At 71.4% G+C, this 55,670-nt stretch carries 57 protein-coding genes, 1 tRNA gene and 1 pseudogene (1 of these 59 cut by a window edge); 29 read left to right on the forward strand and 30 right to left on the reverse strand.

The features are described from left to right. Positions 1–57: 57 nt before the first annotated feature. Positions 58–969 (reverse strand): alpha/beta fold hydrolase, encoded by a 912-nt coding sequence (locus tag Asi02nite_RS13840; RefSeq protein WP_203713083.1) that lies wholly within the window; start codon positions 967–969, stop codon positions 58–60. Positions 970–1,085: 116 nt separating this feature from the next. On the opposite strand from Asi02nite_RS13840, the gene Asi02nite_RS13845 reads away from it, so the two are divergent. After that, positions 1,086–1,655 (forward strand): helix-turn-helix domain-containing protein, encoded by a 570-nt coding sequence (locus Asi02nite_RS13845; protein ID WP_203713085.1) that lies wholly within the window; start codon positions 1,086–1,088, stop codon positions 1,653–1,655. Positions 1,656–1,729: 74 nt separating this feature from the next. Then, on the forward strand, positions 1,730–2,602 hold the full coding sequence (locus Asi02nite_RS13850) for an aldo/keto reductase (RefSeq protein WP_203713086.1): 873 nt from the start codon (positions 1,730–1,732) through the stop codon (positions 2,600–2,602). A 246-nt stretch (positions 2,603–2,848) separates the two neighbouring features. On the opposite strand, the gene hutH is transcribed toward Asi02nite_RS13850, so the two are convergent. From hutH to Asi02nite_RS13880, 6 genes are all read right to left on the reverse strand, one after another. Continuing rightward, positions 2,849–4,387, reverse strand: coding sequence for a histidine ammonia-lyase (gene hutH, locus Asi02nite_RS13855; RefSeq protein WP_203713088.1), 1,539 nt, complete (start codon positions 4,385–4,387; stop codon positions 2,849–2,851). Continuing rightward, entirely contained in the window at positions 4,384–5,550 is a 1,167-nt protein-coding gene (hutI, locus tag Asi02nite_RS13860) for an imidazolonepropionase (RefSeq protein WP_373312254.1), read from the reverse strand. The genes hutH and hutI overlap by 4 nt, the downstream gene beginning before the upstream one ends. Further along, entirely contained in the window at positions 5,547–6,884 is a 1,338-nt protein-coding gene (locus tag Asi02nite_RS13865) for a formimidoylglutamate deiminase (protein ID WP_203713092.1), read from the reverse strand. The genes hutI and Asi02nite_RS13865 overlap by 4 nt, the downstream gene beginning before the upstream one ends. Positions 6,885–6,957: 73 nt before the next feature. Next, positions 6,958–8,229: an allantoate amidohydrolase gene (locus tag Asi02nite_RS13870; RefSeq protein WP_203713094.1), complete on the reverse strand. Its 1,272-nt coding sequence runs from the start codon at positions 8,227–8,229 to the stop codon at positions 6,958–6,960. Positions 8,230–8,233: 4 nt separating this feature from the next. Beyond that, the gene (hutU, locus tag Asi02nite_RS13875; RefSeq protein WP_203713095.1) at positions 8,234–9,868 is read right to left on the reverse strand and encodes a urocanate hydratase; all 1,635 of its coding nucleotides are present in this window, start codon (positions 9,866–9,868) and stop codon (positions 8,234–8,236) included. Between the two features lie 10 nt (positions 9,869–9,878). Continuing rightward, on the reverse strand, positions 9,879–10,739 hold the full coding sequence (locus tag Asi02nite_RS13880) for a MurR/RpiR family transcriptional regulator (protein WP_203713096.1): 861 nt from the start codon (positions 10,737–10,739) through the stop codon (positions 9,879–9,881). 89 nt (positions 10,740–10,828) lie between these two features. Between Asi02nite_RS13880 and Asi02nite_RS13885 the strand changes: the two genes are divergently transcribed. From Asi02nite_RS13885 to Asi02nite_RS13895, 3 genes are all read left to right on the forward strand, one after another. Then, on the forward strand, positions 10,829–11,662 hold the full coding sequence (locus Asi02nite_RS13885; RefSeq protein WP_203713097.1) for a class I SAM-dependent methyltransferase: 834 nt from the start codon (positions 10,829–10,831) through the stop codon (positions 11,660–11,662). A 24-nt stretch (positions 11,663–11,686) separates the two neighbouring features. Further along, complete coding sequence (locus tag Asi02nite_RS13890; protein WP_203713098.1) at positions 11,687–12,475, forward strand: MOSC domain-containing protein; 789 nt, start codon at positions 11,687–11,689, stop codon at positions 12,473–12,475. A 69-nt stretch (positions 12,476–12,544) separates the two neighbouring features. After that, a complete protein-coding gene (locus Asi02nite_RS13895) occupies positions 12,545–13,102 on the forward strand; it encodes a dihydrofolate reductase family protein (protein WP_203713099.1) in 558 nt (185 codons plus the stop codon). A gap of 29 nt (positions 13,103–13,131) precedes the next feature. Here the strand turns inward: Asi02nite_RS13895 and Asi02nite_RS13900 are convergent, their stop codons facing one another. The 7 genes from Asi02nite_RS13900 to Asi02nite_RS13930 form a co-directional block, all read right to left on the reverse strand. Continuing rightward, on the reverse strand, positions 13,132–13,419 hold the full coding sequence (locus Asi02nite_RS13900) for a DUF1905 domain-containing protein (RefSeq protein ID WP_203713100.1): 288 nt from the start codon (positions 13,417–13,419) through the stop codon (positions 13,132–13,134). A gap of 36 nt (positions 13,420–13,455) precedes the next feature. Then, the gene (locus tag Asi02nite_RS13905; RefSeq protein WP_203713101.1) at positions 13,456–13,893 is read right to left on the reverse strand and encodes a hypothetical protein; all 438 of its coding nucleotides are present in this window, start codon (positions 13,891–13,893) and stop codon (positions 13,456–13,458) included. A gap of 81 nt (positions 13,894–13,974) precedes the next feature. After that, the gene (locus Asi02nite_RS13910; protein ID WP_203713103.1) at positions 13,975–14,412 is read right to left on the reverse strand and encodes a hypothetical protein; all 438 of its coding nucleotides are present in this window, start codon (positions 14,410–14,412) and stop codon (positions 13,975–13,977) included. 14 nt (positions 14,413–14,426) lie between these two features. Then, positions 14,427–14,894: an EndoU domain-containing protein gene (locus Asi02nite_RS13915; RefSeq protein WP_203713105.1), complete on the reverse strand. Its 468-nt coding sequence runs from the start codon at positions 14,892–14,894 to the stop codon at positions 14,427–14,429. Between the two features lie 33 nt (positions 14,895–14,927). Then, on the reverse strand, positions 14,928–15,422 hold the full coding sequence (locus Asi02nite_RS13920) for a WXG100-like domain-containing protein (RefSeq protein WP_203713107.1): 495 nt from the start codon (positions 15,420–15,422) through the stop codon (positions 14,928–14,930). A 1-nt stretch (position 15,423) separates the two neighbouring features. Further along, positions 15,424–15,744, reverse strand: coding sequence for a PE domain-containing protein (locus Asi02nite_RS13925; RefSeq protein ID WP_203713109.1), 321 nt, complete (start codon positions 15,742–15,744; stop codon positions 15,424–15,426). Next, positions 15,741–16,136, reverse strand: coding sequence for a YbaB/EbfC family nucleoid-associated protein (locus tag Asi02nite_RS13930; protein ID WP_203713111.1), 396 nt, complete (start codon positions 16,134–16,136; stop codon positions 15,741–15,743). Before Asi02nite_RS13930 ends, Asi02nite_RS13925 begins: the two co-directional genes overlap by 4 nt. A 210-nt stretch (positions 16,137–16,346) precedes the next feature. Here Asi02nite_RS13930 and Asi02nite_RS13935 point away from each other — a divergent pair, with 210 nt between their 5' ends. From Asi02nite_RS13935 to argS, 10 genes are all read left to right on the forward strand, one after another. Further along, positions 16,347–17,753: an aldehyde dehydrogenase family protein gene (locus tag Asi02nite_RS13935; protein ID WP_203713113.1), complete on the forward strand. Its 1,407-nt coding sequence runs from the start codon at positions 16,347–16,349 to the stop codon at positions 17,751–17,753. Further along, complete coding sequence (locus Asi02nite_RS13940; RefSeq protein ID WP_203713114.1) at positions 17,750–19,240, forward strand: sugar ABC transporter ATP-binding protein; 1,491 nt, start codon at positions 17,750–17,752, stop codon at positions 19,238–19,240. Before Asi02nite_RS13935 ends, Asi02nite_RS13940 begins: the two co-directional genes overlap by 4 nt. Then, positions 19,237–20,199 carry an ABC transporter permease gene (locus tag Asi02nite_RS13945; protein ID WP_203713115.1) on the forward strand — a complete coding sequence of 321 codons (963 nt, stop codon included), beginning with the start codon at positions 19,237–19,239 and terminating at the stop codon, positions 20,197–20,199. Before Asi02nite_RS13940 ends, Asi02nite_RS13945 begins: the two co-directional genes overlap by 4 nt. 24 nt (positions 20,200–20,223) lie before the next feature. Further along, positions 20,224–21,189, forward strand: a complete 966-nt coding sequence (locus tag Asi02nite_RS13950; protein ID WP_203713116.1) for a substrate-binding domain-containing protein — start codon at positions 20,224–20,226, stop codon at positions 21,187–21,189. A gap of 55 nt (positions 21,190–21,244) precedes the next feature. Then, positions 21,245–23,077, forward strand: a complete 1,833-nt coding sequence (locus Asi02nite_RS13955) for a discoidin domain-containing protein (protein WP_203713117.1) — start codon at positions 21,245–21,247, stop codon at positions 23,075–23,077. A gap of 51 nt (positions 23,078–23,128) precedes the next feature. Continuing rightward, complete coding sequence (locus Asi02nite_RS13960; protein WP_239126702.1) at positions 23,129–24,412, forward strand: sensor histidine kinase; 1,284 nt, start codon at positions 23,129–23,131, stop codon at positions 24,410–24,412. 235 nt (positions 24,413–24,647) lie between these two features. After that, positions 24,648–25,310, forward strand: a complete 663-nt coding sequence (locus tag Asi02nite_RS13965; RefSeq protein WP_203713119.1) for a response regulator — start codon at positions 24,648–24,650, stop codon at positions 25,308–25,310. Between the two features lie 199 nt (positions 25,311–25,509). Beyond that, positions 25,510–26,403: an ABC transporter ATP-binding protein gene (locus Asi02nite_RS13970; protein ID WP_203713120.1), complete on the forward strand. Its 894-nt coding sequence runs from the start codon at positions 25,510–25,512 to the stop codon at positions 26,401–26,403. Further along, positions 26,400–27,482 carry an ABC transporter permease gene (locus tag Asi02nite_RS13975; RefSeq protein ID WP_203713122.1) on the forward strand — a complete coding sequence of 361 codons (1,083 nt, stop codon included), beginning with the start codon at positions 26,400–26,402 and terminating at the stop codon, positions 27,480–27,482. Before Asi02nite_RS13970 ends, Asi02nite_RS13975 begins: the two co-directional genes overlap by 4 nt. Positions 27,483–27,580: 98 nt before the next feature. Next, complete coding sequence (gene argS, locus Asi02nite_RS13980) at positions 27,581–29,278, forward strand: arginine--tRNA ligase (protein WP_203713124.1); 1,698 nt, start codon at positions 27,581–27,583, stop codon at positions 29,276–29,278. A 12-nt stretch (positions 29,279–29,290) separates the two neighbouring features. Here argS and Asi02nite_RS13985 read toward each other — a convergent pair whose 3' ends face one another. Then, positions 29,291–30,556 (reverse strand): RNA polymerase sigma factor, encoded by a 1,266-nt coding sequence (locus Asi02nite_RS13985; protein ID WP_203713126.1) that lies wholly within the window; start codon positions 30,554–30,556, stop codon positions 29,291–29,293. Further along, complete coding sequence (locus tag Asi02nite_RS13990) at positions 30,556–30,975, reverse strand: YciI family protein (protein ID WP_203713128.1); 420 nt, start codon at positions 30,973–30,975, stop codon at positions 30,556–30,558. The genes Asi02nite_RS13985 and Asi02nite_RS13990 overlap by 1 nt, the downstream gene beginning before the upstream one ends. 131 nt (positions 30,976–31,106) lie before the next feature. On the opposite strand from Asi02nite_RS13990, the gene Asi02nite_RS13995 reads away from it, so the two are divergent. Further along, positions 31,107–31,664, forward strand: coding sequence for a hypothetical protein (locus Asi02nite_RS13995; RefSeq protein ID WP_203713130.1), 558 nt, complete (start codon positions 31,107–31,109; stop codon positions 31,662–31,664). 1 nt (position 31,665) lies between these two features. Here Asi02nite_RS13995 and Asi02nite_RS14000 read toward each other — a convergent pair whose 3' ends face one another. Both Asi02nite_RS14000 and Asi02nite_RS14005 read right to left on the reverse strand, forming a co-directional pair. After that, entirely contained in the window at positions 31,666–32,187 is a 522-nt protein-coding gene (locus tag Asi02nite_RS14000; RefSeq protein WP_239126703.1) for a SigE family RNA polymerase sigma factor, read from the reverse strand. After that, positions 32,184–32,792, reverse strand: coding sequence for a permease-like cell division protein FtsX (locus Asi02nite_RS14005; RefSeq protein WP_203713132.1), 609 nt, complete (start codon positions 32,790–32,792; stop codon positions 32,184–32,186). The genes Asi02nite_RS14000 and Asi02nite_RS14005 overlap by 4 nt, the downstream gene beginning before the upstream one ends. Positions 32,793–32,903: 111 nt before the next feature. Here Asi02nite_RS14005 and Asi02nite_RS14010 point away from each other — a divergent pair, with 111 nt between their 5' ends. The 4 genes from Asi02nite_RS14010 to Asi02nite_RS14025 all read left to right on the forward strand — a co-directional run bounded on the left by Asi02nite_RS14010 (position 32,904) and on the right by Asi02nite_RS14025 (position 36,330). Then, on the forward strand, positions 32,904–33,731 hold the full coding sequence (locus Asi02nite_RS14010) for an LLM class flavin-dependent oxidoreductase (protein WP_203713134.1): 828 nt from the start codon (positions 32,904–32,906) through the stop codon (positions 33,729–33,731). A 32-nt stretch (positions 33,732–33,763) separates the two neighbouring features. After that, complete coding sequence (locus tag Asi02nite_RS14015) at positions 33,764–34,432, forward strand: lysophospholipid acyltransferase family protein (protein ID WP_203713136.1); 669 nt, start codon at positions 33,764–33,766, stop codon at positions 34,430–34,432. Positions 34,433–35,036: 604 nt separating this feature from the next. Beyond that, positions 35,037–35,111 (forward strand) — tRNA-Leu (locus Asi02nite_RS14020). Between the two features lie 718 nt (positions 35,112–35,829). Continuing rightward, positions 35,830–36,330 carry a hypothetical protein gene (locus tag Asi02nite_RS14025; protein WP_203713138.1) on the forward strand — a complete coding sequence of 167 codons (501 nt, stop codon included), beginning with the start codon at positions 35,830–35,832 and terminating at the stop codon, positions 36,328–36,330. Here Asi02nite_RS14025 and Asi02nite_RS14030 read toward each other — a convergent pair. Together Asi02nite_RS14030 and Asi02nite_RS14035 are read right to left on the reverse strand one after the other, a co-directional pair. After that, positions 36,284–37,054 carry a hypothetical protein gene (locus tag Asi02nite_RS14030; RefSeq protein ID WP_203713140.1) on the reverse strand — a complete coding sequence of 257 codons (771 nt, stop codon included), beginning with the start codon at positions 37,052–37,054 and terminating at the stop codon, positions 36,284–36,286. The genes Asi02nite_RS14025 and Asi02nite_RS14030 overlap by 47 nt on opposite strands. Then, entirely contained in the window at positions 37,051–37,974 is a 924-nt protein-coding gene (locus Asi02nite_RS14035) for an ATP-binding cassette domain-containing protein (protein ID WP_203713142.1), read from the reverse strand. The genes Asi02nite_RS14030 and Asi02nite_RS14035 overlap by 4 nt, the downstream gene beginning before the upstream one ends. Before the next feature lie 84 nt (positions 37,975–38,058). Here Asi02nite_RS14035 and Asi02nite_RS14040 point away from each other — a divergent pair, with 84 nt between their 5' ends. The 3 genes from Asi02nite_RS14040 (at position 38,059) to Asi02nite_RS14050 (ending at position 40,265) form a co-directional block, all read left to right on the forward strand. Next, the gene (locus Asi02nite_RS14040) at positions 38,059–39,132 is read left to right on the forward strand and encodes a sensor histidine kinase (protein WP_203713144.1); all 1,074 of its coding nucleotides are present in this window, start codon (positions 38,059–38,061) and stop codon (positions 39,130–39,132) included. Further along, the gene (locus Asi02nite_RS14045) at positions 39,129–39,785 is read left to right on the forward strand and encodes a response regulator (RefSeq protein ID WP_203713146.1); all 657 of its coding nucleotides are present in this window, start codon (positions 39,129–39,131) and stop codon (positions 39,783–39,785) included. Before Asi02nite_RS14040 ends, Asi02nite_RS14045 begins: the two co-directional genes overlap by 4 nt. Positions 39,786–39,854: 69 nt before the next feature. Continuing rightward, a complete protein-coding gene (locus Asi02nite_RS14050) occupies positions 39,855–40,265 on the forward strand; it encodes a hypothetical protein (protein WP_203713148.1) in 411 nt (136 codons plus the stop codon). A gap of 106 nt (positions 40,266–40,371) precedes the next feature. Here the strand turns inward: Asi02nite_RS14050 and Asi02nite_RS14055 are convergent, their stop codons facing one another. Both Asi02nite_RS14055 and Asi02nite_RS14060 read right to left on the reverse strand, forming a co-directional pair. Further along, positions 40,372–41,688 (reverse strand): NAD(P)/FAD-dependent oxidoreductase, encoded by a 1,317-nt coding sequence (locus tag Asi02nite_RS14055; protein ID WP_203713150.1) that lies wholly within the window; start codon positions 41,686–41,688, stop codon positions 40,372–40,374. Continuing rightward, positions 41,685–42,581, reverse strand: coding sequence for a ferredoxin (locus Asi02nite_RS14060; protein ID WP_203713152.1), 897 nt, complete (start codon positions 42,579–42,581; stop codon positions 41,685–41,687). Before Asi02nite_RS14060 ends, Asi02nite_RS14055 begins: the two co-directional genes overlap by 4 nt. Positions 42,582–42,857: 276 nt before the next feature. On the opposite strand from Asi02nite_RS14060, the gene Asi02nite_RS14065 reads away from it, so the two are divergent. From Asi02nite_RS14065 to Asi02nite_RS14080, 4 genes are all read left to right on the forward strand, one after another. Continuing rightward, positions 42,858–43,796, forward strand: a complete 939-nt coding sequence (locus Asi02nite_RS14065) for a DUF4142 domain-containing protein (protein WP_239126704.1) — start codon at positions 42,858–42,860, stop codon at positions 43,794–43,796. A 50-nt stretch (positions 43,797–43,846) separates the two neighbouring features. Next, positions 43,847–44,950 carry a Pecanex-like protein 1 gene (locus Asi02nite_RS14070; protein WP_203713154.1) on the forward strand — a complete coding sequence of 368 codons (1,104 nt, stop codon included), beginning with the start codon at positions 43,847–43,849 and terminating at the stop codon, positions 44,948–44,950. Between the two features lie 76 nt (positions 44,951–45,026). Continuing rightward, complete coding sequence (locus Asi02nite_RS14075; RefSeq protein ID WP_203713156.1) at positions 45,027–45,455, forward strand: hypothetical protein; 429 nt, start codon at positions 45,027–45,029, stop codon at positions 45,453–45,455. Positions 45,456–45,601: 146 nt separating this feature from the next. After that, positions 45,602–49,333 carry a phosphodiester glycosidase family protein gene (locus tag Asi02nite_RS14080; RefSeq protein ID WP_203713161.1) on the forward strand — a complete coding sequence of 1,244 codons (3,732 nt, stop codon included), beginning with the start codon at positions 45,602–45,604 and terminating at the stop codon, positions 49,331–49,333. A 38-nt stretch (positions 49,334–49,371) separates the two neighbouring features. Here the strand turns inward: Asi02nite_RS14080 and Asi02nite_RS41595 are convergent, their stop codons facing one another. From Asi02nite_RS41595 to Asi02nite_RS14110, 8 genes and pseudogenes are all read right to left on the reverse strand, one after another. Further along, a complete protein-coding gene (locus Asi02nite_RS41595; RefSeq protein ID WP_239126705.1) occupies positions 49,372–49,686 on the reverse strand; it encodes a hypothetical protein in 315 nt (104 codons plus the stop codon). Further along, the gene (locus Asi02nite_RS14085; RefSeq protein WP_239126706.1) at positions 49,674–50,279 is read right to left on the reverse strand and encodes an NAD-dependent epimerase/dehydratase family protein; all 606 of its coding nucleotides are present in this window, start codon (positions 50,277–50,279) and stop codon (positions 49,674–49,676) included. The genes Asi02nite_RS41595 and Asi02nite_RS14085 overlap by 13 nt, the downstream gene beginning before the upstream one ends. A 31-nt stretch (positions 50,280–50,310) precedes the next feature. After that, positions 50,311–50,523, reverse strand: coding sequence for a helix-hairpin-helix domain-containing protein (locus tag Asi02nite_RS14090; RefSeq protein ID WP_203713162.1), 213 nt, complete (start codon positions 50,521–50,523; stop codon positions 50,311–50,313). Positions 50,524–50,663: 140 nt separating this feature from the next. Next, the gene (locus Asi02nite_RS14095) at positions 50,664–51,731 is read right to left on the reverse strand and encodes a GDSL-type esterase/lipase family protein (protein ID WP_203713164.1); all 1,068 of its coding nucleotides are present in this window, start codon (positions 51,729–51,731) and stop codon (positions 50,664–50,666) included. Between the two features lie 120 nt (positions 51,732–51,851). Further along, positions 51,852–52,118, reverse strand: coding sequence for a hypothetical protein (locus tag Asi02nite_RS42745; protein WP_373312259.1), 267 nt, complete (start codon positions 52,116–52,118; stop codon positions 51,852–51,854). Positions 52,119–52,216: 98 nt separating this feature from the next. Further along, positions 52,217–52,801 (reverse strand): annotated as a pseudogene (locus Asi02nite_RS42750) (phosphatase PAP2 family protein); the annotation flags it as partial. A 121-nt stretch (positions 52,802–52,922) separates the two neighbouring features. Next, entirely contained in the window at positions 52,923–53,528 is a 606-nt protein-coding gene (locus tag Asi02nite_RS14105) for a response regulator transcription factor (protein WP_203713166.1), read from the reverse strand. Then, the gene (locus tag Asi02nite_RS14110; protein WP_203713168.1) at positions 53,525–54,637 is read right to left on the reverse strand and encodes a sensor histidine kinase; all 1,113 of its coding nucleotides are present in this window, start codon (positions 54,635–54,637) and stop codon (positions 53,525–53,527) included. The genes Asi02nite_RS14105 and Asi02nite_RS14110 overlap by 4 nt, the downstream gene beginning before the upstream one ends. An 86-nt stretch (positions 54,638–54,723) precedes the next feature. Between Asi02nite_RS14110 and Asi02nite_RS14115 the strand changes: the two genes are divergently transcribed. Together Asi02nite_RS14115 and Asi02nite_RS14120 are read left to right on the forward strand one after the other, a co-directional pair. Continuing rightward, positions 54,724–55,533, forward strand: a complete 810-nt coding sequence (locus tag Asi02nite_RS14115; protein ID WP_203713170.1) for a hypothetical protein — start codon at positions 54,724–54,726, stop codon at positions 55,531–55,533. 19 nt (positions 55,534–55,552) lie between these two features. Then, positions 55,553–55,670, forward strand: the beginning of a protein-coding gene (locus tag Asi02nite_RS14120) for a hypothetical protein (RefSeq protein WP_203713172.1). It continues 479 nt past the right edge of the window; the window shows 118 of its 597 coding nt (coding positions 1–118); its start codon is at positions 55,553–55,555; its stop codon lies beyond the right edge, outside the window.

Genomic DNA, 55,670 nt, shown 5'->3' on the forward strand with positions numbered 1-55,670 from the left:
GCTCAAGGCCCCATCGGTCGCGACTGATGATGCGGAACCAGCCAGTGCGACCCGTGATCAGCCTGCGGCGGCCTTGATCGCGGCCGCCGCGGCGGCGGGCTGGTCGTGGTGGACGTAGTGACCGGCGTCGTCGACCACCACGTGCTGTCCGCGCGGGTAGGCGGCCGCGGTCTGGTCGGCGAGTTGCGCGGCGCGCACTTGCAGCGCGGGCAACTTGCCGCGGGTGGCGGTCAGGATGGTCAGGGGCACGTCCGGCGTCTTCGCCGCGGCGCGGGCCCGCCGCGCGACGGCGACCCGGGTGGCGAGCCGGTTCTCCGTGCGGATGCCGGCGACCTGACGGAGCTCCGCGTACGAGGCGCGATAGGCGTCGAGCACCAGCGCCTGGACCTCGGGATCGTCGCTGCAGACCTCCGCGGTGCCGCGGCCGAAGGCGGTGAGCCGCTTGTCGAACCGGCCGACGGCCTTGAGCAGCACGATCCAGTTGAGCATCAGGTCGGACCCGAGCCGCAGCCGGACGGGGACCTCGGCCATCACCTCCTCGTGGGTCGGGTCGACCAGCACCAGGCCGGCGACCTTGGCGGGCTTGGCGGCGGCGGCGAGCTGGACGAGCAGGCCGCCCCAGCTGTGCCCGACCAGCAGCGCGGGGCCGTGCCGGTCGAGCATGGCGATCAGATCCTCCACCTGGGACGCCAGCGTGGTCCGGGGTGCCGGGTCGCTGAACCCGAGGCCGGCGCGGTCGTAGGCGACGAGGTGGAAGTCGGCGGCGAGCGCGGGCAGCACGGGACCCCAGTCGAGGACGGTGTCGCCGGCGCCGGCCGCGAGCAGGATGGTCGGGCCGTCGCTGGACGTCTCGACCCAGCGCAGGCGGCGGCCGCCGGGCCGGGGCAGCTCGCCGACCTCGAAGCCGGCGCCGGGCGCCAGCGCCGAGAGAGCCGTCATCACCAGGTCGCGCTGCCGCCCGTTCGCCATCCGTCTGCCTCCTGAATTCGAGAGAATTCTTTCGAAACGATATTCTCGAAAGGTTGGACCCGAAACAAGAGAGGATTTCGCACGCAGTGAGCGGACGACTGCGGGGAGCGGCAGCGATGCGGGCTCTCGCGCATCCGACGCGGATCGCGCTCATGGAGGCGTTGCGCCTGCACGAGACGCTGACCGCCACCGAGGCGAGCGCGCTGATCGGGGAGACCCCGACCAACTGCGCGTTCCACCTGCGTGCCCTGGCGAGGTTCGGGTTCGTCGAGGAGGTCGGGGCGGGCCCCGGCCGGCGCCGCCCGTGGCGCGCCCTCGACGTGCCGCTGGCGTTCTCGGACGTGCAGGGCGACGAACAGTCCACGGCTGCCGCCCGCGCGTTGTCCGATGTGCTGATCCGGCACTGGCTCGACCGGCTGCAGTCGGCGCAGGCCAACCGGCACGCCGAGCCGGTCGAGTGGCAGGACGTGCTCGGCGGCTCCAGCACGGTGGTGCACGGGACCGTCGACGAGGTGCGCGACCTGGTCGCGGAGATCCGGGCGGTGCTGGGGCGTTTCGACGACCGGCTGCGCGACCCGGCCGCCCGGCCGGACGGGTCCCGCCCGGTCGAGGTGCTGCTCTTCGCCCAGCCCTACGGCGAGGGTGAACGCGCAGGGCCTGGTGTCGCGGCTCCAGGTTCGGCGTGAAGACTGGTGGCTGTTGTTTGCTGACCGCCAGATCAGGGCCGGCGTTGGCCGCCGGCTCGCTGAAGGGCTGAACCGTGTCCATTCCCCCGTTGACGCTGGGCGCCTCCATGCTCGGCAACCGTGCCGAAGGCGTCGAACTCGCCACCGCCCTGCTCCGCTCGCCGTACGGCGCCGTCGACACGTCCAACAACTACGCCGACGGCCGCAGTGAGTCGCTGCTCGGTGACGCGCTGCGGTCGTGGTCGGAGCCGACCGCCCCCGCGACCCTCTATTCCAAGGCCGACGCGGACCCCACCACGGGCGTCTTCGACGGCGACCGGGTGTGGCGCTCGTGGGAGGAGACGACGAAGCGGCTCGGCGTGGAGCGGCTGCCGATGTACCACCTGCACGACCCTTACGGCATGACGGTGGCCGAGGCCGCGGCGCCCGGCGGGGCGATCGAGGCGCTGGTCGCGCTCCGCGCGCAGGGCCTCGTCGGCTCGATCGGCATCGCGGCGGGCCGCCGCCGGCTCGTCGAGGAGTACGTGCGCACCGATGTCTTCAACGCGGTCCTGACCCACAACCGCTACACACTGGTGGACCAGAGCGCAGCCGGCATCATCGAGGCGGCGACGGAGCGCGGCATGACGGTCTTCAACGCGGCCCCGTTCGGCGGAGGCATCCTGGCGGGTTCTTCTCCGGACCGCTACGCCTACCAGCCGGCCCGCCCGGAGGTCCTGGCGTTCGTGTCGAAGCTGTCCTCCCTGTGCGCGTCGTGGGATGTCCCGTTGGCCGCGGCGGCGTTGCACTTCTCGCTGCGGTCGCCGCTGGTGCACTCGACGGTGGTCGGGGTGTCGTCCTTGGCTCGGTTGGCGGCGCTGGACGAACTGGTCGCGGTCGAGGTGCCGGACGGGTTCTTCGAGGCTGTCGGTGAGCTGGGGACGCCGCCGGTGGCGCTCGACGAGTGAACTGACCGCGGTAGGCACCCGGACGCCTCGTCGAAGCCTCTTGCCGGCGGCTCGCGGCGGCCCGGCCACTGCGCCGGGCGTCGCGCGGCCGGTCGCTGCGCCGGGCCGATGGCGGCCCGGTCACCCGCCGGCCCCACGGCGGCAGGGGACCGCGCGGCCCGGTCACTGCGCCGGGCGCCGCGCGGCCCGGTCACTGCGCCGCGCCCACGGCGGCCCGGTCAGGCGCCGGGCCGCCGCACTGGCCGGTCAGCTCAGGGGGCCGAGCTCCGTCTCGATCGCCGTGCGTAGGTCCGGTCCGCTGACCAGTGCGCGCGCACCCTCGATCGTCGGCGCCAGGAAGACGTCGGGGCCCGGGGTGCCCGCGAAGCGGGCCACCGCCGCCGTCGCGAGCGCCCCCGCCGGCGACGGGGTGAGCGGCGCCCGGAGCTGGATGCCGCGCACCGCGGCCAGCAGCTCCACGGCCAGCAGGCTGGTCAGGTTGTCGAGGACGGTACGCAGCTTCTTGGTCGCCGCCCACCCCATCGACACGTGGTCCTCCTGCATGCCGCTGGTCGGCAGCGAGTCGACCGACGCGGGCGACGCCAGGCGGCGGTTCTCGGCGACGATCCCGGCGGCCGTGTACTGCGCGATCATCAGCCCCGAGTTGACCCCCGCGTCCGGGGACAGGAACGGCGGCAGCTCGCGGGACCGGGTCACGTCGAGGAGGCGGTCGACCCGCCGCTCGGCGATGGCGCCGACCTCGGCCGCCGCGATCGCCAGGTAGTCGGCCGCGAAGCCCAGCGGCGCCCCGTGGAAGTTGCCCGTCGACTCGACCCGGCCGTCGGGCAGGACGATCGGGTTGTCGACCACCGAGCGGAGCTCGCGGCCCGCCACCTGGGTAGCGAACTCGAGCGTGTCGCGCGCCGCGCCGGCCACCTGCGGGGCGCAGCGCATCGAGTACGCGTCCTGCACCGCGTGGACCAGGTCGTCCCGGTGGGAGTCCATAATGGCCGAGCCCTGCAGCAGCCGGTAGATGTTGGCCGCCGACGTGGCCTGGCCCGGGTGGGGCCGGATCGCGTGCAGCTCCGGCATGAACGGCCGGTCGGTGCCGAGCATCGCCTCGATCGACAAGGCGGCGGTCAGGTCGGCCATCGTGAACAGGTGCGCGGCGTCGCCGAGCGCGAGCAGCAGCATGCCGAGCATGCCGTCGGTGCCGTTGACCAGCGCCAGGCCCTCCTTGGCGGCCAGCGTGATCGGGCGCAGGCCGGCGCGGCGCAGGGCCTCGCCGCCGTCGATGCGGGTGCCGGACTTGTCGAGGACCCAGCCCTCACCGAGCAGCACCAGCGCGCAGTGCGCCAGCGGGGCGAGGTCGCCGGACGCGCCGAGCGAGCCGTGCTCGGGCACCCACGGCGTCACGTCGGCATTGAGCAGGTCGACCAGCGACTGGGCGACCAGCGGCCGGACGCCGGAGCGGCCCATCGCCAGCGATCGGATCCGCAGCAGCATCATCGCCCGGACGACCTCGCGCGGCATCGGGGCGCCGACGCCGGCCGCGTGCGAGCGGATCAGCGCGTGCTGCAGCTCCGCGCGCCGGTCGCTGGCCACGAACGTGTTGGCCAGCGAGCCGAAGCCGGTCGAGACGCCGTAGACCGGGCGCCCCGACTCCTCGATGCGGTCCACGTGGGCCCGCGACTCCGCCATCGCCTCGACGGCGGTGGGGTGCAGCTCGACGAGCGCGGCCCCGCGGGCCACGGCATGGACGTCGGCGGGCGTGACGCCGGTGGGCAGGACGGTGACAGTCGTCATTGCGGGACTCCGTTGTGCAGGACCTTGGTGACCAGCGGGACGCCGGGCCGGTAGGCCAGGTGCAGATGGGTGGGCGCGTCGAGCAGCACGAGGTCGGCCCGTGCACCGGGGCGGATCACGCCCACGTCGTCGCGGAGCAGCGCCCGGGCGCCGCCCGCCGTGGCCGCCCAGACCGCCTCGGCGGGCGTCATGCCCATCTCGCGGACGGCGAGCGCGATGCAGAACGGCATCGAGGAGGTGTACGAGGATCCCGGGTTGCAGTCGGTCGCCAGCGCGACGGTGGCGCCGGCGTCGAGCAGCCGCCGCGCGTCGGGATAGGCGGACCGGGTGGAGAACTCGGCGCCGGGCAACAGCGTCGCCACGGTACGCGACGCGGCCAGCGCGTCGATGTCGTCGCGGGACAGGTGCGTGCAGTGGTCGGCGCTGGCCGCCCCGAGCTCCACCGCGAGCTGCACACCGTCGCCGGGGCCGAGTTGGTTGGCGTGCACGCGTACACCCAGGCCCGCGTCCTTGCCCACCGTCAGGATCGCCCGCGCGTGGTCGGGATCGAAGGCGCCCTTCTCGCAGAACACGTCGATCCAGCGGGCATAGGGGCGCGCCGCCCGCAGCATCGGCCCGCAGACCAGCCCGACGTAGTCGTCGGCCCGGTCGGCGTATTCGGGCGGCACCACGTGGGCGCCGAGGAACGTGGTCTCCCGGCTGAACTCGGCGGCGATCCGCAGGGAGCGGGCCTCGTCGGCGACCGTCAGCCCGTACCCACTCTTGATCTCGATCGTCGTGGTGCCCTGGCGCAGCGTCTCGGCCCGCAGCCGGGCCACGTTGTCGCGGAGCACGTCGTCGCCGGCGGCGCGGGTCGCGGCGACCGTGGTGCGGATGCCCCCGCCCGTGTAGGCCTCGCCGGCCATCCGCGCGGCGAACTCGGCGGCCCGGTCGCCGGCGAAGACGAGGTGCGCGTGGCTGTCGACGAAGCCGGGCAGCACCGCGCCGCCCTGCGCGTCGATCCGCCGGTCGGCGGCCGGCGCGTAGCGGCTCGGGCCGATCCAGGCGACCTCGCCCTCTTCGACGAGCACCGCCGCCTTGCGCCGGATGCCCAGCGGGCCACCCTCGCCGGTGCCGGGGATGTTGGTCACCAGTTCGCCGATGTTGTCGACCAGGAAGGTCACCACAGGCTGCTCACCGCCTCTTCGAGCGCCGCCGGCACGTCTATCCGGACATGGTGCCCCTCGCGTACGACGACCCGCCCGTCGACCACCACCGTGGTGACGTCGGCGGCAGTCGCGGCCAGCGGCACACCGACCGGCGGGGCGCCGGCCGTACGCGGGCTCGCGGTGTCGACCGTGACCAGGTCGGCCCGTTCGCCGACCGCGATGCGGCCCACGTCGGCCCACCCCAGCGCGGCCTGGCCGGCCACCGACGCGGCCCGGACCAACTCGGCCGGCATGAAGTGGCCGCGCCGCTCGGTGCGCAGCCGCTCGCCGGCCTCCAACGCCCGCGCCTCCTCGAACAGGTCGATCACGGCCTGGCTGTCGCTGCCAAGCGAGAGCGGGCTGCCGGCGTCGGCGAGCGCCCGGGCCGGGCCGATGCCGTCGGCGAGGTCGCGTTCGGTGGTCGGGCAGAAGCAGACGCCCGTGCCGGTGTCGCCCAGCAGCGTGCGGTCGAGGTCGGTGAGGTGGGTGGCGTGTACGGCGGTCGACCGCGGCCCGAGGATGCCGCTGTCGGAGAGCACCTCGGTCGGGGTGCGCCCGTAGGCCGCGAGGCAGGCCTCGTTCTCGGCCCGCTGCTCGGAGAGGTGGAAGTGCAGCGGGCGCCCGGCGGTGCGTTCGGCGAACTCGGGGAGGAGGGCGGCGGGCACGGCCCGGACCGAGTGCAGCGCGGCGCCGATCCGGACCGACTCGGTGTTGTCGGCGTTGGCGTCGTCGAGGCGGGCCAGCCGCTCGAGGTAGGCGTCGAGGTCCTGGTCGCCGAACCGCCGTTGGACGCCCTCCAGCGGGGCACCGTCGGCCGACGAGGTCAGGTAGAGCGTGTCGAGCAGCGTGATCCGGATGCCGGCCTGCGCCGCCGCCTCGATCAGCACCGTGCCCATCACGTTGGGGTCGACGTAGGGCTCGCCGTCGACGTCGTGGTGCAGGTAGTGGAACTCGCCCACGGTGGTGATGCCGGTCAGCGCCATCTCCGCGTAGGTCGCCCGGGCCAGCGCCAGGTAGCGGTCGGGGTCGAGCCGCCCGGCCAGCGCGTACATCCGGTCGCGCCAGGTCCAGAAGCTGCCCCGGTCGTCGGTGGTGCGGCCGCGCAGCGCACGGTGGAACGCGTGCGAGTGGGCGTTGGCGAGCCCCGGCAGGGTGAGCCCCCGGAGCCGGGTCGCACCGGCCGGCGGCGTCGCGACGCCGACCGTGATGGTCGAGAACCGCGAGTCGACCACCTCGATCACCACCCGGTCGGTCGGCGCCTCGTCGGACCCCAACCAGGCCCAGTCGGCGTACCACAGCCCATCGCTCATGCCCGCTCCTCACTTCGTGAGGAGCGGCAGGAGCTCCGATCACTGAGCTGGCCAGTTCGCTCGCTCCGCTCGCTCATTTTGCGACCCCCTCGTCATGATCAACGAGTGGCGTGCTGGACAGTTCCTCCAGCACGCGGGCCAGCGCCTCGACGCCCGCGGCGCAGTCGGCGTCAGCGGCCGTCTCGGCCGGCGCGTGGCTGACACCGGTGGGGTTGCGGACGAAGAGCATCGCCGTGGGTAGGTGCGCGGAGAGCACCCCGGCGTCGTGGCCCGCACCGGTCGGCAGGATCGGCACGCCGCCGAGCAGCCCGGCCAGCCGCGCGGCCAGACCCTCGTCGAACCGCACCTCGCCGGTCGTCGACTCGGCGGTGAACCGGATCCCGGTGCCGTCCCGCCCGGCCCGTTCGGTCGCCTTCTTCGCGACCGCCTCGACCAGCGCGGCCAGTGTCGCCTCGTCGGCGGCCCGGGCGTCGAGCCAACCGCGTACGGCGGACGGGATCGCGTTGGTCGCGTTGGGGGTGACCTCGACCCGCCCGACGGTCGCGTGCGCGTCCCGGAGCCGGGCCTCCTTGTTGGCGGCCAGCACCGTGAAGGCGTAGGTCAGCATCGGGTCGCGCCGGTCGCTCATCAGCGTCGTGCCGGCGTGGTTGCCCTCGCCCTCGACGTCGAACCGCCACCGCCCGTGCGGCCAGATCGCGCTGGCCACCCCGACCGGCGCGGCCAGTGCGCGCCCCTGCTCGACGTGCAACTCGACGTAGGCGTCGAAGCCGGCGACCAGGTCGGGCCGCGCCCCGGCGGGAGCGGCGCCCAGGACGTCGCCCAGGGCGAGTCCGTCGCGGTCGGTGAGCTCGGCGGCCCGCGCCGGGTCGATCGCCCCGGTCAGCAGCCGCGACCCGAGGCAGGCGACCCCGAACCGCGACCCCTCCTCCTCGGCGAACGCGGCCACGGTGATCGGCCGCGCGGGCCGGAAACCCCGCGCCCGCAACAGGTCGACCGCGAGAAAGGCGGACACGATCCCGAGCGGCCCGTCGAACGCCCCACCATGCGGCACAGAGTCGAAATGACTCCCGGTCAACACCCCACCGGGCCCGTTGCCGTCCCCGCGGCCGGAGACCGCCCCCGACGCCCCGGCGGCCGGAGACCAGGTGGCGAAGAGGTTGCCGTTGCCGTCGTGGGTGACCGGCATGTCGCGGGACGCGGCCTGGGCATGGAACCAGTCGCGGAGCGCGACCTCGGCCGGCGACCAGGCGAAGCGCAGGTAGCCGCCGTCCGGTGCGCGGCCGATGCCCGACAGCTCCGCCCACACCTCGCGGAAGGTGTGCACCAGGTCAAGGTCGCTGGACATCAGGTCACTCCGCCATCGGGACGCGGACGCCGCGCTCGGTGGCGACCTCGACGGCGCGGTCGTAGCCCGCGTCGACGTGGCGGATGACGCCCATGCCCGGGTCGTTGGTCAGCACGCGCTCGATCTTCTGGCCCGCCCGGGCCGTGCCGTCGGCGACGCAGACCTGGCCCGCGTGGATCGAGCGGCCGATGCCCACGCCGCCGCCGTGGTGGATGGACACCCACGACGCGCCGCTCGCGGTGTTGACCAGCGCGTTGAGCAGCGGCCAGTCGGCGATCGCGTCGGAGCCGTCGGCCATCGCCTCGGTCTCGCGGTAGGGCGAGGCGACCGACCCCGCGTCGAGGTGGTCGCGGCCGATCACCAGCGGCGCCGAGATCTCGCCGGAGGCGACCATCTCGTTGAACCGCACGCCGGCCTTGTCGCGCTCGCCGTAGCCCAGCCAGCAGATCCGTGCCGGCAGCCCTTGGAAGGCGACCCGCTCGCCGGCCATCCGGATCCACCGGGCCAGCGACTCGTTCTCCGGGAACAGGTCGAGCACCGCCCGGTCGGTCGCGGCGATGTCGGCCGGGTCGCCGGAGAGCGCCGCCCACCGGAACGGGCCCTTGCCCTCGGCGAACAGCGGCCGGATGTAGGCGGGCACGAAGCCCGGGAACGCGAACGCCCGGTCGTAGCCGCCCAGCTGGGCCTCGCCGCGGATCGAGTTGCCGTAGTCGAAGACCTCGGCGCCCGCGTCGAGGAACCCGACCATCGCGGCCACGTGCGCCGCCATCGACGCCCGCGCGCGGTCGGTGAACTCCTCCGGCTTCGCCGCCGCGTAGTCGGGCGCGTCAGCGAGGTCGACGCCCTCCGGCAGGTAGGACAGCGGGTCGTGCGCGCTCGTCTGGTCGGTCACGATGTCGATCTCGACGCCCCGGCGCAGCAACTCGGGAAACACGGTCGCCGCGTTGCCGACCACGCCGACCGACAGCGGGCGCCGCGAAGCCTTCGCCTCCAGAGACAAGGCGACAGCCTCGTCCAGCGACCCGGCCACCACGTCGAGATAGCGGGTCGCGACCCGGCGGTCGAGCCGTGTCTGGTCGACGTCGACGATCAGGCAGACGCCGTCGTTCATCGTGACCGCCAGCGGCTGCGCCCCGCCCATGCCGCCGCACCCGGCGGTCAGCGTCAGCGTGCCGGCCAGCGTCCCGCCGAACCGCTTCTCGGCGACGGCGGCGAACGTCTCGTAGGTCCCCTGCAGGATCCCCTGCGTGCCGATGTAGATCCACGAGCCCGCGGTCATCTGCCCGTACATCGTCAGTCCGAGCTTCTCCAACCGCCGGAACTCGGGCCACGTGGCCCAGTCACCGACGAGGTTGGAGTTGGCCAGCAGCACCCGGGGCGCCCACTCGTGGGTGCGGAAGACGCCGACGGGCCGCCCGGACTGCACGAGCATGGTCTCGTCGTCGCGCAGGGTGTCGAGCGTACGCACGAGCGCGTGGAACGACGGCCAGTCGCGCGCGGCCTTGCCCGTGCCGCCGTAGACCACCAGGTCGTCGGGCCGCTCGGCCACGTCGGGATCGAGGTTGTTCATCAACATCCGCTTGGCGGCCTCCTGCGGCCACCCCAGGGCGGTGATGGCGCTCCCACGCGGTGCACGCATAAACGGCCTCCTAGCTCACGAACAACTGACGGCGGGACGCGGAACGTTCGAACTCTTCGAGGCGCTGCTGCGACTCGGCCGGGGCGGCGTCGCAGAGGGCCTGCAGCAGCACCATGGCCAGCGCCATCGGCGCCGCGTGCAGGTCGAAGACGAGTTGGGCGCCGACGGCGGCGGTCAGCACCACGTCGGCATGGTCGGCGGCGGGGCCGACCGCGGAGTCGGTGATCAGCACGACCGACAGACCGTCGGCCCGGGCGGCGGCCAGCGCCTCGATCGCCTCCCGCGGGTAGCGGGGGAGCACGAATGCCAGCAGCGCCGTCGCCCCGGCTGCCCGCGCCTGGTCGACGCGGTCGGCGAGCATGCTGCCCCCGGTGTCGAGCAACCGCACGTCGGGATGGACCTTGGCGGCGAAGTATCCGAAATAGCCGGCCAGCGGCGCCGCCGACCGCAGCCCGAGAACAGGCAGGGGCCGGCTGGCGGCCAACAGCGAGCCGGCCTCGACGAGTCGCGACGAGTCACCCAGCCGACCGGCCAGATCGTGCAGATTGTCAGCCTCGGACCGCACCGCCAGCTGGAACTCGTTGTCCCCGTCGGGCTGGGCCCACCCGATGTCGATCCGCGGACTCACCAGCTCCCGCAGCTTGCGCCGCAACGCCGGATAGCCGTCATAGCCCAGGGCCAGCGCCAGCCGCGTCACGCTCGGCTGCGAGACCTGAGCCAACTCGGCGACCTCGGACGCCGACAGATAGGCGGCCGACGTGGCATTTTGCGCCAGGCAGTGCACGATCCGCCGCTGGGTCGGCGTCAGCCGCGCCCCACGGAAGAGATCCACCACCCGAACGCCTTCATTCACATCGGGCAGCGTATGCATAGAAGTATTCAAAGACAAGTACGAGACGCGATACTGCGATGACGGTTAGCTGTGTGATCCAGCTAACAGCGTCTGGTACAACTTCCGGGGTGAACCGGACGAGACTTCGCCGAGCCATCGCCCGCACACCCCTGGCACCCGTCGCGGCTTTCCCCCAACGGCTGCACCGGGTGGCCCGCTACGACGCCCGGGTCATCGGCACGTCGGTGCGCTGGCTCTTCACCTCCCGCGAGCACCACAACTACACGTACGAGCTGACGAAGTTGTCCCGGGAGCATTTGGCCTGGTTCGTCAGCATCACCTGCGCGGTGCCGGTCGCCACGGTCCGCGGCTATTTCGCCGAGATCGACAACGACACGGCGCTGCGCGGCCACATCGAGTCGGCCACCGCCGCGTCGGCCCGTCGTGGTCTCGCCGACAAGCACGTCAGATACGCCAGGCGCATCGGCTGGTACGCGATCGTGCGCGCCAAACGCCCCGCGCACGTCGTCGAGACCGGCGTCGACAAGGGCCTGGGCACCTGCGTGCTGGCGGCGGCCCTGCTGCGCAACACGGCCGAGGGCTCGCCGGGCACCGTGACCTCGCTCGACATCAACCCCGAAGCCGGCTATCTCGCCCGCACCGCACCCTGGAACGGCGTCGTCGACCTGGTCATCGGCGACTCGATCGCCTCCATCGGCGCCCTGGACCGCAAGGTCGACATGTTCCTGCACGACAGCGACCACAGCGTGGCGCACGAGCGGCGCGAGTTCGAGGCCGTCGAGGCCAAGCTGGCACCGGGCGGCATGCTGCTCACCGACAACGTCACCGTGACGAACGTGCTGGCCGAGCACGCGGAACGCACCGGCCGCCGGTTCCTGGCCTACCGCGAGACCCCGTCACGGCACTGGTTCCCGGGCGACGGAATCGGCCTCGCCTGGTAGCCGCGTCGATGGCACCCTGAAGCGATGCGACTGGGCGCCATCTACACGTACCCCGTGAAGGGTTGTCACCGCGTCACCCACGACGGCGCGCGGGTCGAGCCGTGGGGCCTGGCCGGTGACCGCCGCTGGATGATCGTCGATGCCGACGGCGTGGGCGTGACCCAGCGGGAGACCGCCGCGCTCGTCTTCCTGAGCGCGGCGGTCGAGCCGGGTGCGCTGCGACTGGCGGCTCCGGGCCGCGAGCCGATCACGATCCAGGAGCCATCACCCGCGTACGACCTGGGCGTCAAGGTCTTCAAGAGCCGGACCGACGTGCTGCCGACGCGGCCCGCGGGCGCCGAGGCCGACGCCTGGCTGAGCGATTTCCTGGGCCGGCCCGTGCGGCTCGTGTTCCAGCACGACCCCACCGTGCACGCCTGGGGCCCGATGACGTTCGCCGACGGGTCGCCGTTGCTGCTCGCCAACGAGGCCTCGCTCGACGCGCTGAACGACTGGCTCGTGGAGGCGGGCGACGAACCGGTGCCGATCACCCGGTTCCGGCCCAACGTGGTCGTGTCGGGCGCGCGCCCGTGGGCAGAGGACCTGTGGGTCGGCGGCCGGCTACGCATCGGCGCGGCGGTGTTCCGCGCGGTCGGGCTCTGCGACCGCTGCGTGGTGACGACGATCGACCAGGAGACCGCGGCGAAGGGCAAACAGCCGCTCCGCGCGCTCGGCCAGCATCGCAACATCGACCAGGGTCTGATGTTCGGCCTCAAGCTGGTGCCCGACGAGCCGAGCGCGATCACGCTCGGCGACCCGGTGGAAATTGTCTGACCGTTGCTGTCGAATGGCCGCGGACGGCTCCGACCTCGTTGGTGAAGGGAACACACGAGGAGGAGCACGATGCGCAAGCTGATCTACTGGGTGCACACGTCGGTCGACGGCTTCATCGACGGCCCGAACGGCGAGTTCGACTGGACGACGATGGGTCCGGAACTTTCGGCGTACGCGGACGAGGTCCACGACCGCGTCGACACGTTCCTCTATGGTCGCGTCGTCTGGGAGATGATGTCCGGTTACTGGCCGACCGCCGACACGGACTCCGACCACCCGCACGACATGAAGTTCGCGTCGATCTGGCGCTCAACCCCGAAGATCGTTTTCTCGCGTACGCTGCGCGGCCCGCTCGACTGGAACGCAAGCCTGATCTCGTCGAACGTGGCGGAGTCGGTGGCCGACCTGAAGTCCGGCCCAGGTAAGGATCTGCTCCTCAACGGCGGCTCGGCGATGGGCGCGGTGCTGGCGGACCTGGGCTTGATCGACGAGATCCAGGTAATCGTCCACCCGGTCACCCTCGGCGGCGGCAAGCCGCTGCTGCCGGTAGGCCGCCAGGGCTTGAACCTGGTGGGAACCCGCACGTTCGACAACCGCGCGGTGCTGCTCAACTACACGCCCGCGTAAGTGGTGTCGACGCTCGGTGACGGTCCGGGTCAGACGTCCAAGGTCAGCCGGACCGTCACGGTGTCACCGACATCGACCCGCTCAGCCTTCCGCACGGCGGTCTTGATGGGCACGATGTACGCGCCATCCTTGGGCCAGAGCGAGGTGGTGTAGTCAGTGGCCCCCACCCGCACAGCGACAGGAATCATCCCCCACCCGTAGGTCACAAGATCAGCGTTAGCGGCGATCTCGACACAATGGGCTTGGGGCACAGTCACAAAATGCCACGGAGCGGGCCCCCTCCAGAACCAGATCTCGCCGTCAAACTCCAGATCCATGCGGCCCACCATAAGCGCGAAGGGCGCGGACCGCGCTCAACAAAGACGGCCGCGATAGGGATGCGCCCGGTGCCAGGTCTCCTCCCAGAGCCGCACCTCGGCCTCCGCTTCGGGAAGTTCCGGCCAGTAGTCACGCACGTACCCGGACACGGGCCTGCTGACGAGAAATTTCAAGTAGTCCTCGACGACCTGCCGGTACTCCGCGAAGGTGTACTCACCGCGCTCGTCATCGGCCCACCGATTACTGAACATCACCCGGTGGCGGTTCAACGTCAGGTCGTAATGCGCACTGCTCCACGGCTCAACGGCGCGCCCGCGCGCAACGTCATCGACCATCGCGAGGGCGCCGAGGCACACGCCCATCAAGCTGGAGATGTCGATGACGGCCCACGCACCAAGCGCCCGAAAACGCTGATCATCAACCTCGAACCGCGGGGTCCCCAGATCGCTGACCCAGAACCGAACGATCGTCATGGGCCCGGCCAGCCGCGCACGCTCAGACGCGCGTGGGGCGGAAACGGGTGAAGGTCATGGGTCCGCTCGTGAGTCGCTGGATCAGAAAAGACGGCCGCGGTACGGGTGGCGTCGCTCCCAGGTTTGCTCCCACAGGAGCAGTTCGGCCTGCCATTCCGGCAGTTCGGGCCAGTACGGCCGGACAAGGTCCGGGTTCTCGGGACGGGCAACGAGAAACCGCCAATAGTCCTCGAGCACCGGCCTGACCTCGCTGAGCGGATAGTCGCCCTCCTGACTCGAATATGGGCTGTTGAACCGCAGGCCGTTCGCGTCGATCGACACGTGGTAGTTGTCGCTGCTCCACGGCTCGACCGGACGCCCGTTGGCTGCGTCGTCCACGGCCGCCAAGGCGTCGAGACAGACGGGAAAGTAGACCGAGATGTCGCCGGTGATCCAGGAACCGAGCGCGGTGTGGCGCGCGTCGGCCGCCTCGAACAACGGCAGGTTGTAGCGGTCAAGGGAAAAGCTGATGAGGCTCACTGAGTGCTCCACTATCAGGTCACCGGCCAGCCGTGTCCCACGTCGCCGTTGTGGTAGAAACCTTCGATCGTGATCCCACGGTAGTCGCCGCGCCATCGGTTGCTGCCGGGTATGGGACTCGAACGCTGGAACGCGGTGCTGATCGCCTTGTCCACTTCACTCGGCGTCCAGTGATCGGGGAAGAAGCTGCTGAAGCCACCGAACCCGGACTTGCCACGCCAGGCACCGTTGGGTGGCACCTTCGGGTCGAAGTACTGGACCTTGGCGCGGTAGGTGCCGGTGGCCCGGTTGCGAGTGACGGTCGCCGGGTCGATCCTTCGGTTCGGCCAATCCCTGCCACCGGGCCGGTAGTGATAACCCGCACCCAACATGGCGCCTGGGTGATGGTGTCCCTTGAAGACGTGATCTCGCGCCCACGGCCTCATGCGCCCAGGGCGCTCACGCCGGTTGGCTTTCCGCAGATATTCCAGCGCCGCACGCATGAGTTTGCCGCCGGATCTCCTCTTGGCCAACGGTTAGGCCTCGAGGAGGGTGCTGATCACCTCGTCGAAGAGGCGGGCTACGAGCGTCCGGGTGATCGCCTGGAAGATGGGGATCTCCGCCAAGGACGCGCCGAACGTCACCGGTGACGTCGCGATCGCCTGGGCTATCTGGATTGCCAGGATTGTCAGCTGCGCGATCACCGCCACCTTCAACCCGAGCACGATCGTGCCGCAGATGATTAGGCCCGTGCCCGTCAACGTCGAGGCCGGCAGGCCGTCCCGGAGGCTCGCCAGCGGGCTGTCCTCGTTGGTCCACCATTGCTGGAACGCCGTGATGTCGGCGCCCGCGTTCGTTGACCAGACCGGCGCCGCCGTTGCCTGGGCCGAGGCCGTCAAATCCGACAGCGTTGACCCGAAGCGCAGCCACGCCTGGCCCATCTCGAAGAGCTTGTCCTCGTCGGCCTCCGGCCACGTGTAACCCAGCGCGCCCAACAGCGACACCAGCTCACCCGGCAACTCGAGCGACATCTCAACCCCCGAACGCGTCGAAGGCGCCGCGGACGCGTTCTTCGACCTCTCGGTAGCTCGATGCCATGTCGCCCAGGTCGAAGCCCGCCGCGTCGACCTCGTCGGCGGCCGCCGCGAAGCATTCGAATGCGAACGACGCCACCTCCTCGTGGGCCGCGCCGATCAGCGCGCCGATCTCGTCGGCGCCCCAGGGCGCGCCGAAGCCGGCCAGCTCCGCCTCGAAGGCGCGGAGCGCCGCGAAGAACTCGCCCGCCACCCGCGACAGTTCCTGGCCCGAGATGCCCAGGGCGGCCGGGTCGACGTGGAAGCCCGGGCTGCTCATCGCGCGTCGTCGGCCCGGCGGGCCAGCCGCGACTGCGCGTCCAGGAGCGACTCCGTGAACGCCGAGAACTGCCGGACCGTGCTCTCCTGGATCTCGCGCAGCTGACCGCCGAGTGCGCCGAGGTCGACGGCATCGCCGCCCACTCCCGCCTGGGTGCGCAGGTCGGTCAGGGCCGCGTTGACCGCCGCCGTCAGCTCCGCGGCCAAGGACGCGAGATCCAATCCCAGCACCGCGGGATCCAGCTCGATGCCGGTGACCTGGCCCGGCATCGCCGCCCGCGCCACGATCAGCCCGTCGGCCGCCACCCCTTCGCCCACCGCCGCCGGCGTCGCGCCCGTGGACAGGGCGGCGAGCGTCCCCAAGATATCCGTCAACCCCGATGCGTCAGTCACGTCACGCACTGTAAGACGTCGATGCATCCACCGTGACGGACAAAGTGGACGACGAGTCAATCATGGGATGAGTATTGACGGTGATCCACGGACTCTGTGACCATTCCGTCACGACATCGAAACTCTCGCAACTCTGAATATGCCTAGAAGCGCTGGTCGAGTACGTGGTGCCGGACAAAGCAGGCGGCATCCCGGGTTTGGAGTGATCGGATGTTAGCGGCCGACGCGGTTATCGCCGTCCACAATCCGGGGACGGGCGAGCGGCTGGGCGAGGTTCCGAAGACCACACAGGACGGGCTCGCTCGCGCCGTCGCCCGAGCCCAGCACGCCGGCCAACGCGCCATGGCCGCGATGCCCGCCCACGAGCGCGCCCGGCTCCTGCACGCCATCGCCGACGGGATCACCCAGGAGCGGGACGCGCTGGCGCACCTGCTCGCCCAGGAGAACGGCAAGCCCATCACGCAGACGCGCGGTGAGGTCGACGCCGCGATCCGGATCTTCCACGGCCTGGCCGGCGAGGCGACCCGCGTCTTCGGCCGGCAGATCCCGCTGGACGCCGTACCCGGTCTCGAAAAGCACCTCGCCGTGACCATCCGCGAACCGCTCGGCGTCGTCGCGGCGTTGGTGCCGTTCAACTACCCGGTCGAGTTGTACGCGCACAAGGCCGGCGCCGCGCTCGCGGCGGGGAACGCCGTGCTCGTCCAGCCGCCCCAGAAGTGCCCGCTGGCCCTGCACCGGATCGCCGAGATCGTCGAGGCCGCCGGCGCGCCCGCGCACGCCCACCAACTCGTCGACGGCGGCGCCGAGATCTCGCAGGGGCTCGCCGACGCCGGCGGCATCGCCGCGATCTCGCTGACCGGCAGCACGACCGCCGGCAAGGAGATCGCCCGCCGCGCCAGCACCAACCTCAAGAAGGTCCTCCTCGAGCTCGGCGGCAACGACGCCCTCATCGTCTGCGCGGACGCCGACCTCGAGAAGGCCGCCGAGGCCGTCGTCCTCGGCCGCCTCGCGCGCGGCAACGGTCAGATCTGCTGCGCGGTCAAACGGGTGTACGTGCAGGACCCCGTACACGACGAGTTCGTCGACGCTCTGCTCGCCCAGACGGCGCACCTGACCGTCGGCGACCAGCTCGACGAGCGCACCGACGTCGGTCCGTTGATCACCGAGGCGGCAGCCGAGCGGGTCGAGCAGGCGATCGGCCAACTGCGCGCCGACGGCGCGACGATCCGGACCAACGGCGCACGCCGCGGCGCGTTCGTCGACCCGGCCGTCCTTACCGACGTCCCCACGGAAAGCCCCGCCTTCAACGAGGAGATCTTCGGCCCGGTCGCTCCCGTCGCCCGCTTCAAGGAGCCGGAGGACGCGACCCGGATGGCGAGCGAGTCACCGTACGGGCTGCAGGCCGCGATCTGGACCCGCGACATCTCCCGCGCCTTCACGATGGCCCGCCAGCTCGACGTCGGCGGCGTGGTCATCAACGGTTCGACCGCCCTGCGCGCCGAGAACCTGCCGTTCGGCGGCACCAAGGGCACCGGCGGCTACCGCGAGGGCATCCACGACACGGTCGCCGACCTGACGAGCCAGAAGACCATCATCGTGATGGACGCCTTCGCATGAAGCTGCTTCAGCTCAAAGACGTCCGGAAGGCGTACGCCGGCGTGGAGGTCCTCCACGGCGTCGACCTGACCGGCGACCGCGGTGAGGTGATCGGCATCGTCGGCGCCAACGGAGCCGGCAAGTCCACCCTGATCAAGATCCTCGCGGGCGCGGAGACGATGACGGCCGGCGAGCTGCTCGTCGACGGTGAGAGCACCACCCCGGGCAGCCCGCACGACGCGCACCGGCACGGCATCCGCACGGTCTATCAGGAGCTCACGCTCGCACCCGAGCTCACCGTCACCGAGAACCTGCTGCTGGGCCGCTTCCCGCGGCGGCGTCGCCTGATCGACTGGCGGGCCGCCCACCACCAGGCCCGGGACCTGCTCGACGACATCGGCTTCACCAGCATCGACCCTCGCCAGAAGGCCGGCCGCCTCTCCGTCGCGAAGCAGCAGATGGTCGAGATCGCCAAAGCGCTGGTCTCGAAGCCGCGGATTCTGGTCCTCGACGAGCCCAGCGCCGTCCTCGCCGGCTCCGACCTGGCCGCCCTTTTCGCACTCGTCCGGCGTCTGCAGCAGCAGGACACCCTCGTCGTGTACATCTCCCATCGCCTCGTCGAGGTGCTCGATCTCGCGACGCAAATCGTTGTGATGAAGGACGGCGCGGTCATCGCCACCACCACGCCCGACCGGACCGACGAGGACGAGCTGATCCGCCTGATGGCCGGCCGCCGCCTCGAACAGATCTATCCGGACCGCCGCGCGACGCACGGACCACCGGCGCTGTCGACGGAGAACCTGAGCCGGGGCAACGAGTTCCGCGACATCGACCTCACCATCCACAAGGGAGAGGTGGTCGGCCTCTTCGGACTCGTCGGCTCGGGCCGCACCGAACTCGCGCACTGCCTCTTCGGCGCCACCCACCCCACCGGCGGCCGGATAGCCGTCGGCGGCAGGCCGCACACCTTCAGAACCCCACAGGACGCCATCGCCGCGGGCCTTGCGCTGGTCACCGAGGACCGCAAGGGGAGCGGCATCGTCCCGGACCTGACGGTACGCGAGAACGTCGCGCTGACCACGTTGTACGCGACCACGCGCGGCGGTCTCGTCGACGGCAGGGCTCAGCGTCGGGCGGTGGAGACGATGGTCGACCGCCTCGACATCCGCCCCGCGCACTGCGCCACGATGCCGATCGTCCGGCTCAGCGGCGGCAACCAGCAGAAGGCCGTACTCGCGAAATGGCTTCTGAAACAGCCCCGCGTGCTCATCCTCGACGAGCCGACGCGGGGTGTCGACATGGCCACCCGGGTCGCGATCTACCGGATGGTCGACGAGTTGGCCCGGGCTGGCGTGGCCGTGCTGCTCATCTCGTCGGACCTCACCGAGGTGCTCGGCGCCACCGACCGCGTGCTGGTGCTGCGCGAGGGCCGCATCGCCGGCGAGCTCCGCTCGGAAGGCGCCACCGAAGACCAGGTCCTCGCATACTCGATCGGGCGGGCGGCATGACACTGACCAAGGTGGACGAGCGGACGACGCCGGCAGCCCGGATCCAGCTCACCATCGCCCACGCGGCCATCGCGCTCGTCGTGCTGGTGCTCGCCATCGCCGCGGTCACCACGGACGCGTTCCTCACCCAGACCAACCTGACCAACCTGCTCAAGCAGATGGTGACCACGGGCCTGCTGGCATACGGCATGCTCGTCGTGATCCTGACCGGCGGCATCGACCTGTCGGTGGGCTCGGTCGTCGCGTTCGCCGGCATCCTCACGGCGGGCCTCTCCTCAGGTTTGCCCCTGCCGGTCGCCATGCTCGTCGGGATCGCCAGCGGCATCCTGTTCGGACTGATCAACGGGGTGCTGGTCGCCCGCTTCGATCTGGCGCCCTTCGTCGTCACGCTGGCGGCGCTGACCACGATCCGCGGCCTGGCGTTCGTCTACTCCGACGTGCCGATCGCGCCCGAGGAGGAGTCGTTCTTCTGGCTCGGCTCGGCGATGCTCGGCCCGATTCCGCTCACCACCGTCATCATGCTCGCGGTCTTCGTCGCGGGGGGCGTCTTCCTCAGCCGCACACCGGCCGGCCGGTCGATCGTCGCCATCGGCGGCAACGCCGAGACCGTGCGGCTGGCGGGGATCAGCGTGCGCAAGCACGTGCTCCTCGCGTACACGATCAGCGGTTTCTGCGCCGGCCTGGCCGGTGTGATCCTGGCCAGCCGGGTCGGCATCGCGCAGCCCAGCGTCGGTGTCGCGTTCGAGCTCGACGCGATCGCCGCCTGCGTCATCGGCGGCGCCAGCCTGGCCGGCGGAAAGGGCTCCGCCCTGGCGACTCTCGGCGGGGTGCTCGTGCTCGCGCTCATCAACAACCTGCTCAACCTCTACAACGTACAGAGCTTCTGGCAGCAGGTCCTCAAAGGATTGATCATCATCGCGGTCATCCTCGTCCACCGGGCCAGCCGCCGGCGCACCTGAACCCACCAAAGGAGGCCACGCACCATGAGACGGCTCACCGGACTGCTCCTGGCCACCGCGCTCGCGGTCGGCGTCACCGCCTGCGGGTCCGACGAGGCGCCGGAAGGCGGCGCAGCCAAGGACTCGTACACCATCGGGGTCGCGAACTTCATGCTCGGAGGCCCGTACTTCAGCGGTATGGACAAGGCGATCGCCGCCCAGGCCAAGAAGAAGGGCAACGTGGAGATCCTGACCACGGACGCCAACGGCGACGCGGCCAAGCTGGCCTCCAACGTGGAGGATCTGCTGAGCAAGAACGTCGACGCGATCATCATCTCGGGCGGCCCGCTGGAGTCCGCCCCGGCCGCGCTCGCCGCCATCAAGGCCGCCGGCAAGCCGGTCGTGCTGGTGGACCGCAAGTTCCAGACGGGGGAGTACACGAGCTGGATCGGGCCGGACAACGAGGCGATCGGCAAGCAGAACGGCGAGTTCCTGGCGCAGCGGCTCACCAAGGGCGGCAAGGTCGCCATCATCAAGGGCGGCCCGGCCGACAACAGCATCGGGCTGGCCCGCACCAACGGGGTCAAGAGCGCGCTGCAGGGCAAGGCCGGCATCACGCTGGTCGAGGCACCCGACTTCGGCGGCTGGAGCTCCGACGGCGGGCTGACCGTGATGGAGAGCCTGCTCGCCAGCCACCCCGACCTCGTCGCCGTCTTCTGCGAGAACGACGCGATGTGCCTCGGCGCGCAGCGGGCGATCGCCGACGCGAAGAAGACCGAGCAGATCGTCATCGCCGGCGTCGACGGGCAGACCGAAGCGCTCAAGGCCATCGCCGACGGCACCAACTATCTCGTCACGGGCCTCAACGACGCCGACATCATCGGCGCCAAGGGCCTGGACCGGGCCGTCGAGATCCTGGGCGGCGCCACGACGGAGAAGGACACCGTCGTCGACTCACCGATGGTGACCAAGGAGAACGCGAAGCAGCACATGGACAGCGGCGTGTTCTGACAAGGGTTGTAAGCGTGGCGGTCGGCGTCGCCACCCGAGTGGATATGGAGTGACCATGCGCAGACGCAGCACACCGTCCATCCGTCGCCGATCGCCTGCCCTCGCCGTGGTGGGGATCGTCGCGCTCGGCACGCTGGTCGGCTTGCCGGAGCCGGCGGCGGCGTTCGACGACCCCACCCGGCCCGGGTGGACGCTGCTCTACAACGAGACCTTCGCGAACCCGATCAACACCGGAAACGCGCCCTGGGTACGCGAGACGTACGCACAGCCGTTCGACACCATCATGGACGACAGTGGACAGTGGTACCGCAACGACTACGGGCCGGCGTGGACGACCGCGTTCAACTCGTTCCGTACGTATCGCAAGGAGTTTCCGGTCGGCCAGAACGGTTGGCTGACCGCGTCGCTGTCGGCCCGCGACTGGAACGCCGACGGCGTCATCGAGTCGCCGCCGTCGCTGACGCGGGAGGCGCTCGGCAGCGAGTTCGTGGCGAAGATGAACGTGCCCGACCACACCGGCGGGGTCATCCTGCGGCCCTCGCAGCAGCTTCCCGAGCAGTACCGCGTGGAATACAAGCTGAAGACCATCGACTTCGGCGGGAAACGCAACGGGTCCATCTCGTACGGTGGGCGGGAGAACGGCTACAGCACCTCCGGATGCAAGACCCAGCACCCGTGGGGTGAGGGCTCCGACAGTCCGGGGTGGACCGGTGACGCTTCGGTGCCGTACTGCGAGTGGCAGGACGTGCGGGCCGGGCGGTTCGGCTACAACGGCTTCCACTTCATGTCTATCGTGGACTTCGCCAACCCGGCGCCGCGGAACAACCACTTCTGGCACTATCGCCGCAAGGTGCTGATGGACTCGTTCTCGCAGCACCCCGACCGGGTGGGCACGGGCACCGGCGGGCGGGTCTGTGACTCCAACTCCAACACCTACTACAACTACCGTGACGGCAACTTCAACACCGTCAACATGTGGATCAGCGGAATGCCCAACTGGAACCCGGGGCGCGGCGGGCTGGCGGGCAACTCGCAGTGGTTCATGACGTCGTGCTCGGGTGGCGTGGCCGAGCAGCAGCTCTCGTCGGCGGCCGAGCTCCAGCCCGAGCTGATGCCGAACACGTTCTACACGTTCGCGATCGAGCGGGACGCGACCGGCTACGTGCTGGAGGCGTCGGGCAACTTCGCGCGGGTCGGGCAGAAGACGCTGCGGTTCCACCGGCCGTTCGTGGTCGACAACAACCCGATCTGGCACTACAACGTCAAGGCGAGCGAGTACGGCGGGCAGTTCAACGGCAATCTCGTGCAGAACGACTACAACGGGAGCACGACCTGGCCCAACCAGTGGCCCGCCGGGTCCGCGTACCCGGACTGGTTCGTGATCGGGGATCTTTACACCAACGTGTACGAGGGGAGCGCGTCGCTGACGGACGTGCGGCTCTATGTGCCCTCGGCCCCGCCTGTCGGGAATGTGGCGCTGAACCGACCCGCGACCGCCGACAGCTCGTGTGCGGCCGCCGAGGGGCCGGCGAAGGCGGTCAACGGCTCGGTGTCCGGTGGCAACGCGGACAAATGGTGCTCGTTGGGCGCGTCCAAGTGGATCCGGGTCGATCTGCAGGCGGTGCGGTCGGTCGGGCGGATCGTGCTGCGGCACTCGGGGGCCGGTGGTGAGAAGCCGGTCTGGAACACGCGTGACTTCGACGTGCAGGTCAGTGCCGACGGGGCCGCGTGGACCACGGTCGCGTCGCCGCGCGGGAACACCGCGAACGTGACGACCCACTCGTTAACGCCGCGTTCGGTGCGATTTCTCCGGGTCAACGTGATCACGCCGACGAGCGATACGGACCGGGCCGCGCGGGTGTACGAGCTCGAGGCGTACGCCTCCTGATCGATGTGTAGGGAAGGGGTTCCTGTCGGACCTCTTCCCTACACTTGCTCCGTGACCGCCTCCGACCTCGCCCAGTGGCGCCGACCCGGCCCGACGCCGGAGCAGCGCCGCGTCGACGTGCTGATCGGCATCGCGGTCGCGGCGCTCACGTTGCTCAACATGACGCTCGCGACGTCCAGCGGCATGCTCGTGTTCCCCCACGTCCCGCAGCTGCCCGAGCAGGTGTTCTGGGTTTTGTTGATCACGGTGCCGCTGTGCTGGCGGCGCCGCTGGCCCGAGGCGGTCGCGATCATCGTGTCGGCCGCCTACATCGGCGGGCAGGTCCGGTCGTCGCCCGAGCAGCAGCTGAGCACGGGCGTGCTGTTCGCGGCCATCTACGCGCTGGGCGCCTGGGGCCGCGAGCGCCGCCGCGCCAACTGGATCCGCGTCGGGATCATCGCGGCGATGTTCGTCCTCATCTTCGTCAACCTGACCATCCTGCTGGTGCAGGGGTCCGACCAGGAGTTCGAGCGCGCGTCCGGGTTCCTGCCGCCGCTGCTGGCCGTGATCGTCAACGGTCTGCTGGTCAACGTGCTCGCGTTCGGCTTCGCCTACTTCTTCGGCGAGACCGCGTGGACGGCGGCGCGGCGCGAGCACCAGCTCGAGCTCCAGGCCGAGGAGCTACGCGCGTCCCAGGCCGAGGCGCGCGAGCTCGCGGTCGCCGAGGAGCGACTACGCATCGCGCGCGAGCTGCACGACGTGGTCGCCCACCACGTCTCGGTGATGGGCGTCCAGGCATCGGCCGGCCGGCGGGTGCTGGAGAAGGACCCGGCGAAGGCCCGGGCGGCGCTGACGTCGGTCGAGCAGAGCGCGCGCACGGCGGTCGACGAGCTGCGCCGCATGCTGAGCCTGCTACGCCAGTCGGGCGAGCCGGTCGACATGGCGGGCGGCAGCGTCGAACGGATCGACGACCTGCTGGCCAACGCGCGCGAGGCGGGTTTGGAGACCACGCTCGGCACCTACGGCGACACGGTCGAGCTGCCGGAGTCGCTGTCACAGGCGATCTATCGTGTGGTCCAGGAAGCAGTGACCAACACGATCAAACACGCGGCGGCTTCAACGATCGACGTCCGCATCCGCTACCTGGCGCACGAGGTGGAAATCGACGTGACCGACAACGGCCGCGGCGTGGTGTCCGCACAACGCGTGGGTGGGATGGGTTTGATCGGCATGCGCGAACGCGTCACGGCCCACGACGGCGTCCTGGAAACGGGCCCGGTCGGCGATGCGCCGACCCGCCGCGGCTTCCGCGTCCGGGCCCGCTTCCCCCTGACCCGCGTGGCGGTCGAAGCATGACGGGGCGCGTGCGTGCTGCGGAAAGGACCGCGTCGGGCCTGGGTGCGGTGCGGGCTCGGCCGTTGGCCGCGCCGGGCACCGTCCTCGCGCCGCCTCAGGTGTCGGCCGGTCCGGGCGCGGACCGCACCCGCGTCCGGGGCCTGGCCACGTCGGGCGTGGGCGCCGTGCGGGCTCAAGTCCTGACCGCGCCGGGCGCGGTTCGGGGGCTTCTCGCGGTCGGGCGGCGGGTGGCGGCATGAGCGCGATCCGCGTGTTGCTGGCCGACGACCACCATCTGGTCCGCACGGGCTTCCGGGTGATCCTGGAGACCGAGGACGACTTCGAGGTGGTGGGCGAGGCCTCCGACGGTGAGCAGGCGGTCCGGATGGTCTCCGCGGTCAACCCCGACGTGGTGCTGATGGACGTCGAGATGCCCGGCACCGACGGCCTGGCCGCGACGAGGCGCATCACCGCCACCCCCGACGGCCCGGCGGTGCTCATCCTGACCACCTTCGACCGCGACGACTACCTGTTCGCGGCGCTGGAGGCGGGTGCGAGCGGGTTCCTGCTCAAGAACGGCACCCCCGAGGCGCTGATCGACGCCGTCCGCGTGCTGGCCCGCGGCGACGCGTTGCTCGCGCCCGAGATCACCCGCCGGGTGATCGCGACCTTCGCCCGGCCGGGCGGCTCCCCGCGCACGAGCGGCGACAAGCTTGCGGAGCTCACGACCCGCGAGCACGAGGTGCTCGTCGCCCTGGCCAGCGGCGCCACCAACGCCGAGATCGCCGCGTCGATGCACCTCGGCGAGGCCACGGTCAAGACCCACGTCAGCCGCGTCCTCACGAAACTCGGCATCCGCGACCGCACCCAGGCGGTCGTCTTCGCCTACGAACACGGCGTGGTCACCCCCGGCGGCTAGCGACGGCGGGACGGCGGCGGGGTTCAGTCACCGGCGCTGACGATCGCCGTTCGGGCCCCGCCGGTCGACATCCGCCGTGGGATGGAGTGGCAACCGCAGTGGTCGCCGCGTGGGGGAGCCGGGTCCCCCGTGCGACGGACCCCGCGGTTCGGTCCCGCGCCGGACGCCGGTGAAACCGCCCATTCATAGCCTTGTAGGCATGACCAAGGTGCTCCACCTCGAAGCGATCAACCGGAGCTTCGGCGACCGCCGGGTGCTCCGTGACGTCACGTTCGATGTCACCGCCGGGCGGATGACGGGGTTCGTCGGCGCCAACGGCGCCGGGAAGACCACCTCCATGCGGATCATCCTGGGTGTGCTCGCCCCGGACTCCGGCGAGGTGACCTGGCAGGGCAACAAGCTGACCCGGGAGGATCGGCGGCGGTTCGGCTACATGCCGGAGGAGCGCGGTCTCTACCCCAAGATGACCGTACGCGACCAGCTCATCTACCTCGGCCGCCTGCACGGCATGACGCTCGACGCCGTGCGGCGCAACGTCGACGAACTGCTCGAGTGGCTCAGTCTCGGCGAGCGCGCCAACGACCCCGTCGAGAACCTCTCGCTCGGCAACCAGCAGCGCGCCCAGATCGCCGCGGCGCTCGTGCACGAGCCCGACGTCCTCGTGCTCGACGAGCCATTTTCCGGCCTCGACCCGATGGCCGTCGACACCGTCGTCAGCGTGCTGCGCGAGCGTACCCAGCGCGGCGTCCCCGTCCTCTTCTCCAGCCACCAACTCGACGTCGTCGAGCGGCTCTGCGACGACCTCGTCATCATCGCCAACGGTGAGATCCGCGCCGCGGGAAGTCGGGACAGCCTGCGCGACGCGTACGCCCAGCGGCGTTTTTCGATGATCGTGGCCGGCGACGCCGGTTGGTTGCGCGACCAGCCCGGCGTCAAGCTGGTCGACCTCGACGGCCCGCGCGCCGTGTTCGACCTCGCCGACGACGCCGACGACCAGGCGGTGCTCCGCGCGGCGCTGGAGCGCGGCCCGGTCCGGTCGTTCGGCCCCGTCACGCCCTCGCTCGCCGAGATCTTCCGAGAGGTTGCCCGATGAACACGTCGTCCGCCATCCGGCTGGTCGCGGCCCGCGAGCTGAAGGTCAAGATCAAGGACAAGACCTTCCTCATCAGTACGATCCTGTTCCTGCTGATCGCGATCGCCAGCACCGTGCTGCCGGCGATGCTCGGCGGCGGCGCGTCGAGCGTCGCGGTCGCCGACCCGGCCGCCGCGACCGCCCTGCGCGACGCCGGGCTCGAGGTCACCCAGGTCGGCGACGACGCGGCCGCCGAGCAGGCGGTCCGCGCCGGTGACGTGGACGCCGCCGTGGTGGCCGGCCCGAAGGTGCTGGCCATGGAGGACGCGCCGGGCGACGTCGTCAACGCGCTCAGCTCCGCGCCGCCCGTCCAACTCCTCGACCCGGACGCGGTCGATCCCGTGCTGGCCTACCTCGTACCCCTGGGCTTCGCGCTCGTCTTCTTCTTCACGTCGTTGACCTTCGGCCTGCAGATCTCGCAGAGCGTCGTCGAGGAGAAGCAGACCCGGATCGTCGAGATCCTGGTGGCCGCCGTGCCGATCCGGGCGCTGCTCGTCGGCAAGGTGATCGCCGGCGGGGTGCTCGCGCTGAGCCAGATCGTGCTGCTCGCGGTCGTCACCGTGGCCGGCCTGCAGATGTCCGACAACGGCGCGCTGCTCTCCCTGATCGGCCCGTCGATCGGCTGGTTCGTGCCGTTCTTCCTGGTCGGGTTCGTGATGCTGGCGGCGCTCTGGGCGGCGATCGGCGCCCTGGTCAACCGCGTCGAGGACCTGGGCGGCGTCTCGATGCCGCTGCAGATGCTCGTGATGATCCCGTTCTTCCTGGTCGTGTTCCTCAACGACAACAAGGCCGTCATGACCGCGCTGTCCTACATCCCGTTCTCCGCGCCGACGGCGATGCCGGTCCGGTTGTTCTCCGGCGACGCGGCGACCTGGGAACCGTTGGTGTCGCTGGCCGTCATGGTGGTGGCCGCGGTCGTGCTGATCGGCGTCGGGTCGCGCGTGTACGAGGGTTCGCTGTTGCGCACCAACGGCAAGACCTCGTTCGGCGCCGCGTTCCGCGACAAGGAGAGCCGGCGGCTGGCCAACATCAACAGCTAGTCCGTCGGGTACGGGGGCGGGCCGGATCGCTGGTTCAGCGGTCCGGCCCGCCGCTATTTCGGTGGCGACGCACCCGGCCGGCCGAGGATCATTCCCGCATGGCCGTTCCGCCGCTCGCCGAGTCCCTGTCCGACGCCGTGGTCGCCGCGCTGGCGACCGCGGGCGTCGCGGAGGTGGCGCCGCGGATCCGCCGATCCCAGCACGCCGACTTCCAGGCAGACGGGGTGTTGACGTCGGCCGGCGCGTTGCGCCGCGACCCGCGGGCCTTGGCCGCCGAGGTGGCCGCCGCGCTGCCGACCGGCGACCGGCTGGCCGCCGCGCGGGTGGCCGGCCCCGGCTTCGTCAACCTCGACCTGACCGACCGCGCGCTGCTCGACCAGCTCGCCGCCCGCCTCACCGACCCGCGCCTCGGCGTCGGCCGGCCCGAGTCCGGCGTCACCACGGTCGTCGACTACTCCCAGCCCAACGTGGCCAAGGAGATGCACGTCGGCCACCTGCGCTCGACGGTCATCGGTGACGCGCTCGTGCGTACCCTCGAGCATCTCGGCGGCGACGTCGTCCGCCGCAACCACCTGGGCGACTGGGGCACCCAGTTCGGCATGCTCATCCAGCACCGGTTCGAGCATCCCGACGAGTCGGGCGCGATGGCCGATCTGATGGCGCTCTACCGGGCGGCGCAGGCGCTGTTCCGGTCCGACGCGGCGTTCGCCGACCGGGCCCGGCGGCGGGTGGTGGCGTTGCAGGCAGGTGATCCGGCGACGCTGGCCGCGTGGCGGGCGATGGTCGACGAGTCGACCCGCTACTTCTCGGAGATCTACGAGCGGTTGGGCGTACGGCTGACCGCGGCCGACGCGGTCGGCGAGAGCGCCTACAACGACGCGCTGCCCGGCGTCGCCGACGAGTTGGCCGCGGCGGGCATCGCCGTGCTCAGCGACGGCGCGCTCTGCGTCTTCACCGACTTCGCCGCGACGCCGCTGATCGTCCGCAAGAGCGACGGCGGCTTCGGCTACGCCGCGACCGACCTGGCCGCGATCCGGCAACGGGTCGGCGCACTGGCCGCCGACCGGATCCTCTACGTCGTCGATGCCCGGCAGTCGCTGCACTTCCGGCTGGTCTTCGAGACCGCCCGGCGGGCGGGTTGGCTACCGTCCACCGTGGATGCCGTGCACGTCCCGTTCGGCACCGTCCTCGGCCGCGACGGCCGCCCGTTCCGGACTCGGGACGGCGACACGGTTCCGCTGCGGGACCTCCTCGACGACGCGGTCGACCGGGCCCGGGTGGTGGTCGCCGACAAGAACCCCGACCTGACCGGCGCGGCCCTCGACGACCGGGCCCGGGCGGTCGGCATCGGCGCGGTGAAATACGCCGACCTGGCGACGGGCCGGACGCGCGACTACGTCTACGACCCCGACCGGATGCTCGCCCTGACCGGCGACACGGGCGTCTACCTGCAATATGCCCACGCCCGCGTCCGCTCGATCCTGGCCCGCGCGGGCGGCACCCGCCCCACGGTCGACCCGACGGCGTCGCTGCACCCGGCGGAACGGGCGCTCATCCTCGACCTGGACGCCTTCGCCGAGACGCTGTCGGACGTGGTGACCACCTACGAGCCGCACCGGCTCTGCGCCTATCTGCACCGGCTGGCGCAGACCTTCACCACGTTCTACGACCGCTGCCCGGTCCTGCGGGCTTCCGGTGCGGCCCGCGCCAACCGGCTGGCCCTCTGCCACCTCACGGGCGACACCTTCCACACAGGCCTGTCCCTCCTCGGCATCGAGGCACCGGACCAGCTCTGAGCCAGCTCTGAGTCAGGAGATCGCGGCCGCCTTGCGGAGCAGGACCGCGCGTTCCTTGGCGTTGCCGCACAGGCGCGCCGCCAACTCCAGTTCGGCCCGGGCCTCGTCGGTCCGGCCGAGCCGGATCAGCAACTCGCCCCGCACGGTCGGCAGCAGGTGCGAGCCCGACAGCCGCCCACCGACGGCCAGATCGTCCACGATGGACAAAGCCGGCCCAGGGCCGGTGGCCATCGCCACCGCGACCGCGCGGTTGAGCTCGACCACCGGCGACGGGGCCACCCGGCCCAGCGCCTCGTAGAGCAGGACGATCCGTTCCCAGTCGGTCTCCTCGACCGACGCCGCCGCGGCATGACAGGCGGCGATGCCGGCCTGCAGGCCGTACGGCCCGAGGCCCCGGCCCAGCGCCGACGCGCGGTCGAGCGCCGCCCGGCCGCGCCGGATCGCCGACCGGTCCCAGCGCAGCCGGTCCTGGTCCTCCAGCAGCACGGCTTCGCCGTCGGGGCCGGTCCGGGCCGGGAACCGGGCCGCGGTCAGCTCGCAGAGCGCGAGCAGCCCGTGCACCTCCGGCTCGTCGGGCAGCAGCGCGGCCAGCATCCGGGCCAGCCGGATCGCCTCGTGCGCCAGGTCGGTGCGCAACAGCCGGTCACCGGCCGTCGCGGTCGAGCCCTCGGTGAAGATCACGTAGAGCACGCTCAGCACGCCGCCGAGCCGTTCGCGATGCTCCGCCGCCGGCGGCAGCTCGAACGGGACGCCCGCGGCCGCGATGGTCTTCTTCGCCCGGGTGATCCGCGCCTGGATCGTCGGCACCGGCACGAGAAACGCTCGCGCTATCTCCTCAGTGGACAGACCGCCGACGGTACGCAGGGTCAGCGCCACCCGGGCCTCGGGGGAGAGCACGGGGTGGCAGGCCACGAACATCAGCGCGAGGACGTCGTCGTCGACCCGGTCGGGATCCCAGGCCAGGTCGTACGTCTCCGGAGTCGTGTGGGCGATCGTCGCGTACCGCTCGTTCAGTGCCGCCCGGCGCCGGAACCCGTCGATCGCCCGCCGCCGCGCCGTGGACAGCAACCAGCCCACCGGCGAGTCCGGCGTGCCCTCACGGGCCCAGGTGACCAGCGCTTCCGCCATCGCCTCCTGGGCGACGTCCTCGGCGAGCTCGAAGTCACCGGTGTAGCGGGCGAGCGCCGAGATGATCCGGGCAGACTCGATCCGCCACACCGCCTCGACGGCCCGCCGCGCCGACTCGGCGGTCGGCGGGCCGTCCGTGGCGCCGGTCATCAGAGCTGGCCGGTCCGCTCGCGCCAGGCCCGCTCGGCGACGATCCACTCGTTGTCCTGCGGGAACTCGTCGATCGTCGGCACCCGGCGGATCTCGCACTTCGCGCCCGGCATGCCCGGCAGCCGCTTGGCCCACTCGACCGCCTCCTCCTTCGAGGCGACGTCGAGCATCCAGAAGCCGCCGAAGAGCTCCTTGGTCTCGCCGTACGGGCCGTCGGTCACCACCGGGGTCTCGCCGCCGAGGTCGACGACCACCCCCTGCGACGGGTCGTCGAGGCCCTCGGCAGCGACCAGCACGCCGGCCTTGATCATCTCCTGGTTGACCCGGCCCATGGTCGCCAGCATCTCGTCGAACGGTGTCGACATCATCGCCGCGGTGGTCTCGTCGGTGCCGCGCATGATCAGCATGTACTTCGCCATGATGGTTCTCCCTACCGTTTCACGGGCCGCTTCCCGACCCTTTCACGCCAAGGTCGAACGGCTCGGGCGGGGATCGACACGTCCGCCGAAGAAATTTAGGCTGGGTTTCCACTCATGATCGGAGCGGTGGCATGCGGGCGTTCCGGCTCGACGACGGGCCCGACGGGGACGGGCGCTTCGCCGCCGAGGTCCGCCGCCGCGTGGCCGAGTTCGACGGCATCTGGGGCGACGTCGCGCCCGTCGGGTTCGCGGCCGTCGCGTGGGGATTGGCGACGAGCCTGACCCCGGCGTACGTCCGACCGCATCCCCGGATCCTGTCCGTGACCTGCCGCCGCAACTCCTGGGACGGCACGCTGACCGGCGAGGTGGCGATCGCCGCCCCGTGGCCGGCCGCGCTCGCCGGCGCGCGCGCCTGGACGCAGGACCGCGGGTGGCGCGACTGGCCGCAGACGTTCGGCCAGTACCTCGCGCCCACCGATCACGACATCGTGCGCGCCCCGCACCTGCGTACCCAGGTGCTGGTCGATCTGACCGTCCCGCCCGACAGCCTGCCGGCGACGCCCGCGGGTCCCGGCGACGACGTCGAAACCGCGGCGCGGCGGGCCGTCGCGGTCATCGCGCGCGAGCTGAGCGACCTGATCGGCCCGATGCTCGCCCAACTCGACGCGGGGCTGCCCACGCCGCGCTGACTCAGATCCGGGCGAAGTCGTCGCCGAGCACCGCGCGCAGCCGGGCCAGCGCCCGCGCGTTCTGGGTCTTGACCACCGACACCGAGACGCCCAGGATCTCGGCCACCGCCTCGACGCTCAGGTCCTCCCAGTGGCGGAGCACGACGATGGCCTGGTCGCGCAGCGGCAGCGTGGCGAGCGCGCGGAGCAGCACGACATGGGTCGCCACTGCTTCGGCCGGGCCCGGCCGGGCGGCGGCTTCCGGCAGGTCGGCCAGGACGACCTCGCCCGCGCTGCGCCGGTTGCGCTGATCGAAGAGGGCGTTGAGCAGGACCTTCCGGGAGTACGCGGCAAGGTTGGCGGTATGTCTGATCCGCCCCCATGAGGCGTACATGTTGGCGAAGGTGGTCTGGGTCAGGTCCTGGGCGAGATGCCAGTCCCGGCACATGAGGTACGCGGTGCGCCGCAGCCGCGGTGCCGTCGCGACGACGAAGGCGGTGAACTCGGCTTCCCGCTCCTGGCGTCGGGCCGCACCCCAGCTCACGGAGTTGCCGCCACGTCGGCGCCGGCGGGGCAGCGGCTGTCGATCACGGTTTCGACGCCCGGCGCCTGTTCGGCCTGCCGCGTGAGCCCCGCGATGCCGGACCCGAGGGTCAGCTTGACCCGGAACGACTCCGGAAGGTGGCTCGGCTTGACCGCCTCGACGAGCGCCGGCGCGTCCGAGAACATCCGCTTGAACCGGGCGTACGCCTCGTCGCGGCTCTCGTACCGCACCTCGTGCGCGGCCGGGTTTTCCAGCAGCAGGTCATGGACGTACACGCGTTGTTCGTCGGTTATCTCGGGAAGCAGGAAGACCGACAGGTCGGTCGCGCCGTCCAGGGCCGGCGACTGGCACACGGGGTTGATCTGGCTCGCGAACTCGGCCGGCACGGTCCGGAGCGGCGGATCGCCGCGTTGCGGCGCGAGGTTCGCCACCACCAGCGCCGCGGCCAGGGTGGCGCCGGCACCGCCCGCCACCAGGGCCTTGCGCCGGCGGCTCCGCCGGCGGGCCAGGCCGAGGGAGACCGCGCGCCCGGCCAGGTCGGCCGGCGTGGCGTCGGGCTCGTCGGCCAGCGCGCGGTCGAAAAGCTGCTTCAGATCCTGGTCCACGGGTCGCTCCCGTCGCTGGGTGTGGCCGGTCACCAGTGATGACGGGTTGAGCCACGGAAATGGTCACACCCCACTGCGACGATCGGGTACGCATCGAGGGGAGTGATCGTCATGAGGTACGGGCTCGACGTCCCGGTTTCCGGCGACTACGCGGATCCGCGACTGCTGGCGTCGCTGGCCGCCGACGCGGAAGCCGCGGGTTGGGACGGCTTCTTCCTGCAGGACGGGGTCAACGCGGCCGAGCCGATGGCCGATCCGTGGATCGCGCTAGGGGTGGTCGCGTTGGCGACGTCGCGCCTACGGATCGGCGTGCTGGTCACCCCGCTGGCCCGGCGGCGACCATGGCAGGTCGCGCGGCAGGCCACGACGTTGGATCAGCTGTCCGGCGGGCGGCTGACCCTGGGCGCGGGCCTGGGGTTCAGCGCGGTCGACTTCACGCCGTTCGGTGAGCCGTGGGACGCGCGGACCCGGGCGGAGATGCTCGACGAGGCGCTGTCGGTCGTGACCGGCCTCTGGTCGGGGTCGCCGTTTTCCTTCCACGGGCGGCACTACCGACTCGACGAGGTCACGATCGCCCCGCCGCCGGTGCAGCGGCCTAGGGTGCCGGTCTGGCTGGCGGCCGGTTGGCCCAACCGGCGCCCGCTGGCACGGGCGGCACGGTGGGACGGGGTCTATCTGATGACCGCGCACCAGCGCACCGGCGAGCTGCTCGAACCGGCCGACGTCGCGGGGGCCGTCGCGGAGCTGGGCGTTGTGGGGGCGGGTTTCGACGTGGCTTTCAACGCCGTGCGGCCTTCGGCTCCGGAGTTGGCCTCGGCACGGGTGCGGGAGTTCGCGGCGGCCGGCGGGACGTGGTGGGTGGAGCTGGCACCGCCGCCGTCGGAAGGCGGGCCGTCGGCTTATCGATCACGGATCAGGGGCGGGCCACCCCTACCGTAGACACTGTCTACGGCTGCTGGTAGACAGTGTCTATGGACGGCCCATTCCTGTACGCGCTAGCCCACCGCACGGTCGGCGGCTACCTGCGTTCCCGCTGGCGACCGACGGTGGCGGGCCTCGACAACCTGCCGGAGAGAGGAGGCGCGATCCTGGCGGCCAACCACCTGTCGGTGGCAGACCAGGTGTTCCTCGGGATCCTGACGCCGCGGCACATCGCGTTCTGGGCGAAGGCGGAATACTTCCGCGCCGTTGGCGCGGCGGGCTACCTGACGCGGCACGTGGTCACGGGCATGGGCGCGATCCCGGTCGACCGGGGCGGCGGCCGCGCGGCCCTGACGGCCTTCGACGCCGCTACGCCGATCCTGCGCGCGGGCGGCCTGGTCGCGATCTTCCCGGAGGGGACGCGGTCGCCGGACGGCCGGCTTTATCGCGGCCGCACGGGGGCGGTCCGGCTGGCCCACCGTGCCGGCGTGCCCATCATCCCGGTCGGCATCCGCGGCACGGACCGCTTGCGTGCGCGGGGTGCGCTGCTGCCGCGCCGCCACCCGATCAGCATCACGTTCGGGCCGGCCTTGCAGGTCCACATCGACAGGCCGGCCGACATCCGCCGGCACACCGACACGCTGATGGGCGCGATCCAGAAGCTGACGAACCAGACCTACGTGCCCCACCACGCACCACCGACCCGGCAGCCCCGGTGAAGGCGGCAACCCCCGTCGGATGCGGGCCTGCTGGGAACCCGCGACCCGCGCTCGCGGCCGCCGGTGGACGCCCCGGCTGTCCGACGCAGACCCAACGCGGCGTCGACGGTCAGAGCGGGTGCCGCGACGACATGCCTGGCGATGGGCACTCATCGCCAGCCTGGACTTGGAGGGAGGCCGCGCCGCCGTGACCCGCTTGTCCTGTGCGACGGGTCCGGACCCGTCGAGGCTCGGTTCGGCCCTGCGCACCTACTTCTAAGCGCGGCGGGTCTGGCTGTTGGTTGGGTGACACCTTCGCCCAACCCCATCGGGGTGCGGTCTGCGCGTAGGCAGTCATCGAGCGTTGGCCGGGTCGGACCGTCACCTAACACGTCCCTTGGCGTAACCCGTTCGGGTGTGGTTGGACGGATTTCGACGGTCCTGGTGGGTTCGGACATGTCGGACCTCGCGCAACCCCGTCTAGCTGCGGCGAGCCCGAGGTCAGAGCGCCTGGTCGGTTCACGTGAGGGGGCAGCGGCGTCATTCATCTGCGCGGCGCCGGGCGGGTGGGGTTCTGCCGCCGTAAGCTCATGCGCCAGAATGTCGAGGCCCGTGGGGACGCCTCGGGGTCGTAGCCCAATTGGCAGCAGGCAAACGGTTTAGGTCCGTTCCAGTGCGGGTTCGAGTCCCGTCGACCCTACTGCTCCTTATCGCCTCCGGCGCCGCGGAGGCTTCCAACCCGCAACCCATGAGCGTCCCGCGGCCACTCGTCCGCACCGTGGTGTCCAGTCCGACATGCGCTGTCACCACGGTGCCGGGCGAATGGGGGCCGTCCGGCGCGGTGCCCGCGTGGGGCAGGCGCTCGCCGCCTCGGTGTGGGGCGAGTCGCGGCGGACCGGAGGGGTGTCCGCGTAGGGCAGGCGCTGGCCGCCCCGGTGCGGGGCGAGTCGAGGCAGACCGGAGCGGTGCCCGCCTGGACAGGCACACCCCGCCCCGGCGCCGGGCGAGTCGAGGCCGACCGGGGTGTGCCCGCCTCGACAGGCGCAGGCCACCGCGGCGACCTGCGAGTCATGGCCGTACGGAGCGAGGCCTGCCTCGAAGGCGCACGTCACCGCGGCGCCCAGCGAGTCAAGACTGGTGGACCGTCGGGATGCACCGTTACCGCCGCGGTCGGTCAAGCCAGCGTCACACATCCCGCCACGGGAACGGTCCGGCACTCCGCCACATCGGACCACACCGAAGTGCCTCGCCTGACCGGGTTTCGCCGAGGCCGGAGCCGCACGGTCGGGCCGGAGCGGTACCCGTGAGGTCAAGCCCACCCGTCACCCCTGCCCGCCCGCCGAACCGTGACTGCTATTCATGAGCGCATGAACGCGTCGCCCACCAGGTCCTCTGCGGCACGGCTCGTCATGGTTGGCATGCGCGCCTGTGCCGTCCTCACCCTGGTCGATCTGCTGATGGTCGGCGCTAAGTACGAAGACCGCGTCATGGTCGTCACCCACAGCACCCCCGACATACCCCCGCTCGGCTTCCTCGCCGTCCTCGTCGAACTCGCCACACCGCTCGACACCGTCCTCGCGATAACCGGATCATCCTGGATCCTCGCCGCGGCCACCACCGCCGTCGCCTTCCTCGTGTGGAGACGCCGGACAGCCAAGACCACCGACCTCCGACCATGGTGGACAGCGCTGCTCCTCACCACCCCACTCGTCGCCGCGGCGGTCGTCTGGCGGCAAGCCGTCGTCGCGTACGAGATCGGTGGTCAACAGATGCGTGACACCCGCCCGTACGCCTACCTCCTCTGGGCAACCGCAGCGGCCGCCGTCCTCTACACCACGGCACGAGGCCGCAAAATAGCGAAGGCCGACCCGGTCACGCGTCCCGACGACGGAACAGCACCCCGGCACCCACAACCGTGACAGCGACGAACACCGCGAACACCACCCCCGACGGCCACCGGGAGAACAGGCCCACCTCCGACGCCAACCCGCCCGACGCCTCGCCCGCCGCGCTGACCAACTGCAAGCCCGCCGTGAACGGCAGGAACTTCACCGCCGGGAGCAACCAGTCCAGAGCCGGCGCGTACGACAGTCGGAAGATGAGCTGTTCGACGATCATCGGCGTCACGAGCAGCACCACCAACGCGCCCGGCACGCCGCGCAGCAACTGGCCCAACGCGACCCCGAGCACCGACCACAGCCCGCCCAGCAACAGGTACCCGGCGACCGTCGGATCGGCCAGAGGAAGCGACGACCAGAAGAACCGCGTCACCCCGACGTTGACCACAATGGACAAGAAGGTCACGACCAGGCCCGTCGCGCCGACGACGAGCAATTTGGCCGAGAACAGCCGCAGGCGGCGCGGCACCGACGTCAGCGTCGGCTGGATCGTGCCGTAGCGGTACTCGTGCCCCGACGCCAGCACGCCCAGCACCGCCAGGAAGACCACCGCCATCGGCACCGGCAGGTTCGCGCCGCCGCCGGTCACCGCGGCCACCATCAGGTCGCGGCCCGGGTCGTCGGGTTCCAGCCAGGCGATCAACACCGCGATCACCGCGTTGAGCAGCAGAGCCGAACCGATCAGCCAGTACGTGGACCGCAGCGTACGCAGCCGCACCCATTCGAACCGCAGCGCGTCGGTCATTCCCCACCGCCAGCGGGCGCCTGCGCCACGTACTCCTCGGCAGCGCCGGTCGCCGTCATGAACGCCGTCTCCAGCGAGGCGGTCGTCGTCGACAGCTCGTGCACCCGTACCCCCGCGGCGAAGGCGACGTCTCCGACCGTGGCCGAGGAGGCGCCGCTGACCCGCACCCCGTCCGCCCCCTCGGCAGACACGGATATCCCGGGGACCGCCCGCAACGCGTCGACGAGCATGGAGACCGATGGCGTACGCACGAGCACAGTGGACTGTGTGAACGACCGCACGAACCCGTCGACCCCGCCGTTGTAGATCATCCGGCCGCGCCCCACGACCACGAGCTCGTCGGCCATCAGCGACATCTCGGAGAGCAGATGGCTCGACACGAAGATGGTGCGCCCCTCCGCCGCCAGCGCCCGCAGCACGTCGCGCAGCCAGTGGATGCCGTGCGGGTCGAGGCCGTTGGCCGGCTCGTCGAGGATCAGCGTCGCCGGGTCGCCGAGCAGCGCCTGCGCCAGGCCGAGCCGCTGCGCCATGCCGAGCGAGAAGCCCTTGGGCTTGCGGCGCGCGACCTCGGCGATGCCGACGAACTCGAGCACCTCGTCGACCCGCGTAGCGGGGATCCCGCTGCCGGCCGCGAGCATGCGCAGGTGGTTGCGGGCCGTCCGGGTCGGGTGGAAGGCCTTCGCCTCCAGCACCGCGCCGATCTCGCGCATCGGGTGCCGGATCGTCTCGAACCGGCGCCCGTCGAAGCGGGTCTCGCCGGTGCCGCGGTCGAGGTCGAGCATCAGCCGCATGGTGGTCGACTTGCCGGCGCCGTTGGGGCCGAGGAAGCCGGTGACCGTGCCGGGCCTCACCTCGAAGCTGAGGTCGTCCACGGCGACTTTGTCGCCGTAGCGCTTCCCGAGCCGAGCAGCCGTGATCATGTGCGTCTCCGGAGTACGTGGGAATGTCGCAGGCAGGATCGCCCAGGGTTGCTGAGTTTCCGCTGAGAGCCGAGAGTGGTGGGCGTGAAGCGGGCCTTGGCGGCGTTGACCGCGGCGGCGTTCGTCACCCTCGTGGTCGACGTCGTCGCCGCGCATGGTCCCGCCGTCTCGCTCGGGCCGGCCGTCGCGTTCCTGCTCGCCGCGACGTTCGGCATCGGTCCGGTCGAGCGCCGTCCCGAACGCTGGCCGCGCTACGCCTACGTCATCGCGCTGTTCCTGCTCGGCGGCGCGGTCTTCACCATCTCCGGTGCCTCCGTCGGCGCCACCCTGCTGCTGGTCGTGCTGGTGAGCCAGGCCACCCTGCTGCTGCCGGTGCCCGCGGTGGTCGTCGTGGTCGCGCTGGTGCCGTTCTTCCACGCGGGCATGGCCTTCGCCGAGGGGCTGCGCGAGGGCCTCGGCCTGCTCGCGGCCGCCGTCTTCGCCGCGGTCCTGACCAAGCTGCTGGTCCGGGAGCAGACCGCCAGAAAACAGCTTCGGGAGTACGCGCTGCAGGCGGAGCGGCTCGCCGCGGCGCAGGAGCGCAACCGGGTTGCCCGCGACATCCACGACGGCCTCGGGCACGCGCTGACCGTGGTGCAGATGCAGATCAAGGCGGCCCGAGCCGTGCTGGCCAGCCAGCCGGAGCGGGCCGACGACGTGCTGGCCAAGGCGCAGGACCAGGCGGAGGAGGCGCTGCGCGAGGTCCGCCGGTCCGTCGGTGCGCTGCGCGAACGCCAACCGGCGCTGCCGTTGCCGGAGGCCCTGAAGGAACTGGCCGCCGAGACCTCCGCCGCGGGCGTGCCCACCGACGTGACGGTCACCGGGCCGGTGCGGACGCTGGGGGAGGAGGCCACCGAGTCGCTTTTCCGCGCGGCCCAGGAGGGCCTGACCAACGTCCGTAGGCATGCCGGCGCCGGCCGGGCCGCCCTGACGCTCGACTACTCGCGCCCCACCGACGTGCGGCTCGAGGTGCACGACGACGGCAGCGGCACCGCGCGGGAGGGAGCGGGCTTCGGCCTGCTCGGCGTCCGCGAGCGGGCCGCGCACCTCGGCGGCCGGATGAGCCTGGAATCGGTGCCGGGCAAGGGTTCCACGCTGCGCGTCGAGGTGCCCGGATGACCGTACGCGTGCTGCTCGTCGATGACCAGGCCCTGTTCCGCGAAGCGCTGGCCGTGCTGCTCGGCGTGCACGCCGACATCGACGTCGTGGGGGAGGCCGGCGACGGCGCCGAGGCGCTCACCCGGGTCGCCGCCGAGGCGCCCGACGTGGTGCTGATGGACCTGCGGATGCCGGTGCTGGACGGCATCACGGCCACCCGCCGGTTGCGGGTCGAGCATCCCGGCGTACGGGTGATCGCCCTGACCACGTTCGACGACGACGAGGACGTGTTCGCGGCGCTGCGCGCGGGTGCGGTGGGCTACCTGCTCAAGGACGTCTCGTCGGCGCGACTCGTCGAGGCGGTGCTGGCGGCGGCCCGCGGCGAGTCGGTGCTGCAACCCTCCGTCGCGGCCAAGGTGGTGGCCCGGATCGCGGCGCTGCCGCCCGAACCCATCGCATCGCGACCGCAGCCGCTCGTGGTGCCGCTGTCCGACCGGGAGCTGGAGGTGGTCCGGTTGCTCGCGGACGGCCGCAGCAACAGGGAGATCGCCGCCGCGCTCTTCCTCGCGGAGGGCACCGTCAAGAACCACGTGACCAACGTGCTCGGCAAGCTCGGCGCCCGCGACCGCACCCAGGCCGCGCTGCGCGCCCGTGCCCTGGGCCTGCTGGCGTGACGCGGGCATGACCCCGACCATGACCTTCGGCACCTGACGCGGGCCGGGCCGCCTCGGGAGGATGAGTCCATGACCGCCTCCAAAGGGGACACCGCGATGACCGCCACGCGCCGGGACCACCTCCGCTTCGCCCTCCACTACCTCGAGATGGTCGTCTCGATGCTGGTCGGCATGTTCGCGCTCGACCCGCTCTGGCCGGACAGCCTGACCGGCCACGACGCGCCGGGCACGCTGGTGATGGCGACCAACATGTCGATCGGCATGGCGGTCTGGATGACCATCCGTCGCCACCCCTGGCCGCGGACGCTCGAGATGGTCGCCGCGATGTACGCGCCGTTCGTCGTGCTGCTGGTGCCGTATTTCCTCGGCGGGATCGACGGTCACGCCCTGATGATGGGCGGCCACGTGCTGATGTTCGTCACGATGTTCGCCGCGATGTGGTGGCGGCGCGGCGACTATTACCACCATGGGCACCACTGACGCAAATAGCAGGTCGGCCGGAGCGAACCGCTCCGGCCGACCTTATTTCTTCGTTTATTCTTACTTAAGTGGCTGACTGTGATCTATGCAATTCAGATGGTCGCGATCAGGCCACCGACGCGAGGCGGCGCGGAGCCGGCTCGGCGATTTCCTGGCGCTCCAGGAACTCCTGACGCTCCGGGACGTCCGTGCGCAGCGGCAGCGGGACGGCCTGCATGGGCGGCAGCGGCGTCGCGATCATCGCCCGGGCCAGCGAGGTGAACGCGTGGGCCGCGTTGACCGACACCAGCCCGACCATCCGGTCGTCGCGGTGGTAGCCGACGACCACACCGGACCGTGCCTTGTCGCGCCGGTGCCGCTTCAGCTCGCTGATCGACACCTCGCCGTCGGGGACGAGCTCGCCGCAGACCTGGATGCGCAGGCCCCACTGCTCGGTCCAGAACCGGGGGATGACCGTCACCGGGCCGGGCTCGCCGTCCTCGGCGAGCAGCGTGCGGGCCGCACCACGGCCCTGCTCCAGGGAGCTGATCCAGTGCTCGGCCTTGCGCAGGGAGGGCCCGTAGCGCAGATTCGGCCAGGTCGCGACCGCGCCGCAGGCCACGACGTCGTCGAGGCCGACGACCCGCAGGCTCGGGTCGCAGACGACGCCGTTGGACACGTCGATGCCCGCGTTCTCCAGCCAGCCGGTGTCGGGACGGCCGCCGGTGGTCGCGACCACCACGTCACCGACCAGGTTCTCGCCGTCGTCGAGCTGCACCATCCAGCCGTTCTTGAACCGGCTGGCGGAGGCGACCCGGTGGCCGAGGCGGAAGTCGACGCCCTCCTCGCGCATCACGTCGGTGACGTGGCCGCCGATCTCCTCGCCCAGCGCACGGGCCATGACCTGCTGCTTCGAGTCGATGACCACGCAGTTGCGGGCCATCGAGCGGACGGCGCTGGCGACCTCGCTGCCGGTGATGCCACCGCCGACGATGATGACCCGCTCGGCGTCGCGCAGCGCCCGGCGCAGCGCCCAGGCGTGCTCCAGGTTGTGCAGCAGGTGCACGCCCGGCTCCTTGGCCCAGCGCGGCATGCTGGGCGACGAGCCGGTCGCGATGACCAGGCCGTCGTACGCGAAGGACTCGCCCGTGTCGGTCTCCACCCTGTGGTTGTCCGGGTCGATGTCGACCGCCGTCCGGCCGAGGTACCAGGTCAGGTCCTCGTCGTGGAACGGCATCCGGGTGTCCTGCGGGCGCTTGTGGCCGGTGAGGATGCCCTTGGAGCACGACGGACGGTCGTACGGGCCTTCCTTCTCCGCTCCGACCATCGCGATCTCGCCCGGGAACCCCTGGCGGCGCAACTCTTCGGCCGCGGCGACGCCTGCGCGTCCCGTCCCGACGATCAGAATCCGGCCGTAGTCCGCGCGCCTGATCCGCCGCGTCATCGGTCTCCCCTGCTACGTCGACGTGGACCGGCGCCCGAGCCCGCCGGAATCCGTGTGGGGCCGGTCAACGGCTGCTCGGCCGGCTCATCGATGTTCTTCTGGGTAACCACCGTGGTCGCGGTCCGGTTGAGCTGGATCGCCCGGGCCGGACACACCTCCACGGCTCTGATCACGTCATTGGCCAGGTTGGGCGGCACGGTCGCCTTGTAGGCCAGGCGGCCGTCACCCCGGAGGGCGAACACCTTCGGCGCCTCGTGCTCGCAGAACCCGAACCGGGCGCAGCGGTTGCCGTCCACGTTGACCAGCAGCTCGTCACCGACGCCGGCGGCCCCGTTGCGCTTGGTTGCCGACTCCTGTCGCCAGTTCTGCCACATCGGCGTCGTGGTGATCCACAGCAGCACCGTGATGACGAAGGAGCCGAGGACCGGGCCCCACCGCTCCGCCGCGGCGATGTCCGAGCCGGACATCAGCACGTGCGCGACCAGGAGCATGTAGGCCACGTAGTTGAAGACGTGGAACGCGCGCCACCGGGTGTAGCCCATCTTCTTCTGGATCAGCACCGAGAGGGTGCAGGCCACGAAGAGCTCCAGCGAGATGACCCCGACGCCGATGCCGATCGGGTCGTACGGGTTGGTGAACGGCACGAGCACGTCGACGAGCCTGACCGTCCCCATCGGCCCCGCGAGCTGCGTGAACCCGTGCACGATGCCGAGGATCAGGCCGATCAACGCGACGGTCGAGTGGATGCCGTAGACCGTGGCGTGCTTGATCCGGCTCTGCGCCCAGCCGTTGCGGAGCATGAGTCCCCAGAGGACAGCCAGCCACAACAGGAAGAGCGACGCGAACCCGACCGTCGCCGCGACGAGGTGGACGCTGTCCTGCGCATTGCGCACAGTGCTTCCTCCGTTGCTTGTGGCGGGAAGTGGGGACAACGCAAGTATGGTGCGGAGCGTCGAATTGTCAATCTGGTGTGGTCGCCCGTTTCGGGGGTACTTTTCGGTGCCCAACACGCTGCGGAACGGCTGCCGGACGGTCGGTTCGCGAACTATAAATTTGCTTTAAACGTGGCCTAGGGGTTCCTTCACTTAAGCCTTCTCTAATTGACAGGCGTTTATCGTCTTCCTTCGTGTCCAGGGTGCGGCTGCGGCCGCCGACATGGAGGAGTGAAGGTGGAAGTCCGCCGGCTGGTCGGGTTGGGTGCGCGAGTGGTCGCGTTGGCGTCGTTGGTGGCGTTGGTGCCGGCTTCGGCCGCGCTGGCGATCGGCCAGCAGGAGGCGCCGGCCGCGGGAGCGATGAGCCACCCCGGTCACGTCGCCGGCATGAGCCACCGCGAGCACATGGCCGCGATGGCCCAGACCACCTGGGACCTCAACCACGCCAAGCACATGGCCGCGATGACCGCACTGCAGGACACCAGCAGGCTGACCTACCTCGCACCGTCGCCCGGGCCGGACAAGGAGAAGTTCCCCGTCCCGGTGCCGCCGGACGTGGCCATCGCCCAGAACGGCAAGTACGGGCCGATCGGGCCGTCCGATGTCGACCTGGTCATCAAGGTGCGACTGGCCGGCCTGTGGGAGCAGCCCGCCGGCGAGATGGCGGTCGAGAAGGGCAAGAACCCGCGCGTCAAGGAGATCGGGCGGATGATCGCCGATCAGCACGCGGTGCTCGACAAGCTCGACGTGCTGGCCGCCCAGCGCCTCGGCATCCAGATCCCCAACGAGCCGAACAACGACCAGAAGTTCTGGCTCGAGGAGATGAAGGACGCGGAGGGCGACGAGTTCGACCAGATCTTCGTCGACCGGCTGCGCGTGGCGCACGGCAAGGTCTATTCCGCCATCGCCTTCGTCCGCGCCGGCACCCGCAACGACCTCGTACGCGAACTGGCGCAGCAGTCCAACCAGTTCGTCAGTACCCACTTGACTCTGCTCGAGAGCACGAGCCTGGTCGACTGGCAGCACATCCCGCTCCCGCCGGAGCCCGCCGACGTTCCCGTGGCCGCCGCAGGCTACATCCGGAGCGGCGTCTCTCCGACCGTGATCTGGCTGGTGCTCGGTGCCGCGGCAGTCGCCGGCACCATCACCGTCCTTCGCGTAGCACGTCCTCGGTAACCCCTGAATACAACCGCAACGGTGTGTGTCCACATGGAAGGTGACACGGAATGACCAGAACCAGGCAGGCCCCCCGCAAGAACCGGCGCTTCATCGCCGTGTTCGCGACGGTGGCGGTCTTCGCCGGCCTCGTAGCTGTCACGCAGGTGTCGCTCGCGGGTAGCTGGCGCGGCAGGAACAACAACAGCCTGCCGGTGTGTCCGCCGTCCGCGGCCGCTCCCGCCGCCGCTCACGACCACAGCACCGAGCAGGACCCGAACGCGACGCCGCCGGCGGACGCCCCTCCCGGTGAGGTCGCCGGCGCTGCCGGTGACGGCACCACGGGTGACGCCCCTCCGGTCGACCCCACGGCTGCCGCCGAGGCGGCCGCGACCGCGTCGGCCGCGGCGCGGGCGCAGGAGCAGCAGCGCCGGCGGAACAACGACCGCAACAACGAGCGTTGCCGCCCGGCCAGCACGCCGACCAGCTCCACCGGTGGTTCGAACGGTGGCAGCAACGGTGGTTCGAACGGCGGTAACAACGGCGGTAACAACGGCGGCGGCACCGCGCCGACCACCACGCCGGGCACCACGCCGACGACCACCAGCTCGCCGGCCGCGCCGCCCACCCTGCCGGAGTCCCTCGGCAACACCTGTGAGGGCACCGAGTTCCAGGCGCACGACGGCTTCCAGAACGGCCCCCGCTGCGTCAGCACCGAGTTCGGCGAGGTCGGCGCGGTCGAGGACAACCCGACGCTGCTGATCAGCCGGGCGCCCGGCCGGGTTCGGGTCAACACCGCGTTCGACATCCAGGTCAGCACCCGCAACCTGGTTCGTGACCGGTTCCTGCCGGCCGGCGCGGGTGGCTACTACAAGGAGTCCTCGAAGCTGACCGAGGAAGGCCTGCAGCGCGGTCACTTCCACATGGCGTGCCGTCTGCTGAGCGGCCGTGGCGCTCAGGACCCGGCGCCGGTGCCGGCCTTCTTCAAGGCGGTCGAGGACGGCGGCGGCGGCGCCACCCCGGACACCGTGACCGTGACCGTGCCGGGCCTGGCCGCGACCGGCGTGGCGCAGTGCGCCGCGTGGGCCGGTGACGGTTCGCACCGCATCCCGATGATGGTGCGCGCCAACCAGATTCCCGCGTTCGACTCGGTTCGGGTCGTCGTCACCCGCTAGTCACGATTTGAGCACTACCGCTGCGGCTGGGCCGGGCACCGGAAACGGTGTCCGGCCTCCGCGGTAGCGACGCACCATGAACGGGACTCCCATGGACGACGTACGCGCGATCCGGGTCCGCCAGCTCATCGGCGTCTACCGGTTCGACACAGGCGCGAGCCTCGTCGCGGCCCGCCTGACCGGGCAGGGCTGCGCGCTGCGCGCCCTCACCCATCGCGGCCTGTTCACCAACCCGGCGTGGTCGGCGATGACGGCGGAGCTGATCGTCCCGGTCCTGCTCACGCACTTCGACCAGAGCCCGGCCCCGGTCCGGGCGATCACGGGCCCGACCCGCCCGTACGTCCTGGCCCGCACTCGCGACGCGGTGGTCCCGCTGCTCGGCCCGACGGCCCTGACCCGCATCGCGGGCCGCGTCGACGTCTTTCTGGACCACCTCCGCGCCGCCACCTGGACAGCCGGCCTGACCTGGACCCGCGGCATGGTCGACAGCAACGTCCCCAGGTAGCTGTATTAGTCAGGTATCGGCGGCTTCCTCGTCGTCCCGGGTTCATCCGGGATTCGGGCGCGATCTCTAGCTTCGGGCGTGATGTGTCGTACGACGTGGGGATCCTGACCTTGAAATCACGAATAGTCGCGCCCTGGGTGGCTGTGGTGGCCACGGCCGTCACGCTCGTGGCGGCGCCGGCCGGTGCGAGCGCCGATCCCGGTGCCGCGCCGGCGCCCGTCACCGGTGGGCTGCCGCTGATCGACACGCGCGAGCGGATCGGTCCCGGTATCGACCTCCAGCATGTCAAGGCGCTGGACACCAAGGGCTGGTACGACGCCCAGTTCCTGACCATCGACCTCGCCAACAAGGCCGTCAGCACCGACCTGCTGACCGCCGGCCCCGTCGCGTCCGGCGGGCCGCTCAGCGCCGCCGCCAACAAGGCCGGTGCCGTCGCGGGTGTCAACGGCGAGTTCTTCGACATCGGCAACAGCAACGCCGCGCTCGGCGGTGAGATCCAGAACGGGCAGCTGCGCAAGACCGCCGACATCGGCGGGCGCCAGCACGTCGGCGTCAGCAAGGCCGGCATCGCCCAGCTCGTCGACCTCGCCGTCGACGCGAGCGCCACCTTCGCCGGCGCGCCGCACAAGGTCCTCGCCATCAACGCGGCGAACGGTGGCGGCGTGCCCGTCGACGGCCTGATCGCGTACACCTCGGCCTGGGGCACCTTCACCCGCAACCGCTCGTTCGGCGGCGTGGACCCGAGCCGGATCGCCGAGGTCGTCGTGGCGGGCGGCAAGGTCGTCACGGTCACACCGACCGGCCCGGCCGGCGCCGGTGAGCTGCCCGCCGACGGGTTCTCGCTGGTCGGCCGCGACGCCGCCGCCGACGCGCTGCGTGCGCTGCGGCCCGGCGACCCGGTCACGCTCGACTACGCGCTCTCGGACGACGCGGCCAAGACCATGAAGTTCGCGCTCGGCCAGGGCAGCACGGTCGTCGCCGACGGCAAGGTCGTGGCCGGCCTCGACACCTCGATCGCACCGCGTACGGCGCTGGGCTTCAAGGACGGCGGCCGTACCCTCGTGCTCGCCACCTGGGACGGCCCGGGCGGCACCGGCAAGGGCGGCGTCGGCATCGACAAGGAGGCCCGCGACCTGGTGGCCCTCGGCGTCGCGACCGCGGTCAACCTCGACGGCGGCGGCTCGACCACGATGGTCGCCCGCGCGCTCGGTGAGACCGACGCGACCGTCCGCAACGTGCCCTCCGACGGTCACGAGCGCAACGACCCGAACGGCGTCGGCGTCTTCGTCGCACCCGGCGACGGCAAGCTGCACGAGCTCGTGATCGGCGGCGCGGACGCCAAGGTCTTCCCGGGCCTGCGCCGCGCGCTGGTGGCGCAGGGTGTCGACGACCACCAGACCCCGGTCGCGGTCGACGCGAAGTCGGTGAAGTGGCGCGGCGCGAAGAACGGTGTGCTCACGGCGCCGGCCCGCGGCCCGGTCACGGTCTCCGCGTCCGTCGGCCGCGTCTCCGCCCAGACCACGGTCCAGGTGCTCCGCCCGCTCGACACCGTCGAACTGTCCACGAACCGCCTCTCCATCGCCGAGGCGACGCCCGCACAGGCGGCCACCGTGGCGGTGACCGGTCGCGACGACCAGGGCTACACCGCCCCGGTCGACCCGGCCGACCTGACGCTGGACTACGACCACAGCGTCGCCGACATCCAGCCGGTCGGCGGCAAGCTGAAGGTGGTGCCGCTCAAGGCCGGCGGCACGGTGCTGACCGTCTCGGTGGGCGGCGCTGCGATCCAATTGCCTATCACCGTCGGCGTGCAGACCGTGACCGCGTACGAGTTCACCGACGACGTCCTGGCCCGCTGGCGGAACAACAGCACCGCCGCGACCACCTTCAGCAAGGACGCCGAGGGGCTGCGGGTCGACTTCGCCGCCATGCGGAACGTCGGCATCTCCGCCACGTCGGCCGCCGGCCGCGTCACCGTGCCGGGCCAGCCGCTGCGGGTCCGCGTCCGGATGAAGTCGAGCATCGCGGTGCCGAGCGGGCTGACCTACCTCGGCTACTACGACGGCAACGGCAAGGCTTCGGGTACGTACGGCACCGCGCTGGTGCCCAGCGACGACTGGCAGTTCGCCACGTTCACGCTGCCAGCCGACACGGTCTTCCCGATCACGATGTCCAGCTTCCAGGGCATCAACACCGCGGTGGCCCAGCAGAAGGCGGGTACGTTCGTCCTCAACCGCATCGAGGCCGACGTGCCCAGCTCGATCGACCTGCCGGAGCAGCCGGACCTGCGGCCGGACCGGCTCGTGTCTCCTGACGGCTCGCTGCCCGGCGGCTGGCACTTCGCGTCGATGTCGGACGTGCAGTTCACCGCGGACAACCCGAACCTGACCCAGGTCGCCACGGCCGCGCTGCAGCGGATCAAGCAGACCCGGCCCGACCTCGTCATCCTCAACGGCGACATCACCGACCGGGGCCTGCCGCAGGACCTGGCGCTGGCCAAGCAGGTGCTCACCGACGCGGGCTGCGACCTGGTCGCGGTCGGCCAGGAGCCCACCGCGCAGCCCACGCCGGACCGGGTGCCCTGCTACTACGTGCCCGGCAACCACGAGTCGTACGGCCTGAACAACACCCAGTCGGACCTGACCAACTTCGTCAAGGAGTTCGGCCAGCCGTACCGGACGTTCGACCACAAGGGCACGCGGTTCATCCTGCTGGCCAGCTCGCTCGGCACGCTGCGCGGCACCAACTGGGACCAGCTCCCGATGATGCGGCGCGCGCTCGACGAGGCCCGGCGTGACCCGAGCGTCCGCAACGTGGTCGTGGCCGCCCACCACCCGGTGGACGACCCGGACGACGCGAAGTCCAGCCAGCTCGGCGACCGCGACGAGGTCGCGCTGGTGGAGAAGCTCCTGACGGACTTCCGGGGCGCGACGGGCAAGGGCGCGGCGATGCTCGGCTCGCACGCCCAGATCGCGAACGTGCACCGGGTCGAGGGCGTCCCGTACCTCGTGCACCCGTCGTCGGGCAAGGGCCCGTACGGCACGCCCGACCGCGGTGGTTTCACCGGCTGGGTCAACTGGGCGGTCGACGCCGCCGAGAACGCGAGTGGGAACTGGCTGACGGCCGACGTACGCGCCTTCGCCCAGTCGATCACGTTGAACGCGCCGGAGGCCCTCGACCTGGGTACGACGACGCAGCTCTCCGGCAGCATCGTCCAGCCCGACGGCGTCTCGGTCGGCTCGCGGGTCGTGCCGCTGCGCTACCCGATGTCGGTGCACTGGAGCGGGTCGGCGAACCTGGCGATCGGCAGCGGCGACGCGGCCGTGGCCGCCGCCCGCAAGGCGAAGAAGTCGGCGATCCTCGACCCGGCGACGCGTACGCTGACCGCGCTGCGGCAGGGTCAGGTGACCGTGACGGTGACCAACGACTCGATGCGGCCCTACACCGACGCCGCCTCGCTCGCGCCGATCACCACGTCGAGGACCATCCAGGTCGGGCCGCCGCCCGCCGCCGGCCCGGTGTTCGCCGCGGAGACGCCGGTGTTCACCGCCCAGCCGGTCGGCACCCTCGGCCAGTCGCGCACCGTGACGGTCACCAACACCGGCGACCAGGGGCTGCGGATCTCGTCGACCGCCGTCCAGGCCCACTACCCGGTGCTGCTCAACCCGTTCTTCGTCGAGCGGGACCGGTGCGCGGGCCACACGATCGCCCCGCACGCCACCTGCACCGTCACGGTGCGTTTCCTGCCCATCCTGCCCAACATCACGGCGACGGCTTCGCTGGTGTTCCAGACGAACACCGCCGACCGCCGCGAGTCGGTCGCCCTGACCGCCACGAGCACCAAGCTCGACTGGGGCCACTGGCCGCTGGCCGAGTAGGTCCGGGGGCCGGCGTCCTCTGTGGACGCCGGCCCTCTTCACCTGGAGAAGGTCGCGCGGATGGCGTCGTCGACCGAGCGGCCGGTGGTCGGCTCGACGAACTCGTCCGCCAGCATCAGCGGCGCGAGATGGCTCGGGTTGGCGCCCGATTCCTTGCCGCGCAGGGACTGCAGAGCGCCACCGGTACGCAGGGCGGCGTGCACCGCGGCGGCCGGCAGGCGGCGGACCGGACGGGGGCGGCCCACCGCGGCCGCGATCCGGGTCAGCATCTCGTGCCACGTCAGGTTCTCGTCGGCGATCGGGAGGTCGGCGCCGCCGGCCTGCTCGAGCGCGTCGACCGTCAGGTCGGCCACGCTGCGCACCGACACGACCGCCGAGCCGCCGGGCGGGGCGAGCAGCGGGGTCCGGGAACGGGCCCACCGGTCGAGCGGGCCGGCCCAGTTCGGCAGCGGTCGCCGGCGCGGCCGAAGACGAAGGGCAGTTCGATCACCGCGACCGGCAGGTCCGGCCCGGCCGCCGCCCGGCCCTCGGCGGCCTGCTCCTTCCGGCAGCGGATGTAAATGTGCCGCTCCGTGAGCCGCCATTCCGGGTGCAGGCGGTCGAAGTAGGTGTAGTAGGAGCCCATGATGACGCCGCGGGTCAGACCCTCCTGGCGGGCTGCCGTGAACAGACGCACCACCGGGTCGACCAGGTCCGCGCGGAACGTCGGGTAGATCGGCTTGGGCAGCGGGCGTTGCTCGTCGGTGCGGGCCGCGTACACGACGCCGCCGTGGCCCTCGAGCAGTTTCCGCATGTCCTCGACGGTGGCCGCGCCGAGGTCGAGCAGGTGGTCGACGCCCGGCCGGGCCGTGCGGGCCGTGGTGGTCACCACGTGGCCCCGCTCGCGCAGCACGTCCGCGACGTGGGCACCGATCAGACCGCTTCCACCGACCACCAGAATGCGCATCCGCGCATCGTCCACTCAGGATCGGCTGGCGTCAATCGGCGAAGCCGCGGCCCTGCCCGGCCAGCGCGGCGGCCAGGATGCGCACCGCCTTGGGCCCGACGCCGTGCATGGCGAGCAGGTCGCGCCGGCTGAGGGCGGCCACCTGGTCGAGGGTCGTGATGCCGGCGGCCAGCAGGGCGCTGTTGGCCGGGCGCCCGATGGGAGGCAGGTCGCCGATCCGCTCCGGCACGTCGCGCGTACTCACCCGGCCAGTTTGCCGGATCGGCCTACGCGGGCGGGCCGGAAGAGGACGGCCGGCACCGCGCCGGTGGCGCGATCGAGCCGGAACGCCCGCTCGGCCACCGCACCCATGCGGCGATCCAACCATCGTCGGCCCTGGTGCGCTCAGCGCGTGAGGTGGCGGAGGTCGAGGGCCTCGGCCATGACCTCCGCGCCGATGTCGTTGAGGTGGATGCCGTCCCCGGAGTCGTAGGCGTGGCGGATGTAGTCGGGCCGGGCCGGGTCCGCGACCGCCCGCGCCACGTCGAAGACACCGTCGAACACGCCCGCGGTGCGGATCCACTCGTTGACCTCGCGGCGCGTGCCGATGACCTCCGGCGTACGGGCGTCGGGGCCGGCGCCCGCGAAGGGGCCGATGGTGGCGACGACGATCCTCAGGCCCGCCTGCCGGGCCTGGCCGGCCAGTGCGGTGTAGCCGGCGATCAGGTCGCCCGCGGTCGGCAGGGCTTCGCCGAGTTCGCTCGGCAGGACCAGGTCGTTGATGCCGAGGTTGACCAGCACATGGGTCAGTGCGGGTATCGGCAGGACGTCGCGGTCGAAGCGCGCCAGCGCATGCGGGCCGACCTCGTCGCGGAGCAGGCGGTTGCCGGCGATGCCGAGGTTGACGACCCAGCCCTGCGCCAGGCGGCGGTTGATGAAGTCGACGGAACGGCGGTTCGCGCCGGGTGTCGTGCCGACTCCCTCGAACCACGAGTCCCCGAAGGCCGCGGCCACCATGGTGTCGGGTGCCGGCACGTCAACGCCCGAGACGACATACCTGCCCTCGACCAGTTCGGCCCCCGCGAGGCGGTGCGAGTGGGTCCGGTCGCCGCCCGCGATCCGCGCGATCTCCGCCGGTCGGTGGGAGTAGGTGGCCAGGTCGGTCTTGTCGGGGAAGTAAAGGTTGACGACGAGGTCGCTGCCGCCCGCCACCGCGAGATCGACCTGATCGGAGACGATCTCCTCACCCGGCGCGACGACGACCCGCCCCGCGCCGCCGAAGGTGACGGCCCGCTGGCCGCCGCCGGTGCTCGCCGTCGCGGCGCCGATCGTGAGCGGGCTCCGGCCGTACAGGTTCGTGAGACGGACGCGGAACGCGTCCCCACCGCCCGCCATGTGCAGCGGCTGGCTGAGCGTCTGGTCGGCGAACCCCCGCGGTTCGCCGAACTGAAGCAGGCCATGGGGGTCGATCACCGCGGTACGAAACCCGGCTGTCCAGATCATCGTGGTCTCCCATCGTCTCCGCCCGAGCAGCGAAGGACACGGGGAAACCCTAGCCCAGTAGTCCAATGTTTGGACGGTCCAAAAGTGTGATCAATTCGGCCGGTCGATCCCGCGTCCGGGCGATGGCGACGCTGGACGCCCGCTCCGCGTACACGTGGCCGTGATCCCGGGGTGGCGCCGCCGAGCGGACCCGGCCCGTTGTCTTGGCGATCCCGGAGGCGACAGCCGGCGATGCCGCAGCCGCGCGGCCTCGGAGCGCTCGACGATGGCTGAAGCGACCGCGAGCACCACCATCGCGACGATCGCGTCCAGCCAGTAGTGGTTGCCGGTCGACACCACGACCAGCAGGGTGGCCACCGGATGCGCGAGCCACAGGTACCGCCACCTGCCGCGGCCGCGGCGACCAGCGCCACCGCGACGGCGAGCGCCCAACCGACGTGCAGCGACGGCATCGCGGCGTACTGGTTGGTCAAGGTGTCCGTCCCCGGCGGCCCGTAGACGCTCGGCCCATAGAGGGCACCGGTGTCGACCAGCCCGGTGGCGGGGACGAGTCGCCCCGGCGCGAGCGGAAAGGACACGTGCGCGAGCAGCGCGACCGCGGTCAACCACGCCAAGATCCGCCGCGTCCGCCGGTACAGCGGCGGTCGGCGCAGGTAGAGCCAGACCAGCACGGCGGCGGTCGCGGGGAAGTGGACGTACGCGTAGTAGTAGCTGTTGGCCGCGTCGACGAGCCAGCCATGGCGGAGCAGCGCGTGCTGGACAGCCAGTTCGCTCGGCAGATGCAGCCCGCGTTCCCACCGCCAGATCGACGCGGCGTTGCGCATGGCCTCGCCGACATGCCCCGAGACAACCTGACGCCCCATCTTGTACGCGAGAAAGAGCGCGACGACGAGCACCAGTTCCCGGATCGCGGCGCGCAACCGGCCCTGGTTCCCCGCGCCGGCTCGCGGAAGCCCACCGCTCGCGACGCCGTCCCGCCCGCGCCGCGCGCACGAGACGGTCCGGGTCACCCGCCTCCGGGTCGGCGTCGGGCTGGTCATCGCACCTCTGCGCCATGGTCATCTCGACCTTGGCAGCAACACCGGCGATGATCAAGAAAGCGATCTCACCTTTTGTCCCTCGTCACATGCCTCGTTGCGGTATCGACCAGCGAAAGTCAGATCAGAGCCAGCCGTTGTCGCGGGCTTTGGCGGCCGCCTCGGCGCGGTTGGCGACGGCCAGCTTCGTGACGATCGCCGTGAGATGGTTGCGGACCGTGCCCGGCGACAGGTTCAGCCGCCGGGCCACGACCGTCACCGGGACGTCCGGGTCGCCGCATCGCAGCACGTCCAGCTCGCGCTGGGTCAGCGGGCACTCGGGGAGGGACAGGGCGTCCGCCGCCAGCGCGGGGTCCACGTACCGGCCGCCGGCGTGGACCCGCCGGATCACGTCGGCCAGCGCGCCGCCCGGGGAGCCCTTGGGCAGGAAGCCCTTGGCGCCGGCGGCGAGCGCCCGCGGCAGCTGGGCGGGGCGGCCCCGGCCGGTCAGGATCACCACGGTGCACGACGGCACGGTCCGCCGCAGTTCCGCGGCCACCGCGATGCCGTCCAGCGCCGGCATCTGCAGGTCGACCACCGCCACGTCGGGCCGGTGGGCGCGGGCGGCCTCCACCGCCGCGCGGCCGTCCGCCGCCTGCGCCACCACGTCCAGGTCCGGCTCCAGGTCGAGCAGGGCGGCGACGGCGACCCGGATGAGCTCCTCGTCGTCGGCGAGCAGGATTCGGATCACATCGACGAGGGTACGACGGCCTCAAGCGTGAACTCACCGTCGCCCGTACGGGTGCGCAGCGTGCCGCCGGCCTCGGCGAGGCGGTCCGCGAGGCCGCGTAGGCCGTGGCTGTGGGCGTCGGGTGCGGCGCCGACTCGTACGCCGTCGTTGGTCACCGTCATGCGCACCTCGCCATCGACGTGCGCGATCGCGATGGCGCACCAGCTCGCCCGGCTGTGTCGCAACACGTTGGTGGTGGCCTCGCGCAGCACGGCGGACAACACCGCGACCGCCGGCAGGTCGTCGCCCGGCACGGTGACCGTGCACCGCACACCGGACGACTGCAGCACCTGCTCGATCGCGGCCAGCTGCTCCTTGAGGTCCACCTGGCGGTACCCGTGCACCACCTCGCGCAGCTCGGCCAGCGCCGACGCGGCCAGCCGGCGTACCTCCCCGGCCTCCCGCCCGGCCCGCTCACCGTCCGTCGCGGCCAGCCGCTGCGCGAGCTCCGCCTTCAACGCGATGATCGACAGGTTGTGGCCGAGCAGGTCGTGCACGTCCCGGGCGAACCGCAGCCGCTCCTCGGCGGCGGCGAGCTGTGCCTGCGCCGCGCGGCCCTGCTCGGCCTGCAGCAGCAGATCCCACAGCCAGACGTGCAGCGTGTTGATGGCCGCGATGCCGGCGCCGAAACTGACCACGATGATCAGTGAATGGATCACCGAGCCGGGCGTGACCACCAGCGCGAGCGCCAGCGTCACGGCGCTGAGCAGGGCCGCCCTGAGCTTGCCGGTGAGCACCGGCAGGTTGCCGACGATGCAGGCGGCCAGCCACGACCAGCTCGGCCAGTCGCCACCCACCGGGCCCAGCAGCGGCAGCGAGGCGACCGCGGCCACCGCGAACGCCAGGGTCGCGCGTCGCCGGGCTTGGTCGGTGAGCCAGGGTGTGACCAGCGCGTGCAGCACCGCGGCCTGCGCCGCGGAGAAGAGCACGATGCCGAGCGCGCCCACCGCCGCCCGCGCCGGGTCGGGCTCCCGCCACAACCCGACGGCCGGCAGGAACAACGCCGCCGCCGCGTTCGTGGCGAGCACGATCAGCGTGACCACGCGTACGCGTTCCAGACGCCGTTGCATGGGCTGACTGTAGGTGGCCGCCCGTCACGCCCGGACCGGGAAATGTTCACGGGTCGGTTGCGCGCGGGCCGCCCGACAGTGACCGCATGACAACGACAGCCGTCACACCCGGCGCCCGCCCGCTCGTCCGTCACTTCGTCGAGATGGTCCTGGCCATGATCGTCGGCGTACTCGTGCTCGGTCCACTCTGGCCGGTGCCCGCGACGCTGGCCGTACGGGCGGATGTCGCCTCGTTCGTGATGGCCACCAACATGTCCGTCGCGGTGGCGGTGTGGATGTGGCATCGCGGCCACAGCAACGCCGCGATCGGCGAGATGACCGCGGCGATGTACGCGCCGTTCCTGCTCTTCCTGATCCCGTGGTGGGCGGGCCTTCTCGCGGGCGAGGTCGTCCTCATCGGCGCTCACGTGCTGATGCTGCCGGCCATGGTCCTAGCGATGCTGCGCCGGACCACCGAGTACGGCGCCACCCCGCACGTCGACGCCGACCGACGCGGGACCGTGGCCCGGGTGCTGGCCAGGTGGCCGAGCGTGTTGGGCCTGCTAGCCACTGTGGACAACCTGGTGGACCCGCGGCCGGTGCCGGTCTACGCGATGATGATCCTGCCGGTCGGCTACCTCGCGATCGGCGCGATCCGGCGCACTTTGCGGCCACGGCCGGTCCTGCTGGCCCAGCTGGGCCAGCTGCTGGGCTATCTCCTCCTCCTGGGCGCCGCGGTGCTCGCCGGGCCGCAGTGGAGTCAGTACCTGGTGGCCGCCGGATGGATCTTCCACGCCGGCTGGGACCTGTGGCACCACCGGCGAAACCTGGTGGTCCCTCGGCCGCTCGCCGAATGGTGCGCGGTCGTCGACCTGATCATCGGCATCTCGGTCATCCTGGTTGCCGCGACGATGTGACGAAAGACAGGAGCCGGCGGTGGAGCAGCTCATCTCCCGAACGGATGGCGCTTACCAGCGTTGGTTGGCATCGGACGTCGTCACCGAGGGAGTGGTCATGTACGGCCGGGAATCGCTGCTGGAGCGCAACACGACGT

This window comes from Asanoa siamensis, assembly GCF_016862555.1.
Classification (GTDB): Bacteria; Actinomycetota; Actinomycetes; order Mycobacteriales; family Micromonosporaceae; genus Asanoa; species Asanoa siamensis.

Coding starts and splice junctions, on each gene's coding strand:
- Asi02nite_RS13840 (WP_203713083.1), bottom strand. CDS start 969: ATGGCGAACGGGCGGCAGCGCGACCTGGTGATGACGGCTCTCTCGGCG.
- Asi02nite_RS13845 (WP_203713085.1), top strand. CDS start 1,086: ATGCGGGCTCTCGCGCATCCGACGCGGATCGCGCTCATGGAGGCGTTG.
- hutH (WP_203713088.1), bottom strand. CDS start 4,387: ATGACGACTGTCACCGTCCTGCCCACCGGCGTCACGCCCGCCGACGTC.
- Asi02nite_RS13865 (WP_203713092.1), bottom strand. CDS start 6,884: ATGAGCGATGGGCTGTGGTACGCCGACTGGGCCTGGTTGGGGTCCGAC.
- Asi02nite_RS13870 (WP_203713094.1), bottom strand. CDS start 8,229: ATGTCCAGCGACCTTGACCTGGTGCACACCTTCCGCGAGGTGTGGGCG.
- hutU (WP_203713095.1), bottom strand. CDS start 9,868: ATGCGTGCACCGCGTGGGAGCGCCATCACCGCCCTGGGGTGGCCGCAG.
- Asi02nite_RS13880 (WP_203713096.1), bottom strand. CDS start 10,739: ATGCATACGCTGCCCGATGTGAATGAAGGCGTTCGGGTGGTGGATCTC.
- Asi02nite_RS13890 (WP_203713098.1), top strand. CDS start 11,687: ATGCGACTGGGCGCCATCTACACGTACCCCGTGAAGGGTTGTCACCGC.
- Asi02nite_RS13895 (WP_203713099.1), top strand. CDS start 12,545: ATGCGCAAGCTGATCTACTGGGTGCACACGTCGGTCGACGGCTTCATC.
- Asi02nite_RS13900 (WP_203713100.1), bottom strand. CDS start 13,419: ATGGATCTGGAGTTTGACGGCGAGATCTGGTTCTGGAGGGGGCCCGCT.
- Asi02nite_RS13905 (WP_203713101.1), bottom strand. CDS start 13,893: ATGACGATCGTTCGGTTCTGGGTCAGCGATCTGGGGACCCCGCGGTTC.
- Asi02nite_RS13915 (WP_203713105.1), bottom strand. CDS start 14,894: ATGCGTGCGGCGCTGGAATATCTGCGGAAAGCCAACCGGCGTGAGCGC.
- Asi02nite_RS13920 (WP_203713107.1), bottom strand. CDS start 15,422: ATGTCGCTCGAGTTGCCGGGTGAGCTGGTGTCGCTGTTGGGCGCGCTG.
- Asi02nite_RS13925 (WP_203713109.1), bottom strand. CDS start 15,744: ATGAGCAGCCCGGGCTTCCACGTCGACCCGGCCGCCCTGGGCATCTCG.
- Asi02nite_RS13935 (WP_203713113.1), top strand. CDS start 16,347: ATGTTAGCGGCCGACGCGGTTATCGCCGTCCACAATCCGGGGACGGGC.
- Asi02nite_RS13940 (WP_203713114.1), top strand. CDS start 17,750: ATGAAGCTGCTTCAGCTCAAAGACGTCCGGAAGGCGTACGCCGGCGTG.
- Asi02nite_RS13945 (WP_203713115.1), top strand. CDS start 19,237: ATGACACTGACCAAGGTGGACGAGCGGACGACGCCGGCAGCCCGGATC.
- Asi02nite_RS13950 (WP_203713116.1), top strand. CDS start 20,224: ATGAGACGGCTCACCGGACTGCTCCTGGCCACCGCGCTCGCGGTCGGC.
- Asi02nite_RS13955 (WP_203713117.1), top strand. CDS start 21,245: ATGCGCAGACGCAGCACACCGTCCATCCGTCGCCGATCGCCTGCCCTC.
- Asi02nite_RS13965 (WP_203713119.1), top strand. CDS start 24,648: ATGAGCGCGATCCGCGTGTTGCTGGCCGACGACCACCATCTGGTCCGC.
- Asi02nite_RS13970 (WP_203713120.1), top strand. CDS start 25,510: ATGACCAAGGTGCTCCACCTCGAAGCGATCAACCGGAGCTTCGGCGAC.
- Asi02nite_RS13975 (WP_203713122.1), top strand. CDS start 26,400: ATGAACACGTCGTCCGCCATCCGGCTGGTCGCGGCCCGCGAGCTGAAG.
- argS (WP_203713124.1), top strand. CDS start 27,581: ATGGCCGTTCCGCCGCTCGCCGAGTCCCTGTCCGACGCCGTGGTCGCC.
- Asi02nite_RS13985 (WP_203713126.1), bottom strand. CDS start 30,556: ATGACCGGCGCCACGGACGGCCCGCCGACCGCCGAGTCGGCGCGGCGG.
- Asi02nite_RS13990 (WP_203713128.1), bottom strand. CDS start 30,975: ATGGCGAAGTACATGCTGATCATGCGCGGCACCGACGAGACCACCGCG.
- Asi02nite_RS13995 (WP_203713130.1), top strand. CDS start 31,107: ATGCGGGCGTTCCGGCTCGACGACGGGCCCGACGGGGACGGGCGCTTC.
- Asi02nite_RS14010 (WP_203713134.1), top strand. CDS start 32,904: ATGAGGTACGGGCTCGACGTCCCGGTTTCCGGCGACTACGCGGATCCG.
- Asi02nite_RS14015 (WP_203713136.1), top strand. CDS start 33,764: ATGGACGGCCCATTCCTGTACGCGCTAGCCCACCGCACGGTCGGCGGC.
- Asi02nite_RS14025 (WP_203713138.1), top strand. CDS start 35,830: ATGCGCGCCTGTGCCGTCCTCACCCTGGTCGATCTGCTGATGGTCGGC.
- Asi02nite_RS14030 (WP_203713140.1), bottom strand. CDS start 37,054: ATGACCGACGCGCTGCGGTTCGAATGGGTGCGGCTGCGTACGCTGCGG.
- Asi02nite_RS14035 (WP_203713142.1), bottom strand. CDS start 37,974: ATGATCACGGCTGCTCGGCTCGGGAAGCGCTACGGCGACAAAGTCGCC.
- Asi02nite_RS14045 (WP_203713146.1), top strand. CDS start 39,129: ATGACCGTACGCGTGCTGCTCGTCGATGACCAGGCCCTGTTCCGCGAA.
- Asi02nite_RS14050 (WP_203713148.1), top strand. CDS start 39,855: ATGACCGCCTCCAAAGGGGACACCGCGATGACCGCCACGCGCCGGGAC.
- Asi02nite_RS14055 (WP_203713150.1), bottom strand. CDS start 41,688: ATGACGCGGCGGATCAGGCGCGCGGACTACGGCCGGATTCTGATCGTC.
- Asi02nite_RS14070 (WP_203713154.1), top strand. CDS start 43,847: ATGACCAGAACCAGGCAGGCCCCCCGCAAGAACCGGCGCTTCATCGCC.
- Asi02nite_RS14075 (WP_203713156.1), top strand. CDS start 45,027: ATGAACGGGACTCCCATGGACGACGTACGCGCGATCCGGGTCCGCCAG.
- Asi02nite_RS14085 (WP_239126706.1), bottom strand. CDS start 50,279: ATGCGCATTCTGGTGGTCGGTGGAAGCGGTCTGATCGGTGCCCACGTC.
- Asi02nite_RS14110 (WP_203713168.1), bottom strand. CDS start 54,637: ATGCAACGGCGTCTGGAACGCGTACGCGTGGTCACGCTGATCGTGCTC.
- Asi02nite_RS14115 (WP_203713170.1), top strand. CDS start 54,724: ATGACAACGACAGCCGTCACACCCGGCGCCCGCCCGCTCGTCCGTCAC.